General features: G+C 65.5%; 53 protein-coding genes, 2 pseudogenes and 1 riboswitch (2 of these 56 cut by a window edge). Of the genes and pseudogenes, 31 read left to right on the top strand and 24 right to left on the bottom strand.

The genetic code is table 11. The features are described 5' to 3' along the window. Both AAFG16_RS04390 and AAFG16_RS04395 read right to left on the bottom strand, forming a co-directional pair. Positions 1-997, bottom strand: the 5' portion of a protein-coding gene (locus AAFG16_RS04390; RefSeq protein WP_342737599.1) for a phospholipase. 74 nt of this gene lie to the left of the window's left edge; 997 of the gene's 1,071 nt are visible here — the first part of the coding sequence; its start codon is at positions 995-997; its stop codon lies off the left edge, out of view. A 21-nt stretch (positions 998-1,018) separates the two neighbouring features. Next, positions 1,019-1,990 (bottom strand): S1C family serine protease, encoded by a 972-nt coding sequence (locus tag AAFG16_RS04395; protein ID WP_283083674.1) that lies wholly within the window; start codon positions 1,988-1,990, stop codon positions 1,019-1,021. Between the two features lie 286 nt (positions 1,991-2,276). On the opposite strand from AAFG16_RS04395, the gene AAFG16_RS04400 reads away from it, so the two are divergent. The 6 genes from AAFG16_RS04400 (at position 2,277) to AAFG16_RS04425 (ending at position 9,581) form a co-directional block, all read left to right on the top strand. Continuing rightward, positions 2,277-3,695: a M20 family metallopeptidase gene (locus tag AAFG16_RS04400; RefSeq protein ID WP_342737601.1), complete on the top strand. Its 1,419-nt coding sequence runs from the start codon at positions 2,277-2,279 to the stop codon at positions 3,693-3,695. 262 nt (positions 3,696-3,957) lie between these two features. Beyond that, a complete protein-coding gene (locus AAFG16_RS04405; protein ID WP_342737604.1) occupies positions 3,958-5,748 on the top strand; it encodes a peptide ABC transporter substrate-binding protein in 1,791 nt (596 codons plus the stop codon). Positions 5,749-5,778: 30 nt separating this feature from the next. After that, positions 5,779-6,738: an ABC transporter permease gene (locus tag AAFG16_RS04410; protein WP_283083677.1), complete on the top strand. Its 960-nt coding sequence runs from the start codon at positions 5,779-5,781 to the stop codon at positions 6,736-6,738. Continuing rightward, complete coding sequence (locus tag AAFG16_RS04415) at positions 6,704-7,621, top strand: ABC transporter permease (RefSeq protein WP_283083678.1); 918 nt, start codon at positions 6,704-6,706, stop codon at positions 7,619-7,621. Before AAFG16_RS04410 ends, AAFG16_RS04415 begins: the two co-directional genes overlap by 35 nt. Next, the gene (locus AAFG16_RS04420; RefSeq protein ID WP_342737607.1) at positions 7,621-8,616 is read left to right on the top strand and encodes an ABC transporter ATP-binding protein; all 996 of its coding nucleotides are present in this window, start codon (positions 7,621-7,623) and stop codon (positions 8,614-8,616) included. The genes AAFG16_RS04415 and AAFG16_RS04420 overlap by 1 nt, the downstream gene beginning before the upstream one ends. Then, on the top strand, positions 8,613-9,581 hold the full coding sequence (locus tag AAFG16_RS04425) for a dipeptide ABC transporter ATP-binding protein (RefSeq protein ID WP_342737609.1): 969 nt from the start codon (positions 8,613-8,615) through the stop codon (positions 9,579-9,581). Before AAFG16_RS04420 ends, AAFG16_RS04425 begins: the two co-directional genes overlap by 4 nt. Before the next feature lie 59 nt (positions 9,582-9,640). On the opposite strand, the gene AAFG16_RS04430 is transcribed toward AAFG16_RS04425, so the two are convergent. The 3 genes and pseudogenes from AAFG16_RS04430 to AAFG16_RS04440 form a co-directional block, all read right to left on the bottom strand. Beyond that, on the bottom strand, positions 9,641-10,288 hold the full coding sequence (locus AAFG16_RS04430; protein WP_342737611.1) for an HAD family phosphatase: 648 nt from the start codon (positions 10,286-10,288) through the stop codon (positions 9,641-9,643). Positions 10,289-10,447: 159 nt separating this feature from the next. Beyond that, a pseudogene (locus AAFG16_RS04435) lies at positions 10,448-11,065 on the bottom strand (diguanylate cyclase); the annotation flags it as partial. 181 nt (positions 11,066-11,246) lie between these two features. Then, positions 11,247-11,468 (bottom strand): dodecin, encoded by a 222-nt coding sequence (locus AAFG16_RS04440; protein WP_027562132.1) that lies wholly within the window; start codon positions 11,466-11,468, stop codon positions 11,247-11,249. A 332-nt stretch (positions 11,469-11,800) separates the two neighbouring features. Here AAFG16_RS04440 and AAFG16_RS04445 point away from each other — a divergent pair, with 332 nt between their 5' ends. The 3 genes from AAFG16_RS04445 to AAFG16_RS04455 all read left to right on the top strand — a co-directional run bounded on the left by AAFG16_RS04445 (position 11,801) and on the right by AAFG16_RS04455 (position 15,763). Beyond that, a complete protein-coding gene (locus tag AAFG16_RS04445) occupies positions 11,801-12,802 on the top strand; it encodes a glycoside hydrolase family 16 protein (protein WP_342737614.1) in 1,002 nt (333 codons plus the stop codon). 2 nt (positions 12,803-12,804) lie between these two features. Further along, entirely contained in the window at positions 12,805-14,271 is a 1,467-nt protein-coding gene (locus AAFG16_RS04450) for a GH1 family beta-glucosidase (protein ID WP_342737616.1), read from the top strand. A gap of 148 nt (positions 14,272-14,419) precedes the next feature. Next, positions 14,420-15,763 (top strand): squalene monooxygenase, encoded by a 1,344-nt coding sequence (locus AAFG16_RS04455; protein WP_342737618.1) that lies wholly within the window; start codon positions 14,420-14,422, stop codon positions 15,761-15,763. 100 nt (positions 15,764-15,863) lie between these two features. On the opposite strand, the gene AAFG16_RS04460 is transcribed toward AAFG16_RS04455, so the two are convergent. The 7 genes and pseudogenes from AAFG16_RS04460 to AAFG16_RS04490 all read right to left on the bottom strand — a co-directional run bounded on the left by AAFG16_RS04460 (position 15,864) and on the right by AAFG16_RS04490 (position 24,515). After that, positions 15,864-16,421 carry an HNH endonuclease gene (locus tag AAFG16_RS04460; protein ID WP_283083685.1) on the bottom strand — a complete coding sequence of 186 codons (558 nt, stop codon included), beginning with the start codon at positions 16,419-16,421 and terminating at the stop codon, positions 15,864-15,866. A gap of 205 nt (positions 16,422-16,626) precedes the next feature. Next, positions 16,627-17,604, bottom strand: coding sequence for a peptidyl-alpha-hydroxyglycine alpha-amidating lyase family protein (locus AAFG16_RS04465; RefSeq protein ID WP_342737620.1), 978 nt, complete (start codon positions 17,602-17,604; stop codon positions 16,627-16,629). 136 nt (positions 17,605-17,740) lie between these two features. Further along, on the bottom strand, positions 17,741-19,516 hold the full coding sequence (locus AAFG16_RS04470) for an NAD(P)-binding domain-containing protein (protein ID WP_342737622.1): 1,776 nt from the start codon (positions 19,514-19,516) through the stop codon (positions 17,741-17,743). 75 nt (positions 19,517-19,591) lie between these two features. Beyond that, complete coding sequence (locus AAFG16_RS04475; protein ID WP_342737624.1) at positions 19,592-20,677, bottom strand: DUF2855 family protein; 1,086 nt, start codon at positions 20,675-20,677, stop codon at positions 19,592-19,594. 101 nt (positions 20,678-20,778) lie between these two features. Beyond that, complete coding sequence (locus tag AAFG16_RS04480; RefSeq protein ID WP_342737626.1) at positions 20,779-22,293, bottom strand: acyl-CoA synthetase; 1,515 nt, start codon at positions 22,291-22,293, stop codon at positions 20,779-20,781. Between the two features lie 25 nt (positions 22,294-22,318). After that, positions 22,319-23,502 (bottom strand): annotated as a pseudogene (locus AAFG16_RS04485) (ABC transporter substrate-binding protein). A 38-nt stretch (positions 23,503-23,540) separates the two neighbouring features. Beyond that, complete coding sequence (locus AAFG16_RS04490) at positions 23,541-24,515, bottom strand: nitronate monooxygenase family protein (protein WP_283083691.1); 975 nt, start codon at positions 24,513-24,515, stop codon at positions 23,541-23,543. Positions 24,516-24,698: 183 nt separating this feature from the next. Between AAFG16_RS04490 and AAFG16_RS04495 the strand changes: the two genes are divergently transcribed. Then, positions 24,699-25,586, top strand: coding sequence for a LysR family transcriptional regulator (locus AAFG16_RS04495; protein ID WP_283083692.1), 888 nt, complete (start codon positions 24,699-24,701; stop codon positions 25,584-25,586). On the opposite strand, the gene AAFG16_RS04500 is transcribed toward AAFG16_RS04495, so the two are convergent. After that, on the bottom strand, positions 25,583-26,233 hold the full coding sequence (locus AAFG16_RS04500; protein WP_283083693.1) for a DNA-3-methyladenine glycosylase 2 family protein: 651 nt from the start codon (positions 26,231-26,233) through the stop codon (positions 25,583-25,585). The two genes, AAFG16_RS04495 and AAFG16_RS04500, sit on opposite strands and share 4 nt — an antisense overlap. A 127-nt stretch (positions 26,234-26,360) precedes the next feature. Between AAFG16_RS04500 and gluQRS the strand changes: the two genes are divergently transcribed. Then, positions 26,361-27,230, top strand: coding sequence for a tRNA glutamyl-Q(34) synthetase GluQRS (gluQRS, locus tag AAFG16_RS04505; RefSeq protein WP_342737628.1), 870 nt, complete (start codon positions 26,361-26,363; stop codon positions 27,228-27,230). A 103-nt stretch (positions 27,231-27,333) separates the two neighbouring features. Further along, the gene (locus tag AAFG16_RS04510; protein ID WP_283083695.1) at positions 27,334-28,596 is read left to right on the top strand and encodes an ATP-binding protein; all 1,263 of its coding nucleotides are present in this window, start codon (positions 27,334-27,336) and stop codon (positions 28,594-28,596) included. Here AAFG16_RS04510 and AAFG16_RS04515 read toward each other — a convergent pair. Further along, on the bottom strand, positions 28,523-29,416 hold the full coding sequence (locus AAFG16_RS04515) for a YihY/virulence factor BrkB family protein (RefSeq protein ID WP_283083696.1): 894 nt from the start codon (positions 29,414-29,416) through the stop codon (positions 28,523-28,525). The two genes, AAFG16_RS04510 and AAFG16_RS04515, sit on opposite strands and share 74 nt — an antisense overlap. Positions 29,417-29,704: 288 nt before the next feature. Between AAFG16_RS04515 and AAFG16_RS04520 the strand changes: the two genes are divergently transcribed. The 6 genes from AAFG16_RS04520 to AAFG16_RS04545 all read left to right on the top strand — a co-directional run bounded on the left by AAFG16_RS04520 (position 29,705) and on the right by AAFG16_RS04545 (position 33,857). Next, positions 29,705-29,899, top strand: a complete 195-nt coding sequence (locus tag AAFG16_RS04520; RefSeq protein WP_283083697.1) for a twin transmembrane helix small protein — start codon at positions 29,705-29,707, stop codon at positions 29,897-29,899. Positions 29,900-29,985: 86 nt separating this feature from the next. Next, positions 29,986-30,558, top strand: a complete 573-nt coding sequence (locus AAFG16_RS04525) for a cob(I)yrinic acid a,c-diamide adenosyltransferase (protein ID WP_283083698.1) — start codon at positions 29,986-29,988, stop codon at positions 30,556-30,558. Between the two features lie 124 nt (positions 30,559-30,682). After that, a complete protein-coding gene (locus AAFG16_RS04530) occupies positions 30,683-31,432 on the top strand; it encodes an electron transfer flavoprotein subunit beta/FixA family protein (protein WP_092218212.1) in 750 nt (249 codons plus the stop codon). Then, positions 31,432-32,376, top strand: coding sequence for an FAD-binding protein (locus tag AAFG16_RS04535; protein WP_283083699.1), 945 nt, complete (start codon positions 31,432-31,434; stop codon positions 32,374-32,376). The genes AAFG16_RS04530 and AAFG16_RS04535 overlap by 1 nt, the downstream gene beginning before the upstream one ends. A gap of 208 nt (positions 32,377-32,584) precedes the next feature. Next, positions 32,585-33,466, top strand: coding sequence for a 3-hydroxybutyryl-CoA dehydrogenase (locus tag AAFG16_RS04540; RefSeq protein ID WP_283083700.1), 882 nt, complete (start codon positions 32,585-32,587; stop codon positions 33,464-33,466). Positions 33,467-33,662: 196 nt separating this feature from the next. Continuing rightward, complete coding sequence (locus AAFG16_RS04545; RefSeq protein ID WP_027562813.1) at positions 33,663-33,857, top strand: putative motility protein; 195 nt, start codon at positions 33,663-33,665, stop codon at positions 33,855-33,857. A 60-nt stretch (positions 33,858-33,917) separates the two neighbouring features. On the opposite strand, the gene AAFG16_RS04550 is transcribed toward AAFG16_RS04545, so the two are convergent. Continuing rightward, positions 33,918-34,583, bottom strand: a complete 666-nt coding sequence (locus AAFG16_RS04550) for a TlpA disulfide reductase family protein (RefSeq protein WP_342737633.1) — start codon at positions 34,581-34,583, stop codon at positions 33,918-33,920. 101 nt (positions 34,584-34,684) lie between these two features. On the opposite strand from AAFG16_RS04550, the gene argH reads away from it, so the two are divergent. From argH to lysA, 3 genes are all read left to right on the top strand, one after another. Then, complete coding sequence (gene argH, locus AAFG16_RS04555) at positions 34,685-36,082, top strand: argininosuccinate lyase (RefSeq protein ID WP_283083702.1); 1,398 nt, start codon at positions 34,685-34,687, stop codon at positions 36,080-36,082. 93 nt (positions 36,083-36,175) lie between these two features. Beyond that, a complete protein-coding gene (locus AAFG16_RS04560; RefSeq protein ID WP_342737635.1) occupies positions 36,176-36,466 on the top strand; it encodes a lipoprotein in 291 nt (96 codons plus the stop codon). 23 nt (positions 36,467-36,489) lie between these two features. Beyond that, complete coding sequence (lysA, locus tag AAFG16_RS04565; protein ID WP_342737637.1) at positions 36,490-37,755, top strand: diaminopimelate decarboxylase; 1,266 nt, start codon at positions 36,490-36,492, stop codon at positions 37,753-37,755. Between the two features lie 103 nt (positions 37,756-37,858). Here the strand turns inward: lysA and AAFG16_RS04570 are convergent, their stop codons facing one another. Both AAFG16_RS04570 and AAFG16_RS04575 read right to left on the bottom strand, forming a co-directional pair. Then, positions 37,859-38,749, bottom strand: coding sequence for an NAD(P)-dependent oxidoreductase (locus AAFG16_RS04570; protein ID WP_342737639.1), 891 nt, complete (start codon positions 38,747-38,749; stop codon positions 37,859-37,861). Between the two features lie 135 nt (positions 38,750-38,884). Then, the gene (locus tag AAFG16_RS04575) at positions 38,885-39,268 is read right to left on the bottom strand and encodes a carboxymuconolactone decarboxylase family protein (protein ID WP_008567285.1); all 384 of its coding nucleotides are present in this window, start codon (positions 39,266-39,268) and stop codon (positions 38,885-38,887) included. 168 nt (positions 39,269-39,436) lie between these two features. On the opposite strand from AAFG16_RS04575, the gene AAFG16_RS04580 reads away from it, so the two are divergent. Both AAFG16_RS04580 and AAFG16_RS04585 read left to right on the top strand, forming a co-directional pair. Then, entirely contained in the window at positions 39,437-41,383 is a 1,947-nt protein-coding gene (locus AAFG16_RS04580) for a TIGR02302 family protein (protein ID WP_342737641.1), read from the top strand. Then, entirely contained in the window at positions 41,371-42,510 is a 1,140-nt protein-coding gene (locus tag AAFG16_RS04585) for a DUF4175 family protein (RefSeq protein ID WP_283083707.1), read from the top strand. The genes AAFG16_RS04580 and AAFG16_RS04585 overlap by 13 nt, the downstream gene beginning before the upstream one ends. Before the next feature lie 140 nt (positions 42,511-42,650). Here the strand turns inward: AAFG16_RS04585 and AAFG16_RS04590 are convergent, their stop codons facing one another. Both AAFG16_RS04590 and AAFG16_RS04595 read right to left on the bottom strand, forming a co-directional pair. Beyond that, positions 42,651-43,025 carry a response regulator gene (locus AAFG16_RS04590; protein ID WP_027562822.1) on the bottom strand — a complete coding sequence of 125 codons (375 nt, stop codon included), beginning with the start codon at positions 43,023-43,025 and terminating at the stop codon, positions 42,651-42,653. 47 nt (positions 43,026-43,072) lie between these two features. Then, the gene (locus AAFG16_RS04595) at positions 43,073-43,951 is read right to left on the bottom strand and encodes an MJ0042-type zinc finger domain-containing protein (RefSeq protein WP_342737644.1); all 879 of its coding nucleotides are present in this window, start codon (positions 43,949-43,951) and stop codon (positions 43,073-43,075) included. A 175-nt stretch (positions 43,952-44,126) separates the two neighbouring features. On the opposite strand from AAFG16_RS04595, the gene ftsE reads away from it, so the two are divergent. From ftsE to AAFG16_RS04615, 4 genes are all read left to right on the top strand, one after another. Further along, positions 44,127-44,786 (top strand): cell division ATP-binding protein FtsE, encoded by a 660-nt coding sequence (ftsE, locus tag AAFG16_RS04600; protein ID WP_018646542.1) that lies wholly within the window; start codon positions 44,127-44,129, stop codon positions 44,784-44,786. Further along, complete coding sequence (locus AAFG16_RS04605) at positions 44,779-45,747, top strand: ABC transporter permease (RefSeq protein ID WP_283083710.1); 969 nt, start codon at positions 44,779-44,781, stop codon at positions 45,745-45,747. The genes ftsE and AAFG16_RS04605 overlap by 8 nt, the downstream gene beginning before the upstream one ends. Positions 45,748-45,854: 107 nt before the next feature. After that, positions 45,855-46,559 carry a YdcF family protein gene (locus tag AAFG16_RS04610; RefSeq protein WP_283083711.1) on the top strand — a complete coding sequence of 235 codons (705 nt, stop codon included), beginning with the start codon at positions 45,855-45,857 and terminating at the stop codon, positions 46,557-46,559. Positions 46,560-46,570: 11 nt separating this feature from the next. After that, entirely contained in the window at positions 46,571-47,344 is a 774-nt protein-coding gene (locus tag AAFG16_RS04615) for a lysophospholipid acyltransferase family protein (protein WP_342737651.1), read from the top strand. Here AAFG16_RS04615 and AAFG16_RS04620 read toward each other — a convergent pair. After that, positions 47,341-47,946: a gamma-glutamylcyclotransferase gene (locus AAFG16_RS04620; protein ID WP_283083713.1), complete on the bottom strand. Its 606-nt coding sequence runs from the start codon at positions 47,944-47,946 to the stop codon at positions 47,341-47,343. The two genes, AAFG16_RS04615 and AAFG16_RS04620, sit on opposite strands and share 4 nt — an antisense overlap. 110 nt (positions 47,947-48,056) lie before the next feature. Between AAFG16_RS04620 and AAFG16_RS04625 the strand changes: the two genes are divergently transcribed. Further along, a complete protein-coding gene (locus tag AAFG16_RS04625; protein WP_342737654.1) occupies positions 48,057-49,241 on the top strand; it encodes a DUF2125 domain-containing protein in 1,185 nt (394 codons plus the stop codon). A gap of 126 nt (positions 49,242-49,367) precedes the next feature. Here AAFG16_RS04625 and AAFG16_RS04630 read toward each other — a convergent pair whose 3' ends face one another. The 3 genes from AAFG16_RS04630 to AAFG16_RS04640 are packed head-to-tail and all read right to left on the bottom strand — an operon-like array spanning position 49,368 to position 52,276. Next, on the bottom strand, positions 49,368-50,306 hold the full coding sequence (locus AAFG16_RS04630) for a prephenate/arogenate dehydrogenase family protein (RefSeq protein ID WP_283083715.1): 939 nt from the start codon (positions 50,304-50,306) through the stop codon (positions 49,368-49,370). Next, positions 50,303-51,397 (bottom strand): histidinol-phosphate transaminase, encoded by a 1,095-nt coding sequence (hisC, locus tag AAFG16_RS04635; protein WP_283083716.1) that lies wholly within the window; start codon positions 51,395-51,397, stop codon positions 50,303-50,305. The genes AAFG16_RS04630 and hisC overlap by 4 nt, the downstream gene beginning before the upstream one ends. 30 nt (positions 51,398-51,427) lie before the next feature. Beyond that, a complete protein-coding gene (locus AAFG16_RS04640; RefSeq protein ID WP_342737657.1) occupies positions 51,428-52,276 on the bottom strand; it encodes a chorismate mutase in 849 nt (282 codons plus the stop codon). A gap of 202 nt (positions 52,277-52,478) precedes the next feature. Continuing rightward, positions 52,479-52,558: riboswitch (SAM riboswitch) on the top strand. Between the two features lie 91 nt (positions 52,559-52,649). On the opposite strand from AAFG16_RS04640, the gene AAFG16_RS04645 reads away from it, so the two are divergent. Then, a complete protein-coding gene (locus AAFG16_RS04645; RefSeq protein ID WP_342737659.1) occupies positions 52,650-53,852 on the top strand; it encodes a homoserine O-acetyltransferase in 1,203 nt (400 codons plus the stop codon). A 15-nt stretch (positions 53,853-53,867) separates the two neighbouring features. After that, positions 53,868-54,530 (top strand): methionine biosynthesis protein MetW, encoded by a 663-nt coding sequence (gene metW, locus AAFG16_RS04650; protein WP_283083719.1) that lies wholly within the window; start codon positions 53,868-53,870, stop codon positions 54,528-54,530. 116 nt (positions 54,531-54,646) lie between these two features. Here metW and AAFG16_RS04655 read toward each other — a convergent pair whose 3' ends face one another. After that, positions 54,647-55,510: an alpha/beta hydrolase gene (locus AAFG16_RS04655; RefSeq protein ID WP_342737661.1), complete on the bottom strand. Its 864-nt coding sequence runs from the start codon at positions 55,508-55,510 to the stop codon at positions 54,647-54,649. A 215-nt stretch (positions 55,511-55,725) separates the two neighbouring features. Here AAFG16_RS04655 and AAFG16_RS04660 point away from each other — a divergent pair, with 215 nt between their 5' ends. Then, positions 55,726-55,728, top strand: partial view of a TIGR02594 family protein gene (locus AAFG16_RS04660; protein ID WP_342737663.1) — the 5' end (the start) only. Its footprint extends 654 nt past the window's final position; 3 of the gene's 657 nt are visible here — the first part of the coding sequence; it begins with the start codon at positions 55,726-55,728; its stop codon lies beyond the right edge, outside the window.

Here is a 55,728-nt window from a genome sequence, read left to right on the forward strand (position 1 = left end):
CGCGGTACGTAACGTTGGCGCCCGCCGCCGAGAGCGCAGCTTGCGTCTGGCGGGCCGTCTGCACCGGAAACATCCAGTCGAGCTTGCCGTGGGTGATGAAGATGGGCAGGCCTTGCAGGCGCGTGGCATCCGCCATCTCCGCCATCAGCGGATGGAACGTCGCCGACACCGGCGCGAGATGTGTGAAGGGCGAAGCGCCCTCGAGGCCGGTGACGTAGCAGAAGGTGCCGCCGTCGCTCATGCCGGTCAGCAGCAAGCGCGAGGCATCGATGCTCCAGCGGCTGCGTACGGTCTCGAGGATGCGCATCAGGTTCGGCGTGTCGGAATCGTCGCCCATCAACGCCCAGGTCGGGCCGGTCGCGGTCGGCGCCACCAGGATCGCGCCGAGGCTGCGGCCGTCGCGCAGCCAGCTCCAGAGAAAACCGCGGCCATTGCCGCTGCCGCCGTGCAGCGCCATTACCAGCGGGATGGCGCGATCGGGCCTGTAATATTCGGGCACATAGACCGAGAAGCCGCCGCGGCTACCGGGCTCGTTGTGATCGTGGAAGATGCCGGTGTCGTCGCCCGCGCCGGCTTCGAGCCGCGCCAGCAGATCACCATTCTCGCGATTGGCGGCGTTGAGGAAGAAGTTGCTCACCGGCGGAAACTGCACCGCGAGCGGATAGAGCGCTTCCAGCGCGCGCGGGACGTGGCGCAGCGCACGGAAGACCGCGACGAGATCGCCATTGCCGCGCTCGACGTCGCGGATGCCGGCAAAGGCAGCGAGCGTCTCGGTGCAGGCGCGATCGAGCCGCTCGCGCAGCCCCGCGAACTGCTCCGGCCACTCCCCGATCGCAGCGTGTGCCGCTTGCAGGCCCTCATCCGGCGTGCCGATCGCATTCATCACCGAGGCGAAGGCGGGCGGATGCAAATGCCGCTGGAAGAAGCCGAGCGCTTCCAGCGCATTGAGCAGCGGCGGCAGCACGGCCACGATGTCGTCGATCACGGCCTCGCTCATCGCGGCTACCTCGGTATGGGATCAATGCAGCTTCGGCGCCTTCAGGAGCTTGAAGCGGTCGGTCGAGGTCACCGTGACGTCGAAGGTGACGCCTTCATGATGCACGGTGAGCGGTATATCGACGCCAGCGGCGCCGAGCGCCCACATCTTCCTGTAGAAGCCGGTCTGGCTCCTGACCTTCTCGCCGTCGACGGCGAGGATGACGTCACCGGTCTTGAGCTCGGCGCGCGCGGCCGGGCCGTTGGCGGAAATCCCGATCACCACCACGCGGTTGTCGATCTCGGTCGAGTACAGCCCGAGCCAGGGCCGTGCCGGTTTGTTGACGCGGCCGAACTTGCGCAAGTCCTCGAGGATCGGTTTCAAGAGATCGATCGGTACGATCATATTGACGTGCTCGGCCTTGCCCTCGCGCTCGCGTTCGAGCTGGAGCGAGCCAATGCCGATCAATTCGCCGCGCTCGTTGAGCAGCGCCGTGCCGCCCCAGTTCGGGTGCGCGGGATAGGTGAAGACGGCTTCGTCCAGCAGATATTCCCAATAGCCGGCGAATTCCTGCTTGGCCACGATCTGGCTCGCGACCGAGCGCGTGCGGCCGCCGGCGCCGCCGACCACCACGCGGTCGCCGATGCGGGTGTCCGCCGAACTGCCGAGCGGCAGGGGCTCGACGTCGAGATCGCCGAGCGCCTGCACGAGGCCGAACCCGGTGACCGTATCGAAGCCGAGCACATGCCCTTCGACAACGCGCCCGTCGGCGAGGTGCAGCCACACCGATTCCGCCTCGGTGATGAGATAGCCGATGGTCAGCACCAACCCGTTGTCGATCACGACGCCGTTGCCGGCGCGTTCGGTGCCCAATGTTTCGGCGCTGAAAGCGTCCGGCGGGATGATGGCGTGCAGGCCGACGACGGAGCCGAGCGCGCGGTCGAGATCGAAGCCGTAGTCGCTCGCACGCGGCTGATTGGCCGGCGGCACTCTCCATTCGGTCAGGGTGGACATGGAGTTCTCCTGGCTGAGAGCATCGCTCCGCCGTGGCTGGCGGAACGACGCGCGAAGCACTCATAATTTAGGCTGGCGGCGGCCGTCTTGAAAGCCTCGTTCCCAATTATTCCGGAGAACGCCGCGTGAAATCTTCGAAAGGCACGGAAACACTGCATGCACGCGACAGGCGGTTTGCGATCCGGCACCGGCCGCATGGCTGCTGTCCGACGAGGCGCTAGGCGGCCTGCGATGAAGCTGCTAACCATTGCCGCTTCGTTTGACCAAGGGATCACGGACCGAAGCAATGGACAACCGCAGCGACATCTGGCGTGGCGTCGACACGATCAAGGGGCGTTTCATCGACCTCAGCGACAAGGTCTGGGGCATGCCCGAAGTCTGCTACACCGAGGCGCGGTCGGCCGCCGAGCATCTCGCCGAGCTGCGTCACCAGGGTTTCCGCATCACCGAGAACGTCGCGGGCATTCCGACCGCGCTGATGGGCGAGTGGGGCGAGGGCGGACCTGTGATCGCCTTCATGGGTGAATATGACGCGCTGCCCGGCCTCAGCCAGGAGGCTGGCGTTGCGGAACACCGTCCGGTCGAAACCGGCGGCCATGGTCATGGTTGCGGACACAACCTGCTCGGCTCCGCCGCGCTGCTCGCCGCGACCGCGGTCAAGGACTGGCTCGCCGAGAACAAGGTGCCGGGCCGCGTGCGCTATTACGGCTGCCCGGCGGAAGAGGGCGGCGCGGCCAAGGCCTTCATGGTGCGCTCCGGTGCCTTCGAGGACGCCGACATCGCCATCACCTGGCATCCGCACAGTTTCTGGGAAGTCGCGGTGACGCCGTCACTCGCCAACACCCGCGCCGACTTCATCTTCACCGGCCGCACCTCGCATGCGGCGGCTTCGCCCCATCTCGGCCGCTCCGCGCTCGATGCGGTGGAATTGATGAATGTCGGCGTGAACTACATGCGTGAGCACATGCCGAGCGACGCGCGCGTGCATTACGCGCTGCTCGACACCGGCGGCATCGCCCCCAACGTGGTGCAGGCCCATGCGCGCGTGCGTTATTCGATCCGCGCCCGCGACCTGCCAGGCATGAACGAGCTGGTCGGGCGCGTGAACAAGATTGCCCAGGGCGCAGCCCTGATGACCGAGACCAAGGTCGAGATGAAGATCATCTCGGCAGTTTCCAACATCCTGCCGAATGCGCCGCTGGAGCAGGCGCTGCATCGGGTGATGGAGGAGCTCGGGCCGCCGCATTTCGACGATGCGGACAAGAGCTTTGCCGGCGAGATCCGCGCGACGTTGAGCGACAAGGACATCGCGTCGGTTTATTACGCGATCGGCATGGAGCCGACCGATCGGCCGCTGGCTGACTTCCTGGTGCCGCTCGATGCCAAGCGCAACCCGCTTGTAGGCTCGACTGATGTCGGTGACGTGAGCTGGGTGGTCCCGACCGTGCAGGTTCACGCACCGACGGTTGCAATCGGCACCCCGTTCCACACCTGGCAGGTGGTGGCGCAGGGCAAGAGCCCGCACGCCCACAAGGCCATGGTGCAGGCGGCCAAGGCGATGGCGGGCCTCGGCATCAAGGCGTTGACGCAGCCGGAACTGATCGAGGCCGCGAAAGCGGACCTCAAGAAGCGGACCGCCAAGACGCCCTATGTCTGCCCGCTGCCGGATCACGTCGCGCCACCGCTCGATATGTCCGTGGTGTAGAAAATTTCGTCTCGATACTTCGTCTGATCCAGCGAACAAATTTTTCGCAGTGCAACGTGGAATCCGGCGTGTTTTGACGCCGGTTTGCCGAACGCCTGGGCTGCCGAACGCAATTTTGCCCAACAGACAGCCAGAACACCGTTCGCATACACACGGTCGGAGTTGACGCGCAGCCTATTCGGTGTGCCATCTACCGCCAGCCAAACCCGGCGGCCGCTTGCGGTCGCCTGCATCCATACCGGGAACCAGACGGGGGACAACCATGCTGGATAAAGAACTGCGTTCGATGATCGGCGATGTGAAGGACGGGCGGATGGATCGCCGCGCCTTCATCAAGCGCATGGCCGCAGTCGGCCTCACCGCGCCCCTCGCCAACCAGATTCTCGCGCTCGGCGGCGTCGCCATGGCGGAAGGTCCGCAGGTCTACAAGCCGACCAAGCGCGGCGGCGGCGGTGCGCTGAAGCTGCTGTGGTGGCAGGGCCCGACCCTGCTCAACCCGCATTTCGCCACCGGGACCAAGGACCAGGACGGCGCGCGCCTGTTCTACGAGCCGCTCGCCTGCTGGGATCCCGACGGCAACATGAAGCTGGTGCTCGCCGCCGAGATCCCCTCGGTGGAGAACGGCAGCCTGGCCGCCGACGGCAAATCGGTGACCTGGAAGCTCAAGCCCGGCGTCAAGTGGCACGACGGCAAGCCATTCACCGCCGACGATGTCGTGTTCAACTGGGAATATGCCAAGGATCCCGCCACCTCGGCGCTGACCATTAGCACCTATCGCGACATCACGGTCGAGAAGGTGGACGATCTCACGGTCCGGATCGTCTTCAACAAGCCGACGCCGTTCTGGGCCGACGCCTTCGTCGGTGCACCCAACACCATCATCCCCAAGCATCTTTTCGCCGACTACAAGGGAGCCAAGTCCCGCGAGGCGCCGGCCAACCTCTCGCCGGTCGGCACCGGCCCCTACAAGTTCGTCGAGTTCAAGCCGGGCGATCTCGTCCGCGGCCAGCTCAATCCCGACTACCACATGCCGAACCGGCCCTATTTCGACACGGTCGAGATGAAGGGCGGCGGCGACGCCGTCTCGGCGGCGCGCGCGGTGATTCAGACCGGCGAATATGATTTCGGCTGGAACATCCAGGTCGAGGACGACGTGCTGCTGCGGCTGGAAAAGGGCGGCAAGGGCAAGACCATCTACGCCGTGGGCGGCGACACCGAGTTCATCGCGCTCAACTTCACCGACCCCAACACAGAGGTCGACGGCGAGCGCTCGTCGATGAAGACCAAGCACCCGCTGTTCTCCGACCCCGCGGTGCGCAAGGCGCTGTCGCTGCTGGTCGATCGCGAATCCGTCAAGAAGGCGATCTACGGCCGCGCCGGCCGCACCACCGCCAACTTCCTCAACGGTCCGGAGAAGTTCGTTTCCAAGAACACCACCTGGGAGTTCAGCATCGAGAAGGCCTCGAAGCTGCTCGACGATGCCGGCTGGAAGCCCGGCGCGGACGGCATCCGCGAGAAGGACGGCAAGAAGCTGAAGCTGCTGTACCAGACCTCGATCAACGGCCCGCGCCAGAAGACCCAGGCGATCATCAAGCAGGCCTGCCAGAAGGCCGGCATCGACGTCGAGCTGAAATCGGTCGTCGCCTCCGTGTTCTTCTCCTCCGACGTCGCCAATCCCGATACCTATGCGCACTTCTACGCCGACCTCGAGATGTTCCAGATCCCGCTGAGCCAGCCGGATCCGGCGCAGCACATGCGCCGCTATCTGTCGACCCTCGTCGCCACCAAGGAAAACAAGTGGCAGGGCACGAACTTCCCGCGGTGGGTCAACAACGATTACGACGCGACCATCGAAGCCGCCGAGAGCGAGATGGATCCGGTCAAGCGCGCGGCGCTCTACATCAAGGCCAACGATCTCATGTACCAGGACACCGTGTTCATCCCGGTGCAGCATCGGCTGAAGGTGGAGGCGGCAGCCAACAATCTGCGCCCGATCATCAGCGGATGGGCCAACGAAACCGACAATCTGCACGACTGGTACCGCGAGGAATGATCACGCGCGGCTAGGCGGGGTCCTTCTTTCATGAGTCAGTATGTCCTGCGTCGCCTCCTGATCGCGATTCCGAGCCTGCTCGGAATCTCGGTCGTCCTGTTCGTCGTGCTGGCGCTGGCGCCGGGAGATCCCTTCTCGGAGCTGGCGACCAATCCGAACGTGCCGCCCGAAGTGCAGGCCGCACTTCGGGCCAAGTTCGGCCTCGACGATCCGATCTACCTTCGTTACCTGAGCTGGCTCTCCGCCATGCTGCACGGCGACTGGGGTTTCTCCTTCGTCAGCCGGATGAACGTCGATCAGCTCATCCTCCAGCGCCTGCCGGCCACGCTCTACGTGATCGGCTCGGCGCAGATCCTGGCGCTGCTGATCGCGATCCCCGTCGGCGTCTATGCTGCGACGAAGCCCTATTCGCTGTTCGACCAGATCGCCAACACGCTCGCCTTCGTCGGCTTCTCGCTGCCGACCTTCTTCACCGGCATCCTGTTCATCCTGATCTTCTCGGTCACGCTGGACTGGCTGCCTTTCGTCTACACCACCGACATCAAGGCGACCGGCATCCGCTGGGTGCTGGAGATGATCCGCCAGGCGATCATGCCGGTGGCGGTGCTCGGTCTGTTCCAGGCGGCGTCGATGACGCGCTTCGTGCGCTCGGCGATGCTCGATGTCATCAGGCTCGACTACGTCACCACGGCGCGCGCCAAGGGCCTCGGCCAGGCCAAGGTCATCATCAAGCACGTGATGCGCAACGCCATGATCCCGGTCGTGACGCTGATCGCGTTGCAGATGCCGGCGGTGTTCGGCGGCGCCATCGTCACCGAGCAGATCTTCCGGATTCCCGGCATCGGCTCGCTGCTGATCTCCTCCATCCTTTCCAACGACACGCCGGTGGTGATGGCCGTCACCTTCGTCTTCGCGTGCCTCGTGGTGCTGTTCAACCTCATCGCGGACGTCCTATATGGCTGGCTTGACCCTCGCATCTCCCTCCGCTGAGCGGGGCGTCTACTCGCCCTGGCGCGAGACGTGGCGGCGCTACAGCCGCCACAAGCTCGCCGTGATCAGCGCCTTCCTGCTGCTCATCCTGATCCTGGCGGTCGTCGTCGGCCCCTTCGTCTGGCGCATCAAGATCAACGACATCGACATCGTGGCGGGCCTGCAGGGGCCCTCGCTCGCGCATCCCTTCGGGACCGACGATCTCGGCCAGGATATCCTGGCCCGCATGATCTATGGCGGGCGGATCTCGCTCGCGGTCGGGCTCGCCGCGATGCTGGTCTCGGTGGTCATCGGCACGCTGATCGGCGCGCTCGCCGGCATGTCGCGCGGCGCGCTCGGGCACGGCCTGATGTGGCTCACCGACCTGTTCCTGTCGCTGCCACAACTGCCCTTGCTGCTGCTGCTCATCTATCTGTTCCGCGACGGGCTGAAGTCGATGTTCGGTCCCGAGGGCGGCATCTTCATCCTGATCGTGCTCGTCATTGGCGGCCTGCGCTGGATGCCGGTCGCCCGCCTCGTGCGCGCGCAGTTCCTGTCGATCCGCGAGAAGGAGTTCGTGGAGGCGGCACGCGCGCTCGGCGCGAGCCCGGTGCGGCAGGTGGTACGGCACATCCTGCCCAATGCGGTCGGGCCCGTGATCATTGCCGGCACGATCGACGTCGCGGCCGCCATCATCGCCGAATCGACGCTGTCCTTCCTCGGCCTCGGCTTCCCGCCTGACACCCCGACCTGGGGCCGGCTATTGTTCGACGCCAAGGACTTTCTCGACATCGGCCCGCACTGGGCGCTGTTTCCGGGCGGCGCGATCTTCATCGCCGTGGTCGCCATCAACTTTATCGGCGACGGTCTGCGTGACGCGCTCGATGCGCGACGGGTGATCTGATGGCGCCGCTGCTCGAGATCAAAGGCCTCAAGACTCATTTCTCCACCGACGACGGCATCCTCCAGGCCGTTGACGGCGTCGACATCTCGATTAACCGCGGCGAGACGCTCTGCGTCGTCGGCGAGTCCGGCTGCGGCAAGACCGTGACCGCGATGTCGATCCTGAAGCTGATCGCGATGCCGCCGGGCCGTATCGCGGCGGGCCAGATCATCTTCGAGGGTCGCGACCTGGTGCCGCTGACGAGCAATCAGCTCGACGAGATCCGCGCCAAGGAGATCGGCTTCATCTTCCAGGAGCCGATGACCTCGCTCAACCCGGTGCTCACCGTCGGCGAGCAGATCGCCGAGAGCCTGCGCCGCCATGAGGCGGTGACCAAGAAGCAGGCACTCGAGCGCACCATCGAGATGCTGAAGCTGGTGCAGATCCCGAACGCCGAAGGCCGCGTGCACAATTATCCGCACCAGTTCTCCGGCGGCATGCGCCAGCGCGTGATGATCGCGATGGCGCTCGCCTGCAAGCCGAAGCTGATCATCGCCGACGAGCCCACCACCGCGCTCGACGTCACCATCCAGGCGCAGATCCTCGATCTGCTCCAGGACATGAAGGAGCGTTTCGGCATGGCGGTGATGCTGATCACCCATGCCATGGGCGTCGTCGCCGAGACCGCGCAGCGCGTCGTCGTGATGTATGCCGGCAAGGTGGTGGAGGAGGCCCCCGTCGACGATCTCTTCGCCGATCCCCGCCATCCCTATACGCAAGGCCTGATCCGCTCGATCCCGCGCATCGATCTCGACAGCGAGCACAAGACGCGGCTCGAAGCGATCGGCGGCTCGGTGCCGATCCTGATCAATCCGCCGGTCGGCTGCCGCTTTGCGCCGCGCTGCAAGTTTGCCATGAACGTCTGCACCGAGAGGGAGCCGCTGCTGCGCGAGGTCGCGCCCGGCCACCGCATGGCCTGTCATCTGGGAGATCCGCAGTTGGGGAACGTGTCATGAGCGAGCCCTTGCTCCGCGTCAGCGGCCTGAAGAAACACTTCCCCGTGCTCGGCGGCCTGCTCTCGCGCCAGGTCGGCAGCGTCTATGCGGTCGACGGCGTGTCGTTCTCGGTCAATCGCGGCGAGACGCTGGGCCTCGTCGGCGAATCCGGCTGCGGCAAGTCGACGACGGGGCGCTGCGTTCTGCGCCTGATCGAGCCGACCGACGGCGAGGTCACCTTCGACGGCCAGGACGTGCGCCAGCTCGGCGGCAGCGATCTGCGCGCGATGCGGCGGAACATGCAGCTGGTGTTCCAGGATCCCTTCGCCTCGCTCAATCCGCGCATGACGGTCGGCGCCATCCTCGGCGAAGCCTTCACCATCCACAATCTCGCATCCTCCGCCAAGGAGCGCGAGGAGCGCGTCGCGGCCCTGCTCGTGAAGGTCGGGCTCAAGGCCGAGCACATGCGGCGCTACCCGCATGAGTTCTCCGGCGGCCAGCGCCAGCGCATCGTGATCGCGCGCGCGCTCGCGGTCGAGCCGAAGCTGATCGTCTGCGACGAGCCGGTCTCTGCGCTCGACGTTTCGATCCAGGCCCAGGTCATCAACCTCCTGGAAGACCTCCAGGCCGAGTTGAACCTCACTTATCTCTTCGTCGCGCACGACCTGTCGGTGGTCGAGCACATCTCCGACCGCGTCGCGGTGATGTATCTCGGCCGCATCGTCGAGCTGGCGAAAGCCAGCGACCTCTACCGCCATCCGCAGCATCCCTACACCAGGGCGCTGTTGTCGGCGGTGCCGGTGCCCGATCCAAAGCTCAAGCGCGAGCGCATCCGCCTCAAGGGCGACGTGCCGAGCCCGATGAAGCCGCCGTCAGGCTGCCACTTCCACACCCGCTGCCCGATCGCCCAGCCGCGCTGCGCCGAAAGCGCGCCCGAGCTGAAGGAAGGAGCGAGCGGGCACTTCGTGGCGTGCCATCTTGCGTAGTGCGATGAACCCGCAGGGTGGCCACAGCGCTTGCGCGCCTTTGCCCACACTACGCATATTCATCCATGAAGCAGGCCATATTCCGAAAGGGCCTGCCTGAACGCCTCGATCGACGTGTGGTGATGCGCGAACAGGCCTGCCTCGCGAGCGCCGGCAACATTGGCCATGAGATCGTCAATGAACAGCACGCTCTGCGGCATCACGTTGAGCTCGGACAGGCAGCGGCGATAGCAGCGCGGGTCCGGTTTCGCCGTCTTGAACTGGGCCGAGGCATAGATTCTCGAGCCGAACAGCGGACGCAAGTCCGGCAGCAGCGTGTCGACATGGTCGGCGACCAGCGTGGTGTTGTTGGTCAGGACGGCAATGTCGACGGTCTCGCGCAGGCGACGGACAATCTCCAGCATCGCGGAATTCGCCTGCATCGAACGGCGCCGCGCCTCCACCCACTCCTCGAGCGACAGCGGATAGCCCATGCGTTCGCCGAAGCCTCGAAGATAAGCCGCAGCATCGAGCGTGCCGGAATCGCCGAGCGCCTCGAAGCCGCTCTCCCAGATCGCCTCGTGGATGAACGCGCTGGTCGTCCCCGCCAGCTTTGCCAGGCAGGCGACGCGCTTCGCCCTGTCGTAGTCGCAGAGCACGTTGTCCATGTCGAACAGGACGAGCTTGATGGCCTCAGTCACGGCAACACTCTCGGATCGGCCGAACATCCGGCCGTGACTGCAGTCATATCGCGCCGAAACGCGGCCGACAAATCAGCGTGGCTATGATGGTCGGCGACGGCCAAGCTGGTGCAGCAGCGTATCGATGGCCGGCACCGCACAGGTCTCGCGCAGCCATTTTTCGGCCTGGTCTCTCAGCTCACCCGGGGACGCCGAGCCGTTCGGCCCGAAGTCGAACCGCTCGTAGAACTTCATGAAATAGGCGACGTCGATCGTGAGCAGGGCGGCGCCGGCGAAGCTGCCGTCGGGATGGTCGATCCGGCGTGAGGCCGTGATGATCCATTGGCCGCCGGCGCGGCTCTTGATCGGCCGCCCGATCAGCGTGCCCTTGTCCGCGGAGTCGCGGTGCTGCCGGAAATAGTCGCGGTCGCTGTTGTTGAACCTGGAGAGATCGACATGCTCGGTCGTGGCGAGCCAGCGGCCAGTCTCGTCATAGACGAAGATGCCGCGGATGCGGTCCGATGATTTGCGGGTCGGCAGGTAGGTCTGGAGCTTTGTGATCGTGTCGGGGCCCGTCCCGTCGAGCTCGAGCCGGTGCACCAGCCCGACCAGGATCGTATCGGCGAGCTCGAAGGTGTCGTCGGCATGCTGGATCAGCGAATGCGCCAGATTGGCGACGTCGATCTCGGCGTTCCTGAGCTCGGCATCGCGCGCCTCCCATTCGCGCCAGGCGCTCAAGCCGAGGATCGCCGCGCAGATCAGCGCGACGAAGCCCGCCGCCCAGAGCGGAAGGCGCGTCTTGCCGAGGTCGCGGTTGGTGACCATCAGGCTTGCTCCAAATCGGCGCAAACCTCTCACCTTGGCCTTAACGGCCTGTTGCAACATCCATGATGATTGTGCGGAGCCGTATTCGACCGGAGACAATCTCCGACATTGCGACAGGTTGTGGTCGAAGGATGTTAACCAAGCCGCCGCCGCGCAATGGCTCCGCCTCCTATCCGCTGCCTCATCCCTCCAGCGTGAAACCGACGCGCAGCGTCACCTGATAGTGGCGCACCGTGCCGTTCTCGATGTGGCCGCGCGTCTGCACCACCTCGAACCATTTCATCTCGCGAACGGTCTTGGCGGCGCGGCTGACCGCATTCTTGATCGCATCCTCGATCGAGGTCTCGGACGATCCGACCAGTTCCAGGATCTTGTAGACGTGATCCGTCTCGGCTGTGGGCATGACTGTTCTCCCCTTGTGTGGCGGCGTGACCTGGATGCTTCGTCCGCAAGCCCGCCGGCTTTCGCGAGACATGCGGCATCCATTGAACGGATGCCGGCGCTTCGGGTTCCCTCCGGCCGCAGAGTGAGGCCGGCGACGGCCGCCTGCCCTCGAGTTTTGGTGAAAGGATGGGGGAATCGATGCAGGTCTGGTTTTTGTAAGTGCACGAAAATCTGGCTCGCATAAGCGGGCGGCGATCCCGAATTTGCGCGCCGGCAGCATGGCTGCACTTGCCGGTCCGAATGCGGGCGAGTTAATTTCTGCGCCTTTCCTGGCCTGTTCCATGTGTGATGATGATCGACAGTTGGACGAGGGGCGCTCTGGTTGCGATCGGTCTCTGCGCCGCGCCTGCGCCAGGCATCGCGCAGGATGATCTCGACGGCGCGCCTGACAGCCTGGCGCTGCAAGTGACGACCGATCCTTCCATGATCGAGTGCCGGCGGCTGGAGACGGTCAATCCGGCCTCGCTCGTGTTCCTGCCGCTGCGCCGGACCTTCAACGACGATTTCGACGAGCACCCGCTCGCGACCGGGCGCTGGGTGCCGCATTACGCTGGCGGTGCGGCGTGGCCTGAGGCCCGCTATTGGGGCGGCGACGGCTCCGACTTCAAGCGCAAGACCAGCGCCAATGGCGAGCAGCAGATCTATGTCGATCCGCGCTACGCGGGGCGCGCCGCAACGCCGCTCGGGCTCGATCCGTTCAAGGTCAAGAACGGCGTGCTGTCGATCGTCGCGCGCCGCACGCCGCCGGAATTGAAGCCGGTGCTGTTCAACAACGAGTACATCTCGGGGATCCTCACCACGCAGGGCACGTTCGCGCAGAAGCACGGTTATTTCGAGATCCGCGCCAAGCTGCCGGTTGGCCATGCGGTGTGGCCGGCGTTCTGGATGCTGGCGGACGACGGCGGCTGGCCGCCGGAGGTCGACGTGCTGGAAGGCCGCGGCGAGCGGCCGGGCGATCTCGTCATGACCACGCATTGGCGGATCCCCTCGACCCAGAAGATCCAGTCCTGCGGCTTCGATTTCGCGGTCGGCGATGCCTCCAGCGCGTTTCATAATTACGGCGTGCTGTGGGAGGAAGACCGGCTGATCTATTTCATCGACCGTAGGCCGGTCTCCGACATCAAGGTGCCGATCGGCTTCGACGATCCCATGTACATGATCGTCAATCTCGCGATTGGATCGAAGTTCTTTCTCGGCGTCGGTCCCGTCGATGCGGAATCGCCCCCGAACGTCGCCTTCGAGATCGACCGGGTCTCGGTCTATCAGATCGACATGGCGCAGGCGCGGAGATAGGAATGCTCGCAAAATTCTCGCGGCGCGGTTTTGCAAAGCTCGCCGGCGTCGCCGCGCTTGGCGCAGCGGCGGGTGCCAGGGGCGCGGAGAATGACGCGCCGGCGATGGACCGCCACGCGCCGGCACCGTTCCCGAAGGAGTTTCTGTGGGGCACGGCGACCTCGTCCTACCAGATCGAGGGCGCGGTCAACGAGGATGGCCGCGGCAAGTCGATCTGGGACATCTTCAGCCACACGCCCGGCAAGATCGAGGACGGCTCGACCGGCGACCGCGCCAACGAGCATTATCATCGCTACAAGGAGGACGTCGCGCTGATCAAGGCGCTCGGCGTCAAGGCTTACCGTTTCTCGATCGCCTGGCCACGGGTGTTTCCCGAAGGCTCAGGCCAGCCCAATCCCAAGGGGCTCGACTTCTACAACCGTCTCGTCGACGAGCTGCTCGCGAACGGCATCACACCTTACGCCACGCTCTATCACTGGGATCTGCCGCAGGCGCTGCAGGACCGTGTCGGCGGCTGGCAGTCGAGCGACACCTCGAAGGCGTTTGCCGATTACGCCGCCTATGTTGCGGCGCGCCTGACCGATCGCGTGAAGACCATCTTCACCGTCAACGAGGTCGGGCGCTTCGTGAATTTCGGCTATGGCTGGGGCATCGACGCGCCCGGCCTCAAGCTGCCGACGGCGCAGCTCAACCAGGCCCGCCATCACGTCGCGCTGGGACACGGGCTTGCGGTGCAGGCGATCCGCGCCTCCGCTCGTGCCGGCACCCGCGTCGGCGCGGCCGAGAACATCGCCGCCTGCGTGCCGGCGATCGCGACGCCGGACAACATCCGCGCCGCCGAGATCGCGACGCGCGAGCTCAATGCCGGCTTTCTCGGCGTGGTGCTGGAGGGCAAGTACACCGACGGCTTCCTCGCCTATGCCGGCGCGGATGCGCCAAAATTCACCCCTGAGGAGTTGAAGATCATCGGCACGCCGAACGATTTCGTCGGTCTCAACATCTACGCGCCGCAGTTCTACGTCACCGCGTCCGAGCGCGCGCCGGGCTTCCACGTGCTGCCGTTTCCGGGCTCGTTCCCGCACATGAACTCGGAATGGCTGCGCATCGGGCCCGAAGTGATCTACTGGGCGCCGCGCCTCGCCGCAAAGATCTGGAACATCCAGAACATCTACATCAGCGAGAACGGCACCTCGTCGGAGGACAAGATCGCCGCCGACGGCCAGGTCTACGACCTCGACCGCATCATGTTCCTGCGCAACTACCTGACCCAGATGCAGCGCGCCATCGCCGAGGGCGTGCCGATCCGCGGCTATTTCCTCTGGAGCCTGATGGACAATTTCGAGTGGATCTTCGGCTACGGCAAGCGCTTCGGCGTCTATCGCGTCGACTTCGAGACCCAGGCGAGGGTCCCGAAGCTGAGCGCCGCGTTCTATCGCGATGTGATCGCGCGAAACGCGATCGGGGCGTGAGGCGAGGACGCGTGCTGCATTCTGACGCAGCGCGCGGGCATCCCGGCCCTCTGTTGCAATAGAAACAAAGGTCCAGCGATCGGAAACATTCCCGTAGTGCGGCCCACGCACAGAAGTGCGGTGAAGCAAAACCACCAAGGGAATGAACATGAACCGTCATTTTGGGCAGCGCGCGGTCGTCATCGGAGCGGGGATGGGCGGATTGTCTGTCGCCGGAGCGCTTTCCTCCGCATTCAAGGAGGTCATCATTCTCGAACGCGACACGCTGCCGGCCTCGGTCATGTCCCGTGCCGGCGTTCCCCAGGATCGGCATCCGCATCTTCTTCTGGCCGGCGGGCTGCAGGCGCTCGACTCGCTCTTCCCCGGATACGCGCAGGATCTCGCCGCGGCTGGTGCCGTTCCTGTGAACGTCTTTAAAGACGTCCACTACGAGCGGCCGGATGTCGGCGCTCTGCCGCGGCGCGATTGCGGGACGTCGCTGCTGTGCGCCTCGCGGCCGCTGATCGAGCACACCTTGCGCCGAAAGGTCGTCGCGATCGCCAATGTGACGTTGCAATCGCAAAGCCGCGTGACGGAGATTGTGCCGGCTGCGATCCGGCCGATGGTCAAGTTCGAGACCGACGCAGGCGTTGGTGCCGCGATCGAGGCTGATCTCGTGATCGACGCATCCGGCCGCGGCGCGCCGACCCTTGGCCTGCTCGATGCGCTTGGCTGGGAAAAGCCGCAGGAAACCGTCGTGGGCGTCGACATCAGCTACACCACCGCGGTTCTCAGGGCAGCGCCGACCTCGTTCAACTGGCTCAATCTCGTCACCTTGCCCGATCCGGCCATCTCGGCGACAGCCGGGTTGATCATTCCGCTCGAAGGCGGGCGCTGGTTTGCAACGATTTCCCATCACGGTGCGACGGATCACCCGGAGACCTGGGAGGAGTTTCTCGCCGTTGCGCGCCAGTTGAACACGCCTGCGATCTACAATGCGATCTACAAGCTGTTGCCGCCCGGTGGCCTCCGGCATTTCGTGCTTGATGCGAGCCGCTGGCGGCATTTCGAACGGCTCGAGCGGTTGCCGCACGGGATTCTTCCGGTGGCGGACTCGCTGTGCCGGTTCAATCCGGTCTACGGCCAGGGCATGACGGTCGCGGCGCGCGAGGCAAAGCTGCTGCACGATATCCTGGGGCGCGTGGCCGGGGAGGAGGAGCCGATCGAGGCGCTCCAGGCTGCGTTCATGTCCGAAGTGGGTACGCTGCTTCAGGCGCCCTGGAACATGGGCGTGAACGCCGATTTCGCCTATCCCACCACGCGCGGCGAGCGCCCGGAGCGTTACGAGGAAAGCCGGCAGTTCGAGGCCGCTCTATTCCGGGCCGCTGTGGCCGATCCGGTGGTTCAGCGGGCGTTCTCCGATGTCGTGCAGCTCATGGAGCCGTTCGACCTGCTCAACCAGCCCGATATCCGGCAGCGAATCGAGTCTCATTCCCTTGCGCAGAGCGCCTGACGTTCGATGAGACGAAGACCCGTCGGCAAGCCGGCGGGTCTTTTGCTCTCGAGGTCGGCAGATCGCACGAACGGCCGGGCGTGGTGGACGCTGTATCGGCCTACGGATCCAGCTCAGTATCCCAGTAGAGATAGTCCAGCCAGCTGTCGTGCAGATAGTTCGGCGGGAACAGGCGGCCGTTGCGGTGGAGCTGGTGCACGGTCGGGGCGAACGCGCTCTGGCGCGGAAACATCCTGGCTTGCGCCGGGGTGAGATTGCCCTTGCGCAGGTTACAGGGCGAGCACGCCGCGACCACGTTCTCCCAGGTGGTCTGGCCGCCTTTGCTGCGCGGGATGATGTGATCGAAGGTGAGGTCTTCGGGCGAGCCGCAATATTGGCAAGCGAAACGATCGCGCAGGAAGACGTTGAAACGGGTGAAGGCGGGATGGGTGGTCGGCTTGACGAAGGATTTGAGCGAGACGACGCTGGGCAGCTGCATTTGCAGCGTGGGACTTCGAACCGCCTGATCGTAATGCGCGACGATGTTGACGCGGTCGAGGAACACCGCCTTGATCGCGTCTTGCCACGACCACAGAGACAGTGGGTAGTAACTCAGCGGCCGGAAGTCCGCATTCAGGACCAGCACCGGCCAACTGCCTTGCGAGACATGTGCGTTCAAGTAACGCTCCCGGCCTCCAATGTACGCTGCGAAGCAGCATGTACTGACATACTACATGCAGCGTGACGGGATTGTGAAGCCCGTTGAGCGACTTATTCAGGCGCAAGCAATGCGGCGGCGGGGTGGCAAGCGCTCAAAAACGCCGCGATTCGGGGAGGGGTCATGCGAGGCCGGCCCGGAACCCCTGATGCGGCTCGCCGACGCCTCACTCCCGCACCCGCTCCAGCTTCTGCAGGCAGCGCGTGGCGCGCACTGCGGCCGGCATCTCCTCGTCGGGAAAGCTGGTTTTCCAGTTGGTGACGCCGACCTCGCCGACATAGATGTCGCCCCTCGAATCCAGCGCGATGCCGTGCGGGGCCAGGAATTTTCCGCTGGCAACGCCCGGGCCTTGCTCGCCGCCGAGGCGCGCGATGCGCTTGCCCTGCGCGTCGACGATCGACAGCCGCGGGCCGAGATTTGGCACATTGCGGTTGATGTCGAGGCCGGGGCCGAGCTCGCCGATGACGAAGGTCGGGCTCTTGGCCCCGCCGCAACAACACAGCGCGCAGGGGCGGTGCAAATTGTTCCACTGCGTCTCGTATTTGCCCTCGCCGTTGAACACCTGCACGCGATGGTTCTCGCGGTCGGCGACATAGACCCAGCCGTCGGCATCGGTCGCGATGTTGTGTACGATGTTGAACTGGCCGGGATCGGTGCCGGGCTCGCCCCAGCTCTTGATCAGCTTGCCATCGGGCGTGAACTTGTGGACGCGCGCATTGCCATAACCGTCGGAGACGTAGATCTCGCCTTTCGGCGACAGCGCGGTGTGAGTGCAGCGGTGAAACGGCTCGCCGCTCATGAACGGCGACGGCTTTGCGGGGATGCCGATCGTCAGCAGCACCTTGCCGTCGGTCGTGCATTTGCGCACGGTGTGGTCGCCGTCGTCGGTGCAGTAGAGATTGTCGTCGGCGTCGATATGCAGGCCGTGCGCACGGGAGAACAGGCCCTCGCCAAAACTCCGCAGGAAATTGCCCTCGCGGTCGAGCACCACCATCGGATGGGCGCCGCGGTTGAAGACGTAGACGCGGTCCTTGCTGTCGACCGCGACCGAGGCCACGTCGGTGAGCTGCCAGCCGTCGGGAAGTTTCGCGAAATTGTCGACGACGCGGTAGCGGTGCTCGCCGGTGCCGAGAATGGCTGGCATGGGTGTCCCTTCCTCTCGCTGTCTCTGTCGTGCTCGTCTGCATCCGCGTCGTCATTGCGAGCGCAGCGAAGCAATCCAGAGTATCTCCGCGGTGGGATTCTGGATTGCTTCGCTACGCTCGCAATGACGGTGCTGCTCAAGCCGTGCCGACCTCACGCGCCAAAATCCCTTCCTCGATCGCCTTGATCTGGAGCGCGAGATATTTCGAGTTGATGCGGCACTGCGCGAGGCTGCCGGCGATGAACCACAGGCCGGGCTGCCTGGTGCGCGCATACATGTTGCGCAATTCAAAGCCATCGCCAAAGCCCCAGACCGGGCCGACGCGGTCGGCGATGGCATCCCCGAACAGTTTTCGCACGAGGTACTCCTGCGGCTTGTAGCCGGTTGAGAGCACGATGAGATCGGCGGCAATCATCGTGCCGTCCTTCATCTGTGCGCCCGTGGCCGTAAAGCCTTCGATGTCGGAGAACTGCTTCAGCTTGATCGCGCCCTCGACGATCAGATTGGAGCAGCCGACGTTGAAGTAATAGCCGCCGCCGCGGGTGAGGTATTTGAACTGCCAGCCGGTGCCGGCCTCGCCGAAATCGAGCTTGAAGCCGACGTGAGCAAGACCGTCGAGCAGCTCCTTGTCGAGCTGCTTCGATTGCTCGGTCAGCATCACATGGGTCTTCCTCGCGAGCGGCGTCGGCATCGAGACCGCGATCAGGTCGTTGTCCTCGAGCGTGCCTTCATTGTAGGTCGCGTAAGCCAGCTGCGCCGAGGGCTCGATATTGGTGACGAGCGTGGGCGAGCGCTGCACCAGCGTCACCTCGGCGCCGCTGGAATGAAGATCCTGCGCGATGTCGTGGCCGCTGTTGCCGGTGCCGATGACGATGGCGCGCTTGCCGGTCCAGTTCTCGCCGTCCTCGTAGCGGCTGGAATGCAGCAGCGTGCCCTTGAAATTGTCGAGGGTCGGAATGTCGGGAATGTTGGCGATGCCGCTGACGCCGGTCGCCATGATCACGTGGCGTGGATGCATGGTGCGCTTGCTGCCATCGGCGCTGCGCAGCGTCACCGTCCAGTGGCCCTCCGGCTCGTCATAGGCGCCGCCCTCGAATTCGGTGCCGGTCCAGAAATTCAGCTCCATCGCATCGACGTAAGCTTCGAACCAGTTGGCGAGCTTGTCCTTGGGGATGTAGACCGGCCAGCTCGGCGGGAACGGCATGTAGGGCATATGATTGACCTGCACCTGATTGTGCAGGGTCAGCGCGTGATAGCGCTTGCGCCAATTGTCGCCGATCCGCGACCCGCGATCGACGATCAGCGTGTCGATCTTGAGCTGCTTCAGCCGTGCCGCGATCGCAAGCCCGGCCTGGCCGCCGCCGACCACCAGCACGGTCGGATCGCGGTCCGCATAGTCGCGCGAGGCGTTGCGCTGGTCGAGCCAGTTCGGTCCGCGAAAATCGCGCGAATAGGCCTGCCCCCGCGGCCGCGATGTGCCGAGTTGCTCCTCAAATCCCTTGAGCTCGTCGAGCGCGGTGAGCAGCGTCCACGCCTTCAGCCGATCGCCATCGGCGGCATCGGGCACGAGCCGCACGATGCCGCTGCCGCGGCCGAGCGCGGTCTCGAAATTGAAGATCGCTTCGATGTTGTTGGTGCCGGCGCGCATCACCCAGCGCGGCGGCGCGCGGTTCGGCGCGATTTTGAAGTTGGTGGGAGCCGCCTTGGCCGCGAGCACGGTCAGAGATTGCGCAACTGCATCGCGTCCAGCGATCGTCTGCAGGTTCCAGCTTAGCGCCAGCACATCGCGCCAGAAACACTCGGCAACGAACAGGCGGTCGAGCGCTTCGCGGTCAGGCTTTCCCAGCGTGCGCTCGAATTCATCGAGCCAGGCCTGCGCGGAGGCAGCAATATCCTTCGTACGATCCAGCATGCGCGACCTCGTGGCCGTCTTTGGCGTTTCCCTTGAGAGGAACGCTATACCGGATCAGCCCATGCCAAAAGCGATTTACCCGAGCAGCGAGAGCATGTGGCCCTGCTCGGGCGGAATGCGCCCCTTCAGCGTGTCGAGATAGACCTGCCGCACGGCGTCCGGGCCGCGGCTCTCTATCACGGTCAGGCGCTGGTCGAGCGTCGGCGCGAAGCCCGACCAGGCCCGGCCGAAACGCTGCTCGATGCCGCCCGGGCCCCAGTCCTTGGCGCGTTTGCGGATCGTCTCGGGCGCGGAGAACCAGCGCGGCTTGGCGCCGGGCAGGGCGGCTTCCTCGGAATCGGTGGCGCGATGCGTCAAGCCGACGCGCATCGAGCATTTCATCTGGTCGCCAAAATGCCGATGCAGTCCGGCGCGCAGCGCGCTGTTGCCGGCCATGTCGATGAAGGCGACCGGCGTGTCCGAGGGCAGCGATGCCACGCGGTCATAGGTGACGATCTCGTCATAGCAGCCGAGCGAGGTGACGAAAGCGGTATTGCCCGATGAGGTCAGCCCGATCACCTTGCGGCCTCGCGCATGCAGGAGATGGCCGAGCCCGAACGCGGTCTTGCTCGATGCGCTCGAGAGCAGCACGGTGCGCGCGCCAAAATCGTCGTTCTCGGCGAGAAAATCGTCGACCAGGAACGACAGCATGAACAGCGGCCGCAGCAGCGCCTGGTAGTCACCCTGCCGTCCGGCATAGGCGGGATCGCCACTGACGCGCGCATAGGCGTTGTAGACGGGCGCTACGTTCTGCCGGTGCGCGGCACCGTCGCGCAGTCCCCGCTTGCTGACGTCAGCGGCTTCGATGACGAGATGCGTCGCCATCGGGAAGTAGCCGAACAGGCGCTCGCCGACCGGCACGTTCGGATGCCGCGAGGCGATCACATCGCCGAAGCCCCACACCGGAATAGTGCCAAAACCTTTTGGCGCGGGAAACAGCTCCCAATATTTCACGGTGTCGCCGAGCACGGCATAGGTGATGTTGTTGGCGGTGAAGGCGAAGCGGTCGACCTTCACCAGCAGCGCATCTAGCGGCAGCGCGTCGGCTGCGGGAAGCGTCGTTGAGATCGTCTTGCAGGTTTCGAAATCGTCCCGTGCGACGATGAAGTCGGAGGCTGTCATGATGTCGATCCCGGCTCATGCCCGTCCCGGGATCTCAATCGGTCACGCGTGCGGGATTTGCAACAGCAACATAGTTTTAAACGCTGTTCGCTCGCCTCCCGTTAGGTCCGGTTCGCCCAGTAGGGATCGCGCAGCTTGCGCTTGAAGATCTTCCCCGTTGCCTCCCGCGGCAGCGCATCCAGGAACTGGACCTCCTTCGGCACCTTGAAGTTTGCCAATCGCTCGCGCAGGAAGGCCTGCACCGCGGCAGCGGAGAGCTGCGCACCTGTCTCCGGTTCGATGCAGGCGCACAGCCGCTCGCCGAACTCAGCATCCGGGATGCCGAACACCGCGCAATCGCGCACGCCGGGCATTGTGATCAGCACGTTCTCGATCTCGGCGGGATAGATGTTGACCCCGCCTGAGATCACCATGTCGCGCTTGCGGTCGCATAGGAACAGATAGCCGTCTTCGTCGAGATAGCCTACGTCGCCGACGCTGACGAGGCCGTCGCGTCCCGCCTCGGCCCGCGCCTGCGCCTTGCCGTGATAGTCGAAATCCGGCACCGCCGTCTGGCGCATGTAGATCTCGCCGACCTCATTGACGCCGCAGAGGCTGCCGTCGTCGCGAAAAATCTTGACGATGCCGCCTTCGATGGCGCGGCCGACGGTCCCCGGTTTCTTCAGCGCCTCTTCGGCCGAGTGCCACACCGGAATGCCCGTCTCGGTCGAGCCGAAATATTCGTTGATGACCGGTCCCCACCAATCGATCATGGCCCGCTTGACCTCGGGCGGGCAGGGCGCGGCACCGTGCACCACGAAACGCAGCGAGGAGAGGTCGTAGCACTGTCTCACGTCCTCGGGCAGCCGCAGCAACCGGACGAACATGGTCGGCACCATGTGGATATGCGTGACGCGGTGGCGCTCGATCAGTGCCAGCAGCTCCTCGGCGTCGAACCGCGCCTGGAGGACGATGGTGCAGCCGCTGCGGAACGCCAGCATGCCGTAGGAGTGCGGCGCCGAGTGGTACATCGGGCCGTTGATCAGCACGACCTGGTTGTCGCGCGGCTTGATGCCATAGGCGATCGCGCCGACGCGCTCGGAGGCGGCCGCCTGTTCGGGCCGCATCGGCATGCGCCGCACGCCCTTCGGCATGCCCGTGGTCCCCGACGTGTAGATCATTGCCGCGGCACGGCGCGGCGGGGCCTGATCTTCCGGATGGCCATCGCGCCAGGGGTCCCAATCGGTCAGTCCCGCCGGGACCTGGGTCAGCTCGGGCGGAACGGCGAAGGTCGCCGCGAGCTCGGGCGGCGTCGCGACGACGAGCAGGCGGACATCCTTGGGCAGGCCCGCGCGGATCTGCGGCAGCAGATCAGCATGGCAGACCAGGATCTTCGCACCGCTATCCGTCAGGATGTAGCGGACCTCCTCGGCCTTGAGGTGCCAGTTGATCGGCACCACCGGGCTGCCCAATGCGGCGGAGGCCGCGACCACCTCGAACAGCGCGAAATCGTTGCGCAGCATCATCGCAACCGGTGCGCCTTCGACAAGGCCAAGGGCGCGGATACCGCTCGCCGCGCGCCTGATACGGGCCTGGATCTCGTCGTGGCCGATCCGGCGTTCACCGCTGATGATCATGGCGTGTCCCTTTTCGCGCTCGAGTCTAGCGATCGTCCAGCACGTCGCCGAATCCGACCCAGCTCTTGCCGTTGAAGCGGCGGAGCTGAAGCTGCTGGAACGGCAGATAGTCGTCGGGGCCGGTGGTGACAGACATGCCCGGCAGCAGCAGGGGCAGCTTCACCTCCTTGAGCGAAGCGGCCTGGCGCATGATGTTGTCGCGGCTGAAATCATCCTTGCACGCCTTCAACACCGTCATCAGCAGTGTCGCATAGTGGTAGCCGGCCGCGTAGTTGGAATTGGAGAGGTCCGCGTTCGGCATGTATTGCTTCATGAAGGCAAAGTATTCCTTCACGCCGGGATCGCTGGCCCATTGCGGGTCCATCGTGTCCTTCTGGTTGCTCGACGAGATCAGGCCGACCGCGTTGTCGAGCCCGGCCGGCTCGAGGAACGAGATCGACGAGGCCGAGGTCGGCACGAAGAGCAGCTCGGGCTTCCAGCCGATCTCGGCCACACCCTTGACCATCTGCGAGGTGAACTTGCCGAGCACGACGCCGAACAGCACGTCGGCGCCGGAGGCCTTCAGGGTCGAGAGCTGCGAGCTGATCGTCGGCGCGCTGGTCTCGTAGGTCTGCTCCGCCACGATCATGCTGGCGGCCTTCTCGCCGAGCGCGCGCTTGAAGCCGGCGACATAGTCTCGGCCGAAATCGTCGTTCTGGGACAGGATGGCGATCTTCGCGCTAGGCTTCGTGCGCAGCACGTGCTTGGCATAGACCACGCCCTCGGATTCGTAGGCGGCCATGCCGGGCATGGTCCACGCATATTTCTGCGGACTGCCCATTTCGTCGCGCCCGAGAGCACGAACAGCTGCGGCACCTTCTTGCCGTTGAGGTAGCGCTGCACGGCGCTGTTGGTGGCGGTGCCGAGCGAGCCGAACATCATCAGCACCTCGTCCTGCTCGACCAGCTTGCGGGTCTGCTCCACCGTCTTCGGCGGCGAGTAGGCGTCGTCCAGCGTGATGAACTTGACCTTGCGGCCGTTGATGCCGCCCTCGGCATTGACCTTCTCGAAGAACGCCTCCTGCGTCCGTCCGATCGCGCCGAAGCCCGAGGCCGGGCCGCTATAGGGCAGGGTCTGACCGATCCGGATCTCGTTGCTGCCTTCGGCGCCGGCGGTTCCGGTCGCGAGCGTCAGCAACGACAGGCCGATCAGTGCGGCTGCCAGCTTCATTGTGTCCTCCCGTTGTTCTTGTCCGTCAGTCTGAGCCGTCAGGCGCTGGCGCGCATCAGGAAATCCTGCCGGGCCTGGTCGAACTCGCCCTTGAGCCGGTCGACCAGCTCGGCGACCGGCGGTGCGTCGGTGATCTGGCCGATGCCCTGGCCCGATCCCCAGATGTCGCGCCACGCCTTGGATTTCATGTTGCCGCCGGAGCCGAAATTCATCTTTGATTTGTCGGCGGCCGGGAGATTGTCCGGATCGAGCCCCGCGGCGGCGATTGAGGGTCCCAAGTAATTGCCATGCACGCCGGTGAACAGGTTAGTGTAGACGATATCGTGCGCGGTGTGCTGCGTCAGCGCCAACTTGTAGGCTTCATCGGCATTGGCTTCCTGCGTGGCGATGAAGCGCGTGCCCACATAGGCGAGGTCGGCGCCCAGCGTCAGCGCGGAGGCTATGCCAAAGCCGTCGCTGATCGCGCCCGACAGCAGGATCGCGCCGCCGAACCATTGCTTGACCTCGCGCACCAGCGCGAAGGGCGACAGCGTGCCGGCATGCCCGCCCGCGCCGGCGCAGACCAGTATCAGGCCGTCAACGCCCTGCTCGGCGGCTTTCCGTGCATGCTTGACGTTGATGACGTCGTGGAACACCAGCCCGCCATAGGAATGCGCGGCCTCGACGATCTCGGCCGGCGGCCGCAGCGAGGTGATGATGATGGGCGCCTTGTGCTTCACGCAGGTCTCCATGTCCTTCATCAGCCGGTCGTTGGAGGCGTGGCAGATCTGGTTGACGGCGTAGGGTGCGACCCTTTTGCCGGGATTGCGCGACTTGTATTCGCCAAGCTCGTCCTCGATCCGGCTCAGCCACTCGCCAAGCTTCTCGACCGGACGGGCATTGAGCGCGGGAAACGAGCCGACGATTCCCGCCTTGCACTGGGCGATCACCAGCTCCGGTCCTGAGACGATGAAGAGCGGCGAGCCGACGACGGGCAGCTCCAGATTGTTCTTGAGCAGGGCGGGCAGTGCCATCCGATCCTCCTGACGACGCACGCGTCAACGGCCTGCCGGCCGATGGTGAGCGCTTCCATGTTGATCTGTCGCGCCGGCGGAGTGTCCTCGCCTTGGCGCTTTGACCCCACTATAGGGTTGGACGACGGGCGGGGATCGTTCAATATTGAACAAGCAGGTATTCATGTTTGAACGGAGCCGGCGGTGGATTGGGATCTCTGCAAGACCTTCGTCGCGGTCGCCGACACCGGCAGCTTCAGCGCCGCGGCAAAGCGGCTGCACGCGAGCCACCCGACCGTCAGCCGCAAGATCGCGGCGCTGGAGGCGCAGCTCGGCACCAAGCTGCTGGCGCGCGCCGCCGACGGCTTCGTACTCACCGCCGACGGCCGGACGCTGCGCGAGCATGCGGAAGCGATGGCGGCTGCCGCGCTCCGGGCCGAGGCCGCGGTCGGCGCCGGCGGGCGCAAGGCGCGCGGCACGGTCAAGCTGTCGATCGGCGCGACGCTGGCCTCGCACTGGCTGATGCCGCGGCTGCGGTCCTTTCTCGGCGCGCATGATCACATCCGGCTCGAGATCATCACCCATCCGTTTCCGGCCAGCGTGCGCCGCCGGGAGGCCGACGTCGTGTTGCGGCCGGTCGACAGCGGCGAGGAAAACTTGGTCGGCCGCAAGATCGGTCGTCTCGGCACCGGCTTCTATGCCTCGCGGGACTATGCCGCCGGCCGGTCCCTGCCGGAGCGCAGCGGCGAGTGGAAGGGGCACAGCGTGATCGGCTTTGCCGATCAGGATTCCAACGCGCAGCTGGCGCGCTGGAGCAATGCGATCACGCGCCAGGGCACCGTCGTGATGCGCTGCTCGTCGCAGGGCGACATGCTGGCGGCGGTGCGCGCAGGGATTGGCATCTCCGCGCTGTCCTGCTTCGTCGCGGAGAGCTATCCGGATCTCGTGCGCGTCGCGCCGCAGAAGCTCGTCAGTGTTGCCGACCTCTGGCTGCTCGCCCACCCTGATCTGGTCGAGCTGTCCGCGGTGCGCGCCGTGGTCGACTTCGTGGCCGAATGCGCCCGCGCCGATCGCGAGCAGCTGCGGGGCTAATTTCCGGCGAGCACACCCTCGCGCTTCTTCACCGCGCGATAATAGCTCCACCACAGATGCGCCGCGGCGCCGCGCAGGGGTCGCCAGGGTTCGGCGAGCGGCGCCATCTGCTTCTCGGTCGGCCGCGCCTTCAGGCCAAGGCCAATCTTGATGCCCTCCTGCACAGCGAGATCGCCGGCCGGCCAGGCATCGCCATGGCCGAGGCAAAACAAGAGATAGACGTCCGCGGTCCACGGCCCGATGCCGGGCAACGAGATCAGCGTGTGATGCGCGGCGTCGGCGTCCTCTTCGGCCAGCACGTCGAGGTTCAGCCGCTGCGCATTGATCTCGCGCGCGAGATGCTTCAGCGTCTTGATCTTGGCGGCGGAGAGGCCGAGCCGCCCCAGCCGGTCGGTGCGGGCGCGACGCACGGCGTCATGGTCGAATGGGTCGAACGCTGCCGACAGCCGTCCCCAGATCGCCGCCGCGCTCGCGGTCGAAAGCTGCTGCCCGCAGACGATGTGGGCCAGCCCGGTAAAGCCCGGCTCGCGCCGCCGGAGCGCCGGCATGCCCGCGATCTCGAACACGGGCTTGAGGCGCGGATCGCGCTTGATCAGCGCGTGGACGGCCTCTTCGAGATCGGACTGGCTTTCGAGGTGGATGGTCATCGCAGTTCGGCAAGCTCTTTCCGGCGTCATGGCCGGGCTTGACCCGGCCATCCATCTCCTATCGTAACAGAGTCATGGAGGATGGATTGCCGGGTCAAGCCCGGCAATGACGAATAGCTGAGAACTCATGCAACCCGTTTTCCGATTTGCCCCCAGCCCCAACGGCCTGCTGCATCTCGGCCACGCTTATTCCGCGCTGCTGAATTTCGACCGCGCGCGCGAGACCGGCGGGCGGCTGCTGCTGCGGATCGAGGACATCGACGCGACGCGCTGCCGGCCGGAATTCGAGGCGGCGATCTACGAGGATCTCGCCTGGCTCGGGATATCCTGGGAGACGCCGGTCCGCCGGCAGTCCGAGCATCTCGCCGACTATCGCGCCGCGCTGGACAAACTTACTGCGCTCGGGCTCGTCTATCCCGCGTTCGAAAGCCGCGCCGAGATCGCCAGGCTCGTCGCCGCGCGGGAGGCCAGCGGGCCGTGGCCGCGCGATCCCGACGGCGCTCCGCTTTATCCGGGTGATGCGAAGTCGCTCTCTGCCGATGAGCGGACACGGCTGATCGCCTCGGGCGTGCCTTACGCGCTGCGGCTGGACATGGCCGCCGCCCGCCACCGCGTCGCTGGCCTGAGCTGGAACGAGCTCGGCGAGGGGCCCGGCGACGAGCGTGACATCGTCCCGGCGCGGCCGGAGGCCTGGGGCGACGTGATCCTGGCCCGCAAGGAGACCCCGACCAGCTACCACCTGTCCGTGGTCGTCGACGATGCCCTGCAGGGCGTCAGCGAGGTGGTGCGCGGCCAGGACCTGTTTAACGCCACCTCGGTCCACCGCCTGCTCCAGCTCCTGCTCGGCCTGCCGGAACCGGTCTATCGCCACCATGGCCTGATTCGCGACGGCGAGGGGCGGAAGCTGTCGAAGTCGGACCGCTCGACCGGTCTGCGCGAGTTGCGCGCGGCCGGCATGACACCTGCCGGTATCCGCCAGCTGGTTGGATTAGGTTAAGTTTCTCTGGGGTTTAGCCAAACGCCGCCGTGACTCCAGGTGTTCCGCCGTGCCATTCTTGCTGTGAGCCCGGGGTTCGAAGGACGTTCTTCGAAGGGGAGTTATGGCGGCGAAAACGCGCCCAGCGCGCACCACGCGGATGTCCAGGCCACCGCCTCGGAAGCAGTCCGGGACGGCCGGCCGGCTGCGTCAGCGCAGCGCCAAGGCGGACGCGCCGGACGTGGTCCAGGCCGCGCTCGCTGCCTTTGCCCATGAGGTCCGCACCCCCCTGACCGGCATTCTCGCGATCAGCGACCTGCTCGCGACTTCCGATCTCGGCGAGCGGGAACGGCGCTGGGCCGACACCATCAAGGCCGGTGCCGAGCATCTGGCGAGCCTCGCCACGCTGTTCGTGGACGCTGCCAGAACAGGGACGGGCGGCAGCACGCTGCGTCAGGACCTGTTCGACCTCAGGACGCTCGCCCGCAGCGCCGGCGATTCGCTGGCGGGCCGTGCCGCGGCCAAGGGCCTCCAGGCCGAGGTCGAGATCTCCGGCAAGCTGCCGGGCCTCGTGGTCGGCGACTCGGTCCGGCTGCGCGCCGCGCTGGAGAACCTGATCGACAATGCCGTCAAATTCACCGAGCGCGGCGGCGTGGCGCTCGCGGTGGCGCCCTGGCGCCCCGCCAAGGGCAGGAAGAGCGACAAGGCAAAGGGCAGGGTCGGGGTCGCCTTCTCGGTCTCCGACAGCGGCATCGGCCTCACCATGGCCGAGATCAAGCGGCTGTTCCGCCCGTTCACTCAGGCGAATGTCACCATCGCCTCGCGCTTCGGCGGCGCCGGGCTCGGCCTGTCCTCGGTGAAGCAACTGGCGCGCGCGATGGGCGGCGACATCACCGTCGCGCCGCGCCGCGGCGGCGGCGCCACCTTCACATTGACCGTGTCGCTGGATGCGGCGGGGCCGCCCAGGTCCGGCAAATCGAAGAACGGCAGTGAAGCGGATGCAATGGCGGCGCTGCGCGTGCTCAGCGTCGAGGACAATCCGTTCGGCCGCGTCGTGCTCAACACCATCCTGACCGAGCTCGGTCATCATGCCGAGTTCGTCGGGCGCGGCGAGGATGCGGTCGACCGGCTGGCGCAGGGCGCGTTCGACGCGGTGCTGATGGACATGGTGCTGCCGGGCATCGACGGCGTCGAGGCGATCAGGCGGATCCGCACCATGCCGGCGCCGCTGGCTCAGATCCCCATCATCGGCGTGTCCGGCCGCGGCGAGGACGAGGCGGCCTCGCGTGAGGCCGGCGCCGACGCCTTCCTGATCAAGCCTGTGTCGCCTCGGGCCTTAGCGACTGCGCTGCTTGAAGCGAGACGCCGTGAGGAAGCCGCGACTTGATGATCGCGGCGTTGAGCTCGCCGCCGTAAACGAAGATCGCGGCGATGAAATACAAAAACACCAGCGCGATGATGACCGAGGCGAGTCCCGCATACATCGTCACGTAGTTGTTGGCGAAGCGCGCCAGATACTGGCCGAACACGACGCCCGAGATCAGCGACGCCACCATCGTGAACACGATGCCGGGCAGGATCTGGAAGAAGCTGCGCCGTCCCGCCGGCAGCCAGGCGTGCAGGATGAACAGCGCCACCACCAGTGCGGCGATGGTGATGCCGTAGCGCAGCCAGGTGAGAATGCTCTCGTTCGACTCGACGAACAGCGGGATGTGGCGTCGCGCTGCCTCGATCAGCAGAGGTCCGAGCACGATCAGGAACGCCATGGCGAGCGCGGTGAAGGCGGCGACCAGCGTGTAGCCGATCGATTCCAGACGCAGCCAGTACCAGCGCCGCATCTCCACCACGGCATAGGCGCGGTTGAGCGCGACCCGCAGCGCCTCGACGCCATTGGAGGCGAAATAGACGGACAGCGCCGCGCCGATGGTCAGCACGCCGGAGCGGGTCGTGGTCAGCACGTCGTGCACCTCGCCCGAGATCGAATCGGAGACCTGCTTGGGCCAGACCTGGAGCATCAGGCTGGCGGCCTGGTCGGCAAGCTCCTTGGAGCCGAAGAAACCGGCGAGCGAGGTCAGCACGATCAGGAACGGGAACAGCGCCATCAGCGTCGACAGCGCGATGTGGCTCGCGATTGCCCAACCGTCGTCGGCCAGGAACGTGTAAAACGCGTCCTCCACGACGACGTAGATGGTGCGGATGGCTTTCACGCGCCACCTACACTGCTGCCTTGCTCTGCCCGCTTGCGGAGAGAGGTGAGATGAGCAGGCAATTGGCGCAAATCGGAAATCATTCCGCTAGCATCTGATATTATTGGCCTAAAAGCCAGATCGCGAAGCGCCGCGCTGTCATTCCGGGGCGCGCGAAGCGCGAGCCCGGAATCCATCGGGCCGCAACGCAACTGGAGGAATGGGATTCCGGGTTCGATGCTTCACATCGCCCCGGAATGACGGCGGGGGAGATAGCGGACCGCCGCTCAGGGTGTTATCTACCCTCAGATGGCATCTATCCTGAGTACTTTCATCCTGCCGATCGCGGTCGGCGCCGTTGCGCTGGTGCTGCTGCTCGGCCTCGTCAACATGATGCGTGGCGGCTCGCCCGACATTTCGCAGAAGCTGATGCGCTGGCGCGTGCTGCTTCAGTTCGTGGCGATCGTCATCGCGATGGCCGCGGTCTGGGCGATGGGGCGCTAGGGCATGATCCGGACCCGAAGGGCCGCGTTTGCGCAAAGTGTGAAGCGGTTTTCCGACAAGATCATGTCCTAAAACAAGAGGTCTACATGGTCACCTTGAACCGCATCTATACGAAGACCGGTGACGACGGCACGACGGCGCTCGGCTCGGGTGAGCGCCGTCCGAAATATGATCTGCGCATCGCGGCCTATGGCACGGTCGACGAGACCAATGCCGCGATCGGCGTGGTGCGGCTGCACACCCATGACATGCCCGAATTCGACGCGATGCTGGGCCGCATCCAGAACGATCTGTTCGATCTCGGCGCGGATCTCGCAGTGCCCGAGCGGGAAGGCAAAGCGGAGCGGCTGCGGGTTGTCGCGAGCCAGGTCGAGCGGCTCGAGCGCGACATCGACACGCTCAACGACAAGCTCGCGCCGCTGACGTCCTTCGTGTTGCCGGGCGGCACGCCCGCCGCGGCTTACCTCCACATCGCCCGCACGATATGCCGCAGGGCGGAACGCGTGATCGTGGAACTGGCGGCGCAGCCCGGCGAGCCCGTTGGTAGCGCTGGCATCCAGTATATGAACCGCCTGTCGGACTTCCTGTTCGTGGCCAGCCGCGCCGCTAACCATAACGGCGCCGGCGACGTGCTCTGGGTTCCTGGCCAGAACCGCTGACCCATTGAGATCAGCATTTCTAAGGTCTAAAATTTGGCCCTGTCGCGCGTTGACCGGGCCGGATCAGGCCTTTAGGTTCCGCGCCAGTTGAATACCCCCTCCTAAATTGAGTGAAAGAGGATCGATGAAGGTCTTAGTGCCGGTAAAGCGGGTGGTCGATTACAACGTCAAGGTCCGCGTCAAGGGCGATGGATCGGGCGTTGAACTCGCCAACGTCAAAATGTCCATGAACCCGTTCGACGAGATCGCGGTCGAGGAAGCGCTGCGCCTGAAGGAAGGCGGCAAGGCGACCGAGGTCGTTGTGGTCTCCATCGGACCGGCGCAGGCGTCGGAGACGATCCGTACCGGTCTTGCCATGGGCGCTGATCGCGGCATCCTGGTGAAGGCCGACGGCAACGTCGAGCCGCTTGCCGTTGCCAAGATCCTGAAGAAGATTGCTGAAGAAGAGCAACCGGGCCTGATCATCCTCGGCAAGCAGGCGATCGACGACGACTCGAACCAGACCGGCCAGATGCTGGCCGCGCTGCTCGGCTGGTCGCAGGCGACCTTCGCCTCGAAGCTCGAGGTCGATGGTTCGGACTTCAAGGTCACCCGCGAAGTCGACGGCGGCCTGCAGACCGTGAAGCTGAAGGGACCGGCGATCGTCACCACCGACCTTCGCCTCAACGAGCCGCGCTATGCTTCGCTGCCCAACATCATGAAGGCCAAGAAGAAGCCGATCGCGGAGAAGGCTGTCGCCGATTACGGCGTCGACGTCACCGCGCGTCTCGAGGTCCTCAAGACGACTGAACCGGCGGGCCGCAAGGCGGGCGTCAAGGTGAAGGACGTCGCCGAGCTGGTGTCGAAACTCAAGAACGAAGCCGGGGTGCTCTGATGACGACGCTTCTAATTGCCGAACACGACAATGCGTCGCTCAAGGATGCGACCAACAAGGCCCTGACCGCGGCTGCCGCGCTCGGCGCGGACGTCGAGGTGCTGGTGGCTGGCCAGAACGCCAAGGCCGCGGCAGACGCCGCCGCCAAGCTCGCCGGCGTCAAGAAGGTGCTGCTCGCCGACGGCGAGACCTATGCGCACGATCTCGCCGAGCCGCTGGCCGCGCTGATCGTCTCGCTCGCGCCGTCCTATGACGCGATCGTCGCGCCCGCGACCTCGCGCTTCAAGAACGTGATGCCGCGTGTCGCCGCCCTGCTCGATGTCATGCAGGTCTCGGAGATCATCAAGGTGGTCGCCCCCGATACCTATGAGCGTCCGATCTATGCCGGCAACGCCATTCAGACGGTGAAGTCGAAGGACGCCAAGAAGGTCATCACGGTCCGCACCTCCACCTTCGCCGCTGCGGGCGAGGGCGGCAGCGCGCCGGTCGAGAGCGTCTCTGCCGTGGCCGATCCGGGCCTGTCGACCTTCGTCGGCGAGGAAGTCGCCAAGAGCGACCGTCCGGAGCTGACCTCGGCCAAGATCATCGTCTCCGGTGGCCGTGCCATGCAGAGCCGTGAGAACTTCGCCAAGTACATCGAGCCGCTGGCCGACAAGCTCGGCGCCGGCGTCGGCGCCTCGCGCGCGGCGGTGGACGCCGGCTATGCGCCGAACGACTGGCAGGTCGGCCAGACCGGCAAGGTCGTGGCCCCCGAGCTCTATGTCGCGGTGGGCATTTCCGGCGCGATCCAGCATCTGGCCGGCATGAAGGACTCCAAGGTGATCGTTGCGATCAACAAGGACGAGGACGCGCCGATCTTCCAGGTCGCCGACTACGGCCTGGTCGCCGACCTCTACCAGGCGGTTCCGGAGCTGACGGCCGAACTCGGCAAGCTCGGCAAGTAAAACGCGTTAAAAACACCGGCCGGAGGCATAAACTCCGGCCGGTTTTTCTTTTTCGAGGCGTTTTCTTTGGCGTGGTGCACGCCTTCGAAGCGATCCAATCTAGGTTTCGAGCCCGGGTTCTGATTAAATCGGCTCCTGGTCAAATCAGACCTCCCGGCTCAGGGGATAGGCAGGGCGCGATCTGCGCGCCGTTCCGGTGGATGACATTATGGCGGCAGTGATCAAGAAGGTCGGCGTGATCGGCGCGGGTCAGATGGGCAATGGCATCGCGCATGTCGCGGCGCTGGCCGGCTTCGACGTGGTGCTCAACGACGTTTCGGCCGACCGCCTCAAGTCGGGCATGGCCACCATCAACGGCAACCTGGCGCGCCAGGTCTCCAAGAAGGCCGTGACCGAGGACGACAAGGCCAAGGCGATCGCGCGCATCAAGCTCGCCGAGAAGCTGGACGACCTCGCCGACTGCGACCTCGTGATCGAGACCGCGGTCGAGAAGGAAGAGGTCAAGCGCAAGATCTTCCACGAGCTCTGCGCGGTGCTGAAGCCCGAGGCGATCGTCGCCTCCGACACCTCGTCGATCTCGATCACGCGGCTGGCCGCCGCCACCGACCGCCCCGAGCGCTTCATCGGCATTCACTTCATGAATCCGGTGCCGCTGATGGAGCTGGTGGAGCTCATCCGCGGCATCGCCACCGACGATTCGACCTTCGATGCGTCCAAGGAATTCGTCGCCAAGCTCGGCAAGCAGGTCGCGGTCTCCGAGGATTTCCCGGCCTTCATCGTCAACCGCATCCTGCTGCCGATGATCAACGAGGCGATCTACACGCTGTATGAAGGCGTCGGCAACGTCGAGGCGATCGACGCGGCGATGAAGCTCGGCGCCCACCATCCGATGGGCCCGCTGGAGCTTGCCGATTTCATCGGCCTCGATACCTGCCTGTCGATCATGCAGGTGCTGCACGAGGGCCTCGCCGACTCCAAGTACCGCCCGTGCCCGCTGCTGGTGAAATACGTCGAGGCCGGCTGGCTCGGCCGCAAGACCCAGCGCGGCTTCTACGACTACCGCGGCGCCAAGCCGGTTCCGACAAGATAAGGCCGCGGTGCCGTAGGGTGGGCAAAGCGAAGCGTGCCCACGGCTTCCATCCAATTGCGGACAGATGGTGGGCACGGCGCAAATGCGTCTTTGCCCACCCTACGGCACTATCGCCCTGCTGCCGCACATCCGCCCTGCGACGATTCATGTCCCATTAACCGCTCGCGTCTAGGCTGCACCCAGTACGAGGGTTCGCGTGGACATGATGGCAATGGTCAGCACCATGCTGGCCGCTCAGCAAGGCGCGCTGCAATCGAATATCGCGGCGACGCTGACCAAGCAGAACATGGATATGGAGAAATCCACCGTCCTGACGCTGCTCGGCGCCGGTCAGCCTTCGCTTGCCAATGTCGGCCCCGGCGTCGGCGGCAATCTCAACGTCACCGCCTAGCGCATGATCCGGAAAAGTGGGTACCGGTTTTCCGATCAGATCATGCGCAAATAAAAGTACCTAAAGCGACGCGGCGGCCTTGCCGGTCGCGGCACGCAGCAGCTTGAGCGCGTCCTCGCTCGCCCATTCCGCCGGCCCGGCGATTGTCGCGATCTCGCAGCCCTGCGGGTCGACCAGCACCGAGGTCGGCATGCCCAGCGCCCGGCCTGTAGCCTTAAGATCTTGAAAAACCTTGGCTTTTTGGTCGTTGAAGTAGCCAAGCCGGGTCAGATTGGCCTCTTTCAGGAAGGTCTTGGGCTTTTCGGGGTCGCGGGTGTCGATATTGATCGCCACCACCTCGAAATTCGGGCCCGACAGCTTGCCCTGGAGCTCATCCAGCGCCGGCATCTCCTTCCGGCACGGCACGCACCAGGTGGCCCAGAGGTTCACCAGCAGCGTCTTGCCGCGGAAATCCGAGAGCTTCTTCGGCTTGCCGTCGGCGTCCTCGAAGGTGAGGTCGGGCAGCTTCAACGGCGCGCTCGCCATGGTCAGGGCGGCCAGCTCGCCATGGGCGAGCGGGGCGATTTTCTGGGCCGTGGCCACCGCCGGCTTGCAGGTCGGATCGCCGCCAGGCGCCCGGCTCAGGCCCAGCCCGTACAGCGCGGCGAAGCCGGCCAGCCCCCCGACCACCACGGTGGCGATGACGATGGGGATCCGGCGCGTGGCGGAAGGCTTTGGGTCGAGCATATCGTTTGTCATCCGGTCGCAGATATGGCTATCAGGGGCCTCTTAATACGGCTGGCCTTCGCCAGCAAACATGCGGCAAAGCAAGGCGTGAGCAGGGGATCATGAGCAACAAGATGTGGGGCGGCCGGTTCTCGGAACGTCCCGATGAGATCATGGAAGAGATCAACGTCTCCATCGACGTCGATCGTCACCTCTTTGCCCAGGACATTGCCGCGTCCAAGGCCCACGCCGCGATGCTCGCCGCGAAGGGCATCATCACGGCCTCTGATGCGAAAAATATCGGCAAGGGTCTAGACACGATTTTGTCAGAGATCGGCAAGGGCGACTTCACATTCAAGCGCGCGCTCGAAGATATCCATATGAACGTCGAGAGCCGCCTGTCCGAGCTGATCGGCCCCGCCGCTGGCCGCCTGCATACCGCGCGCTCGCGCAACGACCAGGTCGCGACCGACTTCCGTCTCTATGTCCGCGACATCGTCGACGAGACCGACGCCGCGCTCGCCGAATTCCAGCAGGCGCTGGTGGCGCGCGCGCTGGAGCATGCCGGCACCGTGATGCCCGGCTTCACGCATCTCCAGACTGCGCAGCCCGTGACCTTCGGCCATCATCTGCTTGCCTATGTCGAGATGGCCGCGCGCGACCGCGGCCGTTTCCAGGATGCGCGCAAGCGGCTCAACGAATCGCCGCTCGGCGCCGCCGCGCTCGCCGGCACCTCGTTCCCGATCGACCGTCACGCCACCGCGAAGGCGCTTCTCTTCGATCGCCCGATGGCGAACTCGCTCGATGCGGTCTCCGACCGTGACTTCGTGCTGGAGACGCTGTCGGCGGCCTCGATCTGCGCCGTGCACATGTCGCGCTTTGCCGAGGAGATCGTGATCTGGACCTCGCCGCTGGTGGGCCTGATCCGCCTCAGCGACAAGTTCACCACGGGCTCCTCGATCATGCCGCAGAAGCGCAACCCGGATGCCGCAGAGCTGGTGCGCGCCAAGACCGGGCGCGTCATCGGTGCTCTCAACGGCCTCCTGATCGTTATGAAGGGCCTGCCGCTCGCCTATCAAAAGGATATGCAGGAGGACAAGCAGGGCGCCATGGAGGGCTTTGCCGCGCTGTCGCTGGCGATTCGCGCCATGACCGGCATGGTCCGCGACCTCGTGCCCGACGAGGCCAAGATGAAGGCTGCCGCCGGGGAGGGCTATGCCACCGCGACGGACCTTGCCGACTGGCTGGTGCGGACGCTGAAGATGCCGTTTCGCGACGCCCACCACGTCACCGGCCGCATCGTCGCCAAGGCCGCCGAGGGTGGCGTGGCGCTGCACGAGCTGCCGCTGAAGGACATGCAGGCGATCGAGCCCAAGATCACCAAGGACGTGCTCGGCGTGCTCTCGGTCGAATCGTCGGTGAAGAGCCGGACCAGCTTCGGCGGCACCGCGCCGAAGAACGTGGCGTCGCAGGCAAAGAGCTGGGCGAAGCGGCTCGAAAAAGAGCGAAAATTGGGCTGAGGGCAAAATTTCGCTTATGTTTCATGGTCATCCGGCTCTCGCCAGAGCGCGCCAATCTCTGTATGGTGCGCGCCGCGTAGTGGGGATTTCGTCGTGACGTCAAAGTTTCGCCCGGCCGGCTCGGGGTGGGCCATCATTGTCTTGAGCCTGACGGCGCTTGCGCTCGCCGGCTGCGGCCGCAAGGGCCCGCTGGATCTGCCGCCGACCGCCTCCAGCGCGTCCACGGCCAATATCGCAGCGCCGACCGACACCGAGATCGAAGCCCAGAAGACGCCGAGCGTGTTCAACCCCACCTATGGTGCGGAGGCTGCGCCGGCGGCGCCCAAGGGCAGCAAGAAATCGTTTATCCTCGACCCGCTCCTGGACGAAAGACCCAGCCGGTAGGCTGGCGCAACCGAGCCAAAGCCATGAACCATTTCGACTATCGCAACGGCGTGCTGCACGCCGAGGCGGTGAACCTGTCCGAGCTGGCCGCAACCATCGGCACGCCGTTCTACTGCTATTCGACCGCGACGCTGGAGCGGCACTACCGCGTCTTCGCCGACGCCTTTGCCGGCGAGAAGGTGCTGGTCTGCTACGCCATGAAGGCGAACTCCAACCAGTCCGTGCTGCGCACGCTGGCCAAGCTCGGCGCCGGCGCCGACGTGGTTTCCGGTGGTGAGCTGAAGCGCGCGCTGGCCGCGGGCATTCCCGGCAGCAAGATCGTGTTCTCCGGTGTCGGCAAGACGGAAGCAGAGCTGCGCGCAGCGCTCGCCGCCGACATCCTCTGCCTCAACATCGAATCCGAGCCCGAGCTGGAGCTGCTCTCGCGCCTTGCGACCGAGATGGGCAAGACCGCGCGCATCTCCGTGCGCGTCAATCCCGATGTCGATGCCGGCACGCACGCCAAGATCTCGACCGGCAAGTCCGAGAACAAGTTCGGCATTCCGATCGCCTATGCCCGCGAGGTCTATGCCCGCGCCGCCAAGCTGCCGGGCATCGAGGTGACCGGCACCGACGTGCATATCGGCAGCCAGATCACTGATCTGTCCAAGATGGAGACCGCGTTCCGCATCCTCTCCGAATTCGTGCAGACGCTGCGCAGCGACGGCCACAGCATCAGCCACGTCGATTTCGGCGGCGGCCTCGGCATTCCCTATTACATGGACCGCGAAGCGCCGCCGGCGCCCGATGCCTATGCCGCCATGGTCAAGCGCGTCAGCCACAATCTCGGCTGCACGCTGATGTTCGAGCCGGGCCGCATGATCGTCGGCAATGCCGGCATCCTCGTCGCCAAGGTCATCTATGTGAAGCACGGCGACGGCAAGAACTTCGTCATCATCGACGCGGCGATGAACGATCTGATCCGCCCGACGCTGTATGAGGCCCATCACGACATCCTGCCGGTGATGCAGCCCGCCAGGGGCGCCGCCACCATCATGGCCGACGTCGTCGGTCCGGTCTGCGAGACCGGCGACTATCTCGCCCTCGACCGCACGCTGCCGACGCCGAAGGCCGGCGATCTCCTCGCCATCATGACCGCGGGCGCCTATGGCGCGGTGCAGGCCGGCACCTACAACACGCGGCCCTTGGTGCCCGAGGTGCTGGTGAAGGACGACCAATACGCCGTGGTGCGCCCGCGCGTCGAGGTCGAGCAACTGATCGCGATGGATACGCCCGCGCCCTGGCTATGATTGATTGACCGTAGCCCGGATGGAGCGCAGCGAAATCCGGGTTCTCGCCAAGCATTACGGACCCCGGATTACGCTTCGCTCCATCCGGGCTACGGGACTGGCGTTATTTTTTCTCGCCAACCACAACACCCGCCTTGTTCTCGATCGGCTTGATCGCCGCGGTGAAATCGGACTCGGCGCCTTCCGCGCTGATCACGGTCTCCCACAATCGTCCGACCGCGTCCGCAACCTCCATCGACAGGCCGAGCTGCTTCATCTCCTCCAGCGCGAGCCGCACGTCCTTCACCATCAATCCCGTGGCGAAGCCGAAGTCGAATGTGCGCGGCAGCACCGAGCGCGGAAACTTGTCGCGGCTCGCGGTGTTCATGCCCGAGCCGGCATTGATGACGTCGATCATCACGGCGGGATCGAGCCCGGCTTTGACGCCCATCACCACCGCCTCCGACGTCGCCACAATCGCGGTGGCCGAGAGGAAATTGTTGGCGAGCTTCATGGTCTGCGCCGCGCCGGGCTTCTCGCCAATGAAGAAAACTTTTCCGATCACGTCGAGCGCGGGCTTGAGCAGCTCGAACTCCGCCTTCGGCCCCGACACCATCACCGCCAGCGTGCCCTTCTCGGCGCCGCCGACCCCACCGGACACCGGGCAGTCGATCTGCACGATGTCGCGCTTGGCGAGCAAGCCGTGAATTTTCGCCGCCATCGCCGAACCGACGGTGGAGAGATCAATGAAGCGTTTTGCGCGGCTTCCCTCGATCACGCCGTTCGCGCCCGTGGCGACCTCGAGCGAAGCCTGCAACGAGGGCAGGCTCGCCATCACGGTCTCGACCTGGTCGGCGACGTCCTTCGGCGATGTCGCAGCGGTTGCGCCGCGCGCCACCAACTTGTCCGTGACCTCCTTGCGCGTGTCGAACACGACGAGCTTGTGGCCTGCCTCGATCAGCCGCCGCGCCATCGGGAAACCCATGTTTCCGAGGCCGATGAATCCGATGTCCATGGTCCTATTTCCTTCCCGTCGTCATTGCGAGGAGCGAAGCGACGAAGCAATCTAGGCTGTCTCCGTGGAGGAACTCTGGATTGCTTCGCTTCGCTCGCAATGACGGAGCAATACGTTGAATGCTGTTTGTTGGCCTCACGCCTTCCCGTCGATCTCCGCGAACACCTCGCGTGCGATACGAAAACTGTCGACGGCGGCGGGCATGCCGCCATAGATCGCGACCTGCATCAGGATCTCGCGGATCTCGTCGCGCGTCACGCCGTTGGTCAGCGCGCCCTTCAGATGCGCGCGAAACTCGTGCTGCCGGTTGAGGATCGCGATCATCGCGATGTTGAGCATGCTGCGGGTCTTGCGCGGCAGCTCTTCGCGGCCCCACACCGTGCCCCAGCAATATTCGTTGAGCATCTCCTGGAACGGGCGGTTGAAATCGTCGACGTTCTTCAGGGCATTGTTGACATAGGCCTCGCCCAGCACCGCCTTGCGGACTTCCAGGCCCTTGTCGTGCATCTTCTTGTCCATGGCGTTTCCTATCTCTCCCTCGGGAATGGCGGCGCGGAAATTACGGGGTTGCGGCGGACCAGTCACGTCCTCGTGTTATGCGGGAAAAGGGGTGTCTCCCGTACAGGAACGGATGCCTCAGTGCTGCCGTTGTGGTAGGCTTCTCTACCGGGCAACCTGGAGAGTTGATTGAACGGCGTCACCCCCGACCCGTCAGACCCGATCCGCAACAGTGACGCTCTGTCGCGGCTGAAGCTGGCGCAAGCCCTTGATCGGGCCATTTATGCCATCGCGTGGGAGCGTGCCTGGCCAAATCTGGCGCGGCTTCTGACCGTCGTCGGCCTGTTCCTGGCCTTGTCCTGGGCCGGGCTGTGGCTGGGGTTGCCGTTCGTCGCGCGCGCCATCGGCCTTGTCATTTTCGCCGGCATTGCGGTTGCCGCCCTGTCGCCACTGGTTCGTTTCCGCTGGCCGAGCCGCGAGGAGGCGCTCGCCCGGCTCGACCGCGGCTCCGGCATTCGTCACCGCCCGGCGACCACGCTGACCGACACGTTGACCTCGCAGGATCCGGTTGCGCAGGCGCTGTGGCAGGCGCAGCGCGAGCGCACGCTGGCCTCGCTCAAGCGCATCCGCGCCGGTCTGCCGCATCCGCGCCTCGCCATCCACGATCCCTGGGCGCTGCGCGCGCTGGTGATGGTGTTGCTGGTTGCGACTTTCTTCGCCGCCGGCGACGAGCGCGCGATGCGGCTTGGTGCCGCCTTCGACTGGAACGGTGTGCTGGCGCCGACGAATGTCCGCGTCGATGCCTGGGTCACCCCGCCGCTCTACACCGGCAAGCCGCCGGTGATCCTGTCGGCCGCCAACAAGGAGGCCGCGGCGCTGCCGGCCTCTGGCCCGCTCGCCGTTCCCGCCGGCTCAACCCTGATCGTGCGCTCCTCGGGCGGCAGCCTCGATGTCACCGTCTCCGGCGGCCTCAAGGAGGTTGCTCCCACCGAGGCCACGCCCAAGGGCACCAACGAAAAGCATTTTGCCATCACCGGCGACGGCACCGCGCATGTGCGCGCGCCTTCGGGCCAGCCGCAATGGGCCTTCGCGGCGACGCCGGACCACCCGCCGACGATCGCGCTCGCCAAGGATCCGGAGCGTCAGGCCCGCGGCGGGCTCCAGCTCTCCTACAAGATCGAGGATGATTACGGCGTCACCGGCGCCGAAGCGCAAATCGGATTGCGCCCCGCCGATGCCGGGGATGCCAGCAAGAATGGCGGCAAGGACGCCGACACCAGGGCGGCCGCGCGGCCGCTGTTCCAGCCGCCGAAATTCCCGCTGGTGCTGCCGAACGCGCGGACCCGCAACGGCGTCGGCCAGACGGTGAAGGACCTCAGCGAGGATCCCTATGCCGGCGCCGACGTCACGCTGACGCTGACCGCGAAGGACGAGGCCGGCAACGAGGCCAAGAGCGATCCCTTCAACATGCGCCTGCCCGAGCGCCTGTTCACCAACTCGCTCGCGCGCGCGCTGATCGAGCAGCGTCGCATCCTCGCGCTCGACGCCAACAAGAATTCCGAGGTCTACGCCGCGCTCGACGCGCTGATGATCGCGCCCGAATTGTTCACGCCGGATGCCGGCTGCTATCTCGGCCTGCGCAGCCTGGCGTCCCAGCTCGAGGCGGCCCGCACCGACGATGCGCTGCGCGAAGTGGTGGCGAGCATGTGGGCGTTCGCGACCACCATCGAGGACGACGGTGTCGCCGGCAGCGTCAACGCCGCGCTGCGCGCGGCGCAGGACGCGCTCAAGCACGCGCTGGAACGCGGCGCCAGCGAGGACGAGATCCGGGTGCTGACGCAGAAGCTGCGCGAGGCCATGGCCGGCAAGGTGCGCGATCTTGCCCGGCGCGCCGAGCAGAATCCGCTCGGAGCCCGGCAGCCGTTCCCCGCGGAGGTTCAGCTCATTCTCGACAAGGCGATCGAGCTGCGACAGAAGACCCAGCATGCCACGCCCGAGCAGCTCGAAGAGCTGGCGCAGCAGCAGGACGCCTTGCGCCAGCAGCTTCAGGCCTATCGGAAGTCGGCGAACAGTCGGGCCAACAAAGGCGAGGACGGGGCCAACCAGTTTACGCGGGACCGGAAATGCGGAAGCTAGCACGCGTGCCAGTCTTGAAGGCGATCTCGATCGCCTGTTTCGCCTTCCTGCTCGGAGGCGTCGCGCCTGCCGCTGCCCAGCTGGATCAGGATCCTGACGCGCTGCTCGATAGCGCGGAAAAGGCGATGCAGGATTCCGGCGACAGCCTCCGGCAGAAGGAATCCGGCAAGAGCCTGAACAACCAGTCCGATGCGATCCAGAAGCTCGAGGAATACAAGCGCGCGACCGAACGCAGCCAGTCCTCCAATCGCGATCGTTCCGTCATCACGCAGCGGGATCTCGACGACCTCCTGAAGCAGATCGAGAAAGCCGCGCGCGAAGGCAATAAAGAAGCCGCCCAGCGCCTGCTCGAGCAGCTGGCGCAGATCATGGAAAACCTCCAGATGGCGCAGCCCGGGCAATCCGGAGACAGCGAGATGGAGCAGGCGCTGAACGAGCTCAGCGACATGATCCGCAAGCAGCAGCAATTGCGCGACAAGACCTTCAAGCAGGGCCAGGATTCCCGGCGCGATCGTTCGCGTGGCAAGCAGGGCGATCAGTCGATGTCGGACCTGCAGCAGGACCAGCAGGCGCTGCGCGACCGCCTGAAGAAGCTTCAGGACCAGCTCGCCAAGCGCGGCCTCATGCAGAAGGGGCAAAAGGGTCAGAATCAGAAAGGCCAGCAGGGTCAGCAGGGCGACCAGGGCCAGCCCGGCCAGGATGGCGATCAGGACGGTGATGACGATGGCGGTCTGGACGCTGCCGACGGCGCCATGGGCGACGCTGGCTCGAAGCTCGGCGAGGGCAATGCCGACGGCGCCGTGGACTCCCAGGGCAAGGCTCTCGAGGCCTTGCGCAAGGGCGCGCAGAAGATGGCCGAGGCGATGCAACAGGGCGATGGCGAGGGCCAGGGCGACGGCCCCGGCAACCGCGCCGGCCGTCAGCAGAGCGGCAGCAACCAGACCGATCCGCTCGGCCGCCCGCTCCATGGCCGCGATCTCAGCGACGACTACACGGTGAAGATCCCCGGCGAGATCGATGCCCAGCGCGTCCGCCGCATCCTCGAAGAGCTCCGCCGCCGCCTCGGCGATCCTTCGCGCCCGCAGATCGAGCTCGACTATATCGAGCGGCTGCTGAAGGATTTTTGACGTCACCCGCAGTGTCATCGCCCGCGAAGGCGGGCGATCCAGTACTCCGAAACGGTTGTGATTTGACCGATAGGCTGCGGCGTACTGGATGCCCCGCCTTCGCGGGGCATGACAGCCGAATGTGTGGCTGCTGTTGCCCGCTACCCCTTCTTCGCCGCCAGCGCGTCCGCCACCGCGGTGCGGATGTCGGCCACCGAGAACGGCTTTGTCACGACGTCATGCACCAGCGCATTGAGGTTCGAGGCGCGCTCGCGCTGGTCGGCAAAGCCGGTCATCAGCAGGATGGTGAGGCCGGGAAAATCGCGCGCGGCCGAGAGCGCCAGCGCGATGCCATCCATGACCGGCATCTGGATGTCGGTGAGCAGCAGGTCGAACGCGCCGTCCTCGCGGGTCAGGATCTCCAATGCCTCGGCGCCGTCCTGCGCGGTGACGATCTCGTGGCCGTCCATGGCGATGGCGCGCGCCACCAGCTGGCGCATCGAATCCTCGTCGTCGGCGATCAGGATTTTCGGCATGAGACCAACCTTGGGACCAACCTCCCGTGGAGAATACGCGAGATCAATTATACGCTGCCGCCGGCGATGTCGCGTCGGTTGAAGAAGCGGACGTCGATGTTGCGGCCCTCCGGCGGCGGCGAGGCCAGGCGCGAGCGAAAGAAGGCGCGCTCGCCGGGTTGCAGCACGGTCTGTTCCAGCACGGTGTTCCAGGCGTAGATCTCCGCGCCTTGCGCGTCGCGCACGGCAAAGCGCAGCCGCGGGATATCGAGCGGCTTCTTGCCCTGGCCGACGATCACGCCCTCGATCACCAGCACCTGCTTACCGTCCACGGTCTCGCTGGAGAGCTTGACGTCCTTGAAGGCGAGCCCGCGCAGATTTACCTCGAACCCGACCAGCTTGTAGAACGCGGCGGTCTGCGGCAGCAGCCGCACTATGTCGCCGCGCCAGATGATCAGGGCCAGCACCAGCGCGCCCATGGCGGCGCAGGCCATGGGCAGGCCGAAATGGGATTTGCGCGGCGTCGCGGGGGGGATCGGGCGGCTCACGCGCGCGCCGCGGCGGCTGAACAGGCCGCGGAACCAGGACTGGTGCTGTGCGCCGACCGCGTCCTCTTCGGCGGCGCGGGCGGCCGCCGACCACTCGTCCTCCATGTCCTTGGCCTCGTCGGCCGGCCAGTCGCTGGCGATGGAGGGGCTGTCGACGACGGGCGTATCGGCGGCACCGTCGTCCTTGGCGTAGGAGTTCCACTGCTCGGCGAGGTCGGACTGGTCCTCGGACTGGCTGGCTGCGGCCATGGCCGGAACGGATGCCTCCTCGATGGCATCATCGGCATAGGCAACCCAGGTCTCCTTGCAGCGGGAGCAGCGGACCGTCCGTCCGTTCGTCCCAAGGCTAGCGAGCTTGATGGCGTAGGATGTCGTACAATGCGGACAGACGATATGCATGGACACGGGCCTTGATGCACGGACTGGTCTCGACGATGCCCCGGCCAAGGAGAGCCGGGCGCTCCAAATGCTACAGGGCGACCGTTAACGAACCGGAAACCATAACGGTCGCACAACGCCTTGATCGCGTGTGGCGGGGTGCCGCGGCGCGGCCCCCTCTCGAACGGAGCTGAACTTGGTTCGGTTCGAAAATGTCGGATTGCGTTACGGACTGGGGCCGGAGATCCTGCGCGACCTCAGCTTCCAGATTCCAGCGCATTCGTTCCAATTCCTCACCGGCCCGTCGGGCGCCGGCAAGACGTCGCTGCTGCGCCTGCTGTTCCTGTCGCACCGGCCGACGCGGGGCCTCGTCAATCTGTTCGGCCACGACATCTCGCAGCTCGGCAAGGACGAGATCGCCGATTTGCGCAAGCGCATCGGCATCGTGCTCCAGGATTTCCGCCTGCTCGACCACATGACCACCTACGAGAACGTCGCGCTGCCGTTCCGTGTCATGGGCCGCAGCGAGTCGAGCTACCGCAAGGAGGTCATCGACCTCTTGCGCTGGGTCGGGCTCGGCGACCGCATGGACGCATTGCCGCCGATCCTGTCCGGCGGCGAGAAGCAGCGCGCCGCGATCGCGCGCGCCGTGATCTCGCGGCCGCAGCTGTTGCTCGCCGACGAGCCGACCGGCAGCGTCGATCCGACGCTCGGCCGCCGCCTGCTGCGGCTGTTCATCGAGCTCAACAAGTCAGGCACCGCCGTCATCATCGCCACCCACGACATCGGCCTGATGGACCAGTACGAGGCGCGGCGGCTGGTGCTGCATCAGGGACGGCTGCACGTCTATGAGTAGGACCGACGAGCGCGGCGTGCTGGTCGACCTCGGACAGGAGCGTCCGCAGCTTCCGGCCAAGGCGCGCAACATGTCGCCGATCGTTCCGCGCGCCTCGATCCATGGCCGCGCGCTGGTCGCCGTCGTCGCCATCATGACGTTCCTGGCGTCGATGACGACGGGCACCGTGCTCCTCGTCAGCGCCTCCGCCGCGGAATGGCAATCGGATGTCGCAAGCGAGATCACCATCCAGGTCCGTCCTCAGGCGGGGCGCGATCTCGATCGCGACACCGCGGCGGTGACCGAGGCGATGCGCGCGCAGGCCGGCATCGTCGAGGTCAAGCCGTTCAGCAAGGACGAGAGCGGCAAGCTGCTCGAGCCCTGGCTCGGCACGGGCCTGTCGATGGACGACCTGCCGGTGCCGCGCATGATCATCGCGCGGGTGCAGCCCGGCACGCCGATCGATCTCGCTGCCTTGCGCGCCCGCGTGACGCAGGTGGCGCCAAGCGCCAGCGTCGACGATCACCGCGCCTGGATCGAGCGCATGCGCTCGATGACCAATGCCACCGTGCTCGCCGGCATCGGCATCCTCGCGCTCGTCATCGTCGCGACCATCATCTCGGTGTCGTTCGCAACCCGCGGCGCCATGGCGGCGAACCGCCCGATCGTCGAAGTCCTGCATTTCGTCGGTGCCGGCGACCGCTACATCGCCAACCACTTCCTGCGTCATTTCCTCCGCCTGGGGCTGGAGGGCGGCGTGATCGGCGGCGGCGTCGCCATGCTGGTGTTCGGCTTCTCCGAATCGATCGCCGGATGGTTTTCCGGCACGCCGGTCGGCGACCAATTCGCGGCGTTGCTCGGCACCTTCTCCCTGCGGCCGTCAGGCTATGTCGTGCTCGCGGTGCAGGCGGTGCTGATCGGCGCCATCACCGCTGCCGCCTCGCGCCAGACCCTGTTCGCGACATTGAATGACATTGATTGAGTGCGTTCTTCATCCTTCTCCCACAAGGGGAAGAGGGTGAAGAAACCGGACTCCACTTCGCCTCAAAACGTCTTAAAATCATCTCGGGAAGGGATCACCGACATCACATGACCTCAAGGGCCGACGATCGATCGCCGAAAATGCCGCGCGGCTGGCTGCGGGCGGCATTGGTCTCGACGATCGCGTTCGCCTTCGTCGGCGCGGCGGCGGGCTTCATCGCGTTCCTGTCGCAACTACGGGGCGCCGAGATCGCCCCTAGCCGCAAGGCCGACGGCATCGTGGTCCTGACCGGCGGCTCCTCGCGGGTGTCGGACGCGATGGAGCTGCTGGCTGCCGGCTACGGCCAGCGGCTGCTGATCTCCGGCGTGCATCCGACCTCGACCGCGAGCGACATCTCCCGGACCCTGCCGGAGAACCAGTCCTTCATGCATTGCTGTGTCGATCTCGACCGCACCGCGGTCTCGACCCGCGGCAACGCGGCGGAGGCGCGGCGCTGGGCCGAAGGGCGCGGCTTCAAGTCGCTGATCGTGGTCACCTCGAACTATCACATGCCACGCGCGCTGGTGGAGTTCTCGCATGCGATGCCGGAGACGACGCTGATTCCGTTCGCGGTGGTCGGCGAGAAATGGCGCGAGGAGCCCTGGTGGACCTCGGCCTCGACCTTGCGGCTGCTCCTGTCCGAATATGTCAAGTATGTCGCGGCCGAGATCAGGGTCCGCCTGGAGGATTTCGGGATTGACCTTTCGCCCGAGATGTCGGAGCAGCCTCAAGGCCAGCAACCGAAGCGGCCCGCCACCGCACAGGCCAATTGATCGGACCCTCGATGTTCCTGATTTTCCTGCGCTCGCTCGTGTTCAACGTGCTGTTCTACACCGTGCTGGTGTGCCTTGCGATCGTGGCGCTGCCGACCTTCGCATTGCCGCCGCGCGCCATGCTGACGGTCGCCCAATGGTGGGCGAAGGCGACGCTGGTGCTGATGCGCGTCGTCTGCAACATCAAGGTGGAATTCCGGGGGGTGGAGAAGATCCCGGCCGGGCCGCTGCTGATCGTGGCGAAGCACCAGTCGTTCTGGGAGACGTTCGTGCTGCCGGGCTTCTTCAACCGCCCGATCTTCATCCTCAAGCGTCAGCTGATGCAGATCCCGGTGTTCGGCCAATTCCTGGTCAAGACCGGCATGATCGCGATCGATCGCAATGCCGGCGTGAAGGCGCTCCTCGACATGACGCGCCGCGCGCGCGAGGCGGTGCGCAGCGGCCGCCAGCTCGTGATCTTTCCGGAGGGCACGCGCCGCGCGCCGGGCGCGCCGCCTGATTACAAGACCGGCTTTGCGCAGATCTATTCGTCCTGCGGCGTCGCCTGCCTGCCGATCGCGCTCAATTCTGGCCTGTTCTGGCCGCGCCGTACCTTCATGCGCTATCCCGGCACGCTGGTGGTGGAGTTCCTCGATCCGCTGCCGCCGGGCCTGCCGAAGGACGAGTTTCTCTCCCGCGTGCAGACGTCGATCGAAGACGCGACCGCCCGCCTCGTCGAAGCAGGGCGGAAAGAGCAGGAGCAGCTGATCGGCTCTGCGCCGAGCTATGCGCCGTCGGCGAGCTAGCGGCTTTCGCTGTCTTCGTCGGGTGCGTGCAGCGAATGTGCTTCCCCATGCAGCATGGTCGCGAGCTGATGCAATTGCGTGTCGCGAAAGCCCTCGGCCTCGATCGCCTTCACCGTCGCCGTGACGTAGTCGCGGTTGGCGCCGGACTGGCCGTGGCCCTGGATCACGTGGCGGTGCTGCTCGGCGAGCGACAGCCGGCCGGCATATTGGACATGGCCGCGGTCGACCACATAGGCGAGCGCGGGGACGCGCTGGCGCGCATCGTTCTCCAGCCACACCGAGCGCATCACCTCGCGATAGACCGAGGTGACCTGCTCGCGCGCGCGCAAGTAGGCGACGACGTCGGTGCGGTTCGTCTCGGCGACGCGGAAGGCAATGCCGCGGCAGGCGCCGCCGCGGTCGAGCCCGAGCACCAGGCCCGGCTTCTCCGGCGTGCCACGATGCACGAAGGAATAGACGCAAAGCGCGCGATGCTCGCCGACCAGCCGCGCCGGGACGCGCTCCTCGAATTCGAAGCCCGGCCGCCACATCAGCGAGCCGTAGCCGAACACCCAGAGGTCGCCTTTGGCTGTGGTGATGGAGGGGAGGGTGATTTCCGACATTTCGGGCACGGCTACCAGAACCGGGCCCCCAAGCGAAGCGGATTCTCAGCCTTTCGGCGGGACCGGACCTCGCTTACATTTGACAAAATCTGGGGCCAAAGGGTCGCCGCATGTCCGATATGACCGTTGCCGCAGGCCGGCGCTCCCGTTGGCGCCTTTTCATCGCACCCGTTCTCCTCCTGATCCTCGCCCTCGCGTGGAGCGGCTTCTGGTTCTTTGCGGCCTCGCAGGCCGAAGTGGCCGCCGACGCCTGGCGCGCGCAGGAGGCCAAGGCCGGCCGCATCTATGATTGCGCCAAGCGCTCGATCGCCGGCTTCCCGTTCCGCTTCGAGGTGCAGTGCTCCGGCGCCAGCGTCGCCCTGGTGTCGCAGAACGCCAGCAAGACGCCGTTCACGGCGAAGCTCGACAATATCCTGGTGGTCGCCCAGGTTTACGATCCCAGACATGTCATCGCCGAATTCTCCGCGCCGGCGACGCTGACCGATGGCATCACGCAAAACACCTTCGTGGTGAACTGGAGCAAGGGCCGCAGCAGCGTGGTCGGCTTGCCGGCGGTGCCGGACCGCGCTTCCATCGTGTTCGACGATCCCAGCGTCAACCGGCTCGACGGCAGCGTGCAGGTGCCGCTCGCCCGCGCCAAGCAGGTCGAGCTGCACGGGCGCCTGGCGGACGGATCGACGCCCGATCATCCTGTCATCGAGACCGTGCTCCACGTCGCGCAAGGCAGCATCCAGGGCGTTCACCCCCTGCTCGCCGAGCCGTTCGAAGCCGACACGCGCGCGAAGATCATCGGCCTTTCCGACCTCACGCCAAAGCCCTGGCCGCAGCGCTTCCGCGAGATCCAGGCCGCAGGCGGCCATGTCGAGATCGTGCAGTCGCGCATCCAGCAGGGCGAGATGATCGCGGTCGCGGCCGGCACGCTCGGCCTCTCCGCCAATGGCCGGCTCGACGGCGAATTGCAGATGACGGTGACGGGCCTCGAGCGCGTCATCCCTGCGCTCGGCATCGAGAAGATGCTGGAAGAGGGCGTGCCGCAGGCGACCCTCGATCGTGTCGCGCCCGGTATGAAGTCGCAGGACCTCAACAATCTCTTCGGTGCGCTTGATCGCGCCGTGCCCGGCCTCGGCAAGGTGATCAAGCAGAACGCCAATGCCGGCGTTGCCGCCGGAATCAATTCGATCGGCACCGAGAGCACGCTGGAAGGCAAGAAGGCGCGCAGCTTCCCGCTGAAATTCGTCGATGGCGCCGTGCTGCTCGGCCCGATCAAGGTCGGCCAGATCCCGCCGCTGTATTAAACACGGCACGCCCCGCCAAACGCTCCGTCGTCATGCCCGGGCTTGTCCCGGGCATCCACGTCTCTGTTCAATCGCGGAAGCGCGTGGATGGCCGGGTCAAGCCCGGCCATGACGGAGAGAAACGCGCTATGGCTTCTTGCCGAGCCGCCCGTGCTCGCGCCCGAAATCGGCTGCCGCCGAATCCTGGCCGATCTCGACGATGCCGCGGCGGATGGCGCGGGTGCGGGTGAAATGGTCGAACAGCGCCTCGCCGTCGCCACGTCGGATCGCGCGGGTGAGCTTGGCGAGATCCTCGGTGAAGGTGCCAAGCATCTCCAGCACGGCTTCCTTGTTGGCGAGGAAGACGTCGCGCCACATCGTCGGATCGGACGCCGCGATGCGGGTGAAGTCGCGAAAGCCGCCGGCGGAGAACTTGATCACCTCTGACTCCGTCACCTGCGCGAGCTCGTCGGCGGTGCCGACGATGGTGTAGGCGATCAGATGCGGCAGGTGGCTGGTGATGGCGAGCACGAGATCATGATGATCCGGCGTCATCACCTCGACCTTGGCGCCCATCGCCGCCCAGAACGCGCGCAGCCGATCGGTCGCCGCCGCATCGACGCCCTCCGGCGGCGTCAAAATGCACCAGCGGTTGATGAAGAGCTCGGCGAAGCCGGAATCCGGGCCCGAATGCTCGGTGCCCGCGACGGGATGCGCCGGCACGAAATGGACGGTCTTCGGCAGATGCGGCGCCATGTCCCTGACCACCGCGCCCTTCACCGAGCCGACGTCGGAGATAATAGCACCGGGCTTCAGATGATCGGCGATCTCCTTTGCCACCTCGCCGCAGGCGCCGACGGGAATGCAGAGGATGACGAGATCGGCGTCCTTCACCGCCTCCGCATTGGTCGCCACGACGTGGTCGACGATGCCGAGCTCCATCACCCGCGCGCGCGTCTTCTCCGAGCGCGCGGTGGTGACGATCTCGCCTGCCAGGCCCTGGAGCTTCGCAGCGCGCGCGATCGAGCCGCCGATCAGGCCGAAGCCGATCAGCGCGACGCGCTGGAAGTGTGGTGTCGCGCTCATTTGCCGGCCATGAAGTCGCGCAAGGCGTCGACCACGAGGCGGTTGGCCTCCTCGGTGCCGATGGTCATGCGCAGCGAATGCGGCAGGCCGTAATTCTTCAGCGCGCGCAGCACGAGGCCGCGCTTGGTGAGGTAGGCGTCGGCCGCGTCCGAGGTCTTGCCGTCGGTCGGGAAGTGGATCAGCACGAAATTGGCGACACTCGGCGTCACCTTCAGTCCGAGCTTGCCGATCTCTTCGGTCAGCCAGTTGCGCCAGGTCTCGGTGAACTGCTTCGACATCGCCTGGTGCGCGGTGTCTTCAATGGCGGCGACCGCGGCGTACATCGCCGGCGTCGACACGTTGAACGGCCCGCGGATGCGGTTGACGGCGTCGATGATGTGCTCGGGGCCGAACATCCAGCCGATGCGCAGCGCGGCAAGCCCGTGGATCTTGGAGAAGGTGTGCGTCACCACCGTGTTCTCGGTGGTGGCGACCAGCTCGATTCCCATCTCGTAATCGTTGCGCGAGACATAGTCGGAATAGGCGGCATCCAGCACCAGCAGCACGTGCGACGGCAGGCCGGCGCGCAGCCGCTTGACCTCGTCGAACGGCACATAGGTGCCGGTCGGGTTGTTGGGGTTGGCGAGCCAGACCAGCTTCGTCTTCGGCGTCACCGCCTTGAGGATGGCGTCGACGTTGCAGGTAAGGTTGGTCTCCTGCGCGACGACGTTCTTGGCGCCCACCGCCATGGTCGCGATCGGGTAGACCAGGAACCCGTGGGTGGTCGAGATCGCCTCGTCGCCCTGGCTGAGATAGGTGTGGGCGAGCAGGTTGAGGATCTCGTCCGAGCCAGCGCCGCAGATGATGCGGTTGGGGTCGAGCCCGAACGAGCGGCCGATCGCCTCGCGCAGCACGCGCGAGGTGCCTTCCGGATAATCCTCCAGATGATCCGCCACGCGCTTGAAGGCTTCGATCGCCTTCGGCGAGGGTCCGAACGGGGTCTCGTTGGCCGAGAGCTTGAACACCTTGCGGCCCGGCTCCGGCACCGGGCTCTTGCCGGGCGTGTAGGGCGCAATATCGAGAATGCCGGGATTCGGCACGGGGCGGGACATCTTCAACTCCGGATAGGCTGGGCGCGTGACTTACGATTTCGGCCCGGTCGGGGCCACCGTATAGCGCGTTGCGTGGCTGCCGACGAGGGCCGTGGAGCGCACCGAGGCCCCCGCCTCGATCAGGGCAGCCCTGATCTTGTCGATGCTGGTGTCTGATGTGACCGAGACCAGCAGCGCCGCACCGTCGAAGGCGGTATCGGGCACCGCCACGATGTCGGCGAGCGGCGACAGCGCGCGCGCGACCTCGGCGTTCCACCCGGACACGCGCACGCTGAAGGTCTCGACCTCTGTCACCACGGCGCTGTCGGCGACGCGCGAGATCGCGAACACCGGCAGCGACGCCGGATGGTCGGCACGCTCGACGAAGGGCATGCGCGCAATGATCTTTGGCGCGCTCCGCGCTTCCAGCTCCAGCCACCACGGCGTGCGGCTCGATGTCGCCGAGACCAGCGCCAGATCGCCCTTGGATTTCGCCACCGCCTCGACCGCAGCCTGCGCGCTGAAATGCGCGACGTAAGGAACCGTGAAGCCGAAATGGAAGCGCACGGAATCGCGCATCGCCGGCTCGCTCACCGAGATGTCGGCATGCACGGAGAACGGCGCCTGGACATAGGTGAAGGTGGAAATGATGACGCGCCAGATGCTCTCGACCGTGTCGAGCGGCAGGATGCCGCGATGCCGCTGCACGATCTCGCGCATCATCGAGGCCTCGCGTGCGGGCCGGAACGCCGAGCCGACCTCCTGGGTCTGCTTCACCTGGATCAGGCGGTCGATGATGTCGCCGCGCTGCATCAGCAGGCGATGCATGTCCGCGTCGATCGCGTCGATCTCCTTGCGTAATTCCTGGAGCGATGGTGGCGCGGGCGGACGTTGGGACATATCTGCCAGATGGGTTCAGTGCTGTTGAGAGGCGTTCCAATGCGGGATGGGCAAGCCGGATTCCGCTGCGGTCGATGTCCTGATTAGGCAGTCAGGGCGGCGAAAGCAAAGAGAAATGACGACCTTTTCGCCGAGCGTTTCAAGGACGATTTTGGTTAATCCGGGCCGCGACTTGACGAAAACCGCCCAAGACAGTAGGTTTTGCCTGTTCCGTGGTCATTTGAGCCGGCCGGCTTGCAGCCACGTTAAAAAACTCGCTAAACAGGCCGGGGACGCTTCCGATCCCGGCCGAACCTATCGTTCAGGCCGGGTTTTTCATGGCCTGATGCAAGTGGCGGTCTGAAGTCCGATCGCAAACGAGGTCGATGGTCAGATGGGTAGCGTCAAGTCGATTCCGAGTCCTGCGATCAGCGCCGATGAGCGCTCGCACGAGGTCGATCACCCGAGTTCGCAGGTCGCGCGTTTTGGCGCAGACCAGCCGCTGCGGCTCGATTGCGGCGTCGATCTGGCGCCGTTCCAGATCGCCTACCAGACCTATGGCGAGCTCAATGCCGATCGCTCCAACGCCGTTCTGATCTGCCATGCGCTGACCGGCGACCAGCACGTCGCCAATCTGCACCCCGTCACCGGCAAGCCCGGCTGGTGGGACACCTTGGTCGGCCCGGGCCGGCCCATTGATCCCAGCCGCTACTTCATCATCTGCTCCAACGTGATCGGCGGCTGCATGGGCTCGACGGGGCCGGCCTCGATCAATCCCGCCACCGGCAAGGTGTGGGGGCTGGACTTTCCTGTGATCACCATCCCAGACATGGTGCGCGCGCAGGCGATGCTGATCGACCGGCTCGGCATCGACACGCTGTTCGCTGTGGTCGGCGGCTCGATGGGCGGGATGCAGGTGCTGCAATGGACCGCGGCCTATCCTGCCCGCGTGTTCTCTGCGCTCGCGATCGCCTGTTCGACGCGGCACTCGGCGCAGAACATCGCCTTCCACGAGCTCGGCCGCCAGGCCGTTATGGCCGACCCCGACTGGCACAATGGCGGCTATGCCGATCGCGGCCTTCATCCGCATCGCGGCCTCGCGGTCGCGCGCATGGCCGCGCACATCACTTATCTGTCAGACGCTGCTCTGCACCGGAAATTCGGCCGGCGCATGCAGGATCGCGAGCTGCCGACTTTCTCGTTCGACGCCGACTTCCAGGTCGAGTCCTATCTGCGCTACCAGGGCTCCTCCTTCGTCGAGCGCTTCGACGCCAACTCCTATCTCTACCTGACCCGCGCGATGGATTATTTCGACATCGCCGCCGATCACGGCGGCGTGCTGGCGAAAGCGTTTGCCGGCATACAGACCCGATTCTGCGTGGTGTCCTTCACCAGCGACTGGCTGTTTCCGACCTCGGAATCGCGCGCGCTGGTGCATGCGCTGAACGCGTCGAGCGCGCGGGTGTCGTTCGCCGAGATCGAAACCGATCGCGGCCATGACGCCTTCCTTCTCGACGTGCCCGAATTCTTCGACATCTCCCGCGCCTTCCTGCAATCGGCGGGCAAGGCGCGCGGGCTGACCGGCAAGAACGACTGACAAGGACCGCTCGCGATGTCTGTACAGGAAGTGCTGCCGCTGAACGGTTTCACCGCGGAGCAATCCGCTCATTTCCGCGCCGACCATCTGCTGGTCGCCGAGATGGTCAAGCCCGGCTCCAAAGTGCTCGACGTCGGCTGTGGCGACGGCGACCTGCTTCAGCTGCTGGAGACGCGCGGCATCGACGGCCGCGGCATCGAATTGTCGCGTGAGGGCGTCAACCGCTGCGTCGCCAAGGGCCTCGCGGTGGTGCAGGGCGACGCCGACACCGACCTCGTCAATTATCCCGACGACGCCTTCGACTACGTGATCCTGTCGCAGACGCTGCAGGCGACGCGGCAGCCGCGCGTGGTGCTGGAGAATTTGCTGCGCATCGGCCGCCGCGCCGTCGTGTCGTTCCCGAATTTCGGCTTCTGGAAGATGCGGCTCCAGCTCCTGATCGGCGGCCACATGCCACGCACGGAGAATTTGCCCGCGACCTGGTACGACACCGCCAACATCCATTTCTGCACCATCAAGGATTTCGTCGAGCTCTGCGACGCGATCGGCGTCAAGATGGAGCGCGCCGAGGCGCTCGACCTCTACGGTCGTCCGCTGCGGCTGCGGTTGCCATGGTGGGTGTGGAACATGTTCGGCGAGCAGGGCGTGTTTCTGCTCAGCCGCGGCGGGCGGAAATAGTTTCTCCGTCATTGCGAGCGCAGCGAAGCAATCCAGGATCTTTCTGCGGAGGCAGTCTGGATTGCTTCGTCGCAAGAGCTCCTCGCAATGACGGAGCGTGTGGCGATGTCGCGGCTCTAATGCGCCGCCAGCGACCTTGGATCACGCACCGGCCATCGTCCCGCTTCCACCAGCGTCACGAACCGCTCCACGCTCTCGTTGAACACTGCGGGCTCTTCGAGATTGAGCACGTGGCCGGACTTGGGAAACATCGCGAGGCCGGCAGCCGGCAGATGTTTCTTCAAAAACAGGCTCGCACCGACGCACGGATCGTCCTCGTCGCCGCAGATGATCAGTGCCGGCGTTGTCGCGGCTCTGATCGCATCCGTCAGCGTGTAGATCGAGGGGCGGCCACCCTGGAAGCCGCGCATCGTGCGCGCCGATCCCCTTGAATCGTGGCGCGCCAGCGCGGTGTAGAAATCGGCGTGGCCGCGCGGGTCCTTGACCAGGAAGGGTATCCGGCTCGGCGCCTCGCGCGTGACTTTGGCGACCTCCGCGGAGCCCAGCGTCTCGAACTGCTCGGCATTGGCGCGGCACTGCTTGCGCCAGGCGTCGAGATTTTCGAGCTCCGAGCCGGAGCCGACGCCGGCGAGCGTCATCGACAGCGCGCGATGCGGCGCGTTCAGTCCGATCTGGAGCGACGAATAGGCGCCCATCGAGAGCCCGACGAGATGCGCGCGCTCGATTCCGAGATGATCGAGCACCGCGAGCGCGTCGGTGTAGAAGTGCGTGTAGGTGTAGACCTCGCCATCGGGCACGTCGGACGGCGTGTAGCCGCGCGCGGAATAGGTGATGCAGCGGTGGCCGCGCGAGAAGTAGCGCATCTGCGGCTCCCAATTGGTGTAGTCGGCCGCGAATTCGTGCAGAAAAATAATCGGCGTTCCCTGGCCCGCTTCCTCGAAATAGATGCGGACGTCATCCCTGGTCGTGGCGTGGGGCATTAACTGTTTCCCTCTGTTCAAGCCGCGCGCGAAGGATCGCAGTTAATGGTGTTGTCCGCAATGCGGCAGCCTCAGACCAGCTCCAATGCAAAATCATCGCAGCCATTCGCCGACGCGGCAGTCTTTTTCTCGCCACATCCGGAAGCTTTACGGCCCGGCGGATGTCGGCCACCGCACAGGCCGACGGGAAGTGGGGGTGTAACTAAGGATGAAGAATG

The sequence above is a fragment of the Bradyrhizobium sp. B117 genome, from assembly GCF_038969555.1.
In the GTDB taxonomy this organism is placed as follows: Bacteria; Pseudomonadota; Alphaproteobacteria; order Rhizobiales; family Xanthobacteraceae; genus Bradyrhizobium.

Excerpts from the sequence above, each read along its gene's own strand:
- AAFG16_RS04470 (WP_342737622.1), bottom strand. The coding sequence starts at position 19,516 with ATGCTGGATCGTACGAAGGATATTGCTGCCTCCGCGCAGGCCTGGCTC.
- AAFG16_RS04645 (WP_342737659.1), top strand. The coding sequence starts at position 52,650 with ATGGGTAGCGTCAAGTCGATTCCGAGTCCTGCGATCAGCGCCGATGAG.
- AAFG16_RS04605 (WP_283083710.1), top strand. The coding sequence starts at position 44,779 with ATGAGTAGGACCGACGAGCGCGGCGTGCTGGTCGACCTCGGACAGGAG.
- AAFG16_RS04430 (WP_342737611.1), bottom strand. The coding sequence starts at position 10,288 with ATGTTCGGCCGATCCGAGAGTGTTGCCGTGACTGAGGCCATCAAGCTC.
- AAFG16_RS04490 (WP_283083691.1), bottom strand. The coding sequence starts at position 24,515 with ATGGCACTGCCCGCCCTGCTCAAGAACAATCTGGAGCTGCCCGTCGTC.
- AAFG16_RS04655 (WP_342737661.1), bottom strand. The coding sequence starts at position 55,510 with ATGCCCCACGCCACGACCAGGGATGACGTCCGCATCTATTTCGAGGAA.
- argH (WP_283083702.1), top strand. The coding sequence starts at position 34,685 with ATGAGCAACAAGATGTGGGGCGGCCGGTTCTCGGAACGTCCCGATGAG.
- AAFG16_RS04395 (WP_283083674.1), bottom strand. The coding sequence starts at position 1,990 with ATGTCCACCCTGACCGAATGGAGAGTGCCGCCGGCCAATCAGCCGCGT.
- gluQRS (WP_342737628.1), top strand. The coding sequence starts at position 26,361 with ATGCAACCCGTTTTCCGATTTGCCCCCAGCCCCAACGGCCTGCTGCAT.
- AAFG16_RS04630 (WP_283083715.1), bottom strand. The coding sequence starts at position 50,306 with ATGAGCGCGACACCACACTTCCAGCGCGTCGCGCTGATCGGCTTCGGC.
- AAFG16_RS04525 (WP_283083698.1), top strand. The coding sequence starts at position 29,986 with ATGGTCACCTTGAACCGCATCTATACGAAGACCGGTGACGACGGCACG.
- AAFG16_RS04550 (WP_342737633.1), bottom strand. The coding sequence starts at position 34,583 with ATGCTCGACCCAAAGCCTTCCGCCACGCGCCGGATCCCCATCGTCATC.
- AAFG16_RS04570 (WP_342737639.1), bottom strand. The coding sequence starts at position 38,749 with ATGGACATCGGATTCATCGGCCTCGGAAACATGGGTTTCCCGATGGCG.
- AAFG16_RS04640 (WP_342737657.1), bottom strand. The coding sequence starts at position 52,276 with ATGTCCCAACGTCCGCCCGCGCCACCATCGCTCCAGGAATTACGCAAG.
- AAFG16_RS04415 (WP_283083678.1), top strand. The coding sequence starts at position 6,704 with ATGGCTGGCTTGACCCTCGCATCTCCCTCCGCTGAGCGGGGCGTCTAC.
- AAFG16_RS04610 (WP_283083711.1), top strand. The coding sequence starts at position 45,855 with ATGACCTCAAGGGCCGACGATCGATCGCCGAAAATGCCGCGCGGCTGG.
- AAFG16_RS04615 (WP_342737651.1), top strand. The coding sequence starts at position 46,571 with ATGTTCCTGATTTTCCTGCGCTCGCTCGTGTTCAACGTGCTGTTCTAC.
- AAFG16_RS04530 (WP_092218212.1), top strand. The coding sequence starts at position 30,683 with ATGAAGGTCTTAGTGCCGGTAAAGCGGGTGGTCGATTACAACGTCAAG.
- AAFG16_RS04440 (WP_027562132.1), bottom strand. The coding sequence starts at position 11,468 with ATGCCCACAGCCGAGACGGATCACGTCTACAAGATCCTGGAACTGGTC.
- AAFG16_RS04500 (WP_283083693.1), bottom strand. The coding sequence starts at position 26,233 with ATGACCATCCACCTCGAAAGCCAGTCCGATCTCGAAGAGGCCGTCCAC.
- hisC (WP_283083716.1), bottom strand. The coding sequence starts at position 51,397 with ATGTCCCGCCCCGTGCCGAATCCCGGCATTCTCGATATTGCGCCCTAC.
- metW (WP_283083719.1), top strand. The coding sequence starts at position 53,868 with ATGTCTGTACAGGAAGTGCTGCCGCTGAACGGTTTCACCGCGGAGCAA.
- AAFG16_RS04590 (WP_027562822.1), bottom strand. The coding sequence starts at position 43,025 with ATGCCGAAAATCCTGATCGCCGACGACGAGGATTCGATGCGCCAGCTG.
- AAFG16_RS04455 (WP_342737618.1), top strand. The coding sequence starts at position 14,420 with ATGAACCGTCATTTTGGGCAGCGCGCGGTCGTCATCGGAGCGGGGATG.
- AAFG16_RS04480 (WP_342737626.1), bottom strand. The coding sequence starts at position 22,293 with ATGATCATCAGCGGTGAACGCCGGATCGGCCACGACGAGATCCAGGCC.
- AAFG16_RS04535 (WP_283083699.1), top strand. The coding sequence starts at position 31,432 with ATGACGACGCTTCTAATTGCCGAACACGACAATGCGTCGCTCAAGGAT.
- AAFG16_RS04625 (WP_342737654.1), top strand. The coding sequence starts at position 48,057 with ATGTCCGATATGACCGTTGCCGCAGGCCGGCGCTCCCGTTGGCGCCTT.
- AAFG16_RS04420 (WP_342737607.1), top strand. The coding sequence starts at position 7,621 with ATGGCGCCGCTGCTCGAGATCAAAGGCCTCAAGACTCATTTCTCCACC.
- AAFG16_RS04510 (WP_283083695.1), top strand. The coding sequence starts at position 27,334 with ATGGCGGCGAAAACGCGCCCAGCGCGCACCACGCGGATGTCCAGGCCA.
- AAFG16_RS04520 (WP_283083697.1), top strand. The coding sequence starts at position 29,705 with ATGGCATCTATCCTGAGTACTTTCATCCTGCCGATCGCGGTCGGCGCC.
- AAFG16_RS04475 (WP_342737624.1), bottom strand. The coding sequence starts at position 20,677 with ATGACAGCCTCCGACTTCATCGTCGCACGGGACGATTTCGAAACCTGC.
- AAFG16_RS04425 (WP_342737609.1), top strand. The coding sequence starts at position 8,613 with ATGAGCGAGCCCTTGCTCCGCGTCAGCGGCCTGAAGAAACACTTCCCC.
- AAFG16_RS04540 (WP_283083700.1), top strand. The coding sequence starts at position 32,585 with ATGGCGGCAGTGATCAAGAAGGTCGGCGTGATCGGCGCGGGTCAGATG.
- AAFG16_RS04595 (WP_342737644.1), bottom strand. The coding sequence starts at position 43,951 with ATGCATATCGTCTGTCCGCATTGTACGACATCCTACGCCATCAAGCTC.
- AAFG16_RS04575 (WP_008567285.1), bottom strand. The coding sequence starts at position 39,268 with ATGGACAAGAAGATGCACGACAAGGGCCTGGAAGTCCGCAAGGCGGTG.
- lysA (WP_342737637.1), top strand. The coding sequence starts at position 36,490 with ATGAACCATTTCGACTATCGCAACGGCGTGCTGCACGCCGAGGCGGTG.
- AAFG16_RS04405 (WP_342737604.1), top strand. The coding sequence starts at position 3,958 with ATGCTGGATAAAGAACTGCGTTCGATGATCGGCGATGTGAAGGACGGG.
- AAFG16_RS04585 (WP_283083707.1), top strand. The coding sequence starts at position 41,371 with ATGCGGAAGCTAGCACGCGTGCCAGTCTTGAAGGCGATCTCGATCGCC.
- AAFG16_RS04465 (WP_342737620.1), bottom strand. The coding sequence starts at position 17,604 with ATGCCAGCCATTCTCGGCACCGGCGAGCACCGCTACCGCGTCGTCGAC.
- AAFG16_RS04450 (WP_342737616.1), top strand. The coding sequence starts at position 12,805 with ATGCTCGCAAAATTCTCGCGGCGCGGTTTTGCAAAGCTCGCCGGCGTC.
- AAFG16_RS04620 (WP_283083713.1), bottom strand. The coding sequence starts at position 47,946 with ATGTCGGAAATCACCCTCCCCTCCATCACCACAGCCAAAGGCGACCTC.
- AAFG16_RS04445 (WP_342737614.1), top strand. The coding sequence starts at position 11,801 with ATGATCGACAGTTGGACGAGGGGCGCTCTGGTTGCGATCGGTCTCTGC.
- AAFG16_RS04400 (WP_342737601.1), top strand. The coding sequence starts at position 2,277 with ATGGACAACCGCAGCGACATCTGGCGTGGCGTCGACACGATCAAGGGG.
- AAFG16_RS04410 (WP_283083677.1), top strand. The coding sequence starts at position 5,779 with ATGAGTCAGTATGTCCTGCGTCGCCTCCTGATCGCGATTCCGAGCCTG.